Origin of the sequence: Thermotoga sp. RQ7 (genome assembly GCF_000832145.1) — a bacterium.
GTDB lineage: Bacteria > Thermotogota > Thermotogae > Thermotogales > Thermotogaceae > Thermotoga > Thermotoga neapolitana.
Window position 1 is genome coordinate 632383 of record NZ_CP007633.1, and the last position, 57671, is coordinate 690053.

The 57671-nt window shown below is 47.4% G+C and carries 47 protein-coding genes (2 of these 47 only partly in view); 8 read left to right on the forward strand and 39 right to left on the reverse strand.

The window, feature by feature from the left end:
• A protein-coding gene (gene yicI / locus TRQ7_RS03250; RefSeq protein WP_041844015.1) for an alpha-xylosidase crosses the window boundary here: on the forward strand, nt 1–1308 show its 3' portion. Its footprint begins 987 nt before the window's first position; the window shows 1308 of its 2295 coding nt (coding positions 988–2295); its start codon lies beyond the left edge, outside the window; its stop codon occupies nt 1306–1308.
• Between the two features lie 15 nt (nt 1309–1323).
• Here the strand turns inward: yicI and TRQ7_RS03255 are convergent, their stop codons facing one another.
• From TRQ7_RS03255 to TRQ7_RS03280, 6 genes are read right to left on the reverse strand one after another with little or no spacing between them, the layout of a single operon-like run.
• Nucleotides 1324–2745 carry an L-fucose/L-arabinose isomerase family protein gene (locus tag TRQ7_RS03255; protein WP_041844016.1) on the reverse strand — a complete coding sequence of 474 codons (1422 nt, stop codon included), beginning with the start codon at nt 2743–2745 and terminating at the stop codon, nt 1324–1326.
• Nucleotides 2742–4079 carry an alpha-L-fucosidase gene (locus tag TRQ7_RS03260; RefSeq protein WP_041844017.1) on the reverse strand — a complete coding sequence of 446 codons (1338 nt, stop codon included), beginning with the start codon at nt 4077–4079 and terminating at the stop codon, nt 2742–2744. Before TRQ7_RS03260 ends, TRQ7_RS03255 begins: the two co-directional genes overlap by 4 nt.
• 17 nt (nt 4080–4096) lie before the next feature.
• Complete coding sequence (locus TRQ7_RS03265; protein WP_038066578.1) at nt 4097–4918, reverse strand: fructose-bisphosphate aldolase; 822 nt, start codon at nt 4916–4918, stop codon at nt 4097–4099.
• 17 nt (nt 4919–4935) lie between these two features.
• Nucleotides 4936–6381 carry an FGGY-family carbohydrate kinase gene (locus TRQ7_RS03270; RefSeq protein WP_015918879.1) on the reverse strand — a complete coding sequence of 482 codons (1446 nt, stop codon included), beginning with the start codon at nt 6379–6381 and terminating at the stop codon, nt 4936–4938.
• A gap of 17 nt (nt 6382–6398) precedes the next feature.
• The gene (locus TRQ7_RS03275; protein WP_041844018.1) at nt 6399–7355 is read right to left on the reverse strand and encodes a mannitol dehydrogenase; all 957 of its coding nucleotides are present in this window, start codon (nt 7353–7355) and stop codon (nt 6399–6401) included.
• A 12-nt stretch (nt 7356–7367) separates the two neighbouring features.
• Nucleotides 7368–8141: a glucose 1-dehydrogenase gene (locus TRQ7_RS03280; RefSeq protein ID WP_038033430.1), complete on the reverse strand. Its 774-nt coding sequence runs from the start codon at nt 8139–8141 to the stop codon at nt 7368–7370.
• A gap of 103 nt (nt 8142–8244) precedes the next feature.
• Here TRQ7_RS03280 and TRQ7_RS03285 point away from each other — a divergent pair, with 103 nt between their 5' ends.
• Together TRQ7_RS03285 and fsa are read left to right on the forward strand one after the other, a co-directional pair.
• Nucleotides 8245–9192, forward strand: a complete 948-nt coding sequence (locus TRQ7_RS03285; protein ID WP_041844019.1) for a carbohydrate kinase — start codon at nt 8245–8247, stop codon at nt 9190–9192.
• 98 nt (nt 9193–9290) lie between these two features.
• Entirely contained in the window at nt 9291–9947 is a 657-nt protein-coding gene (fsa, locus tag TRQ7_RS03290; RefSeq protein WP_038066581.1) for a fructose-6-phosphate aldolase, read from the forward strand.
• A 25-nt stretch (nt 9948–9972) separates the two neighbouring features.
• Here the strand turns inward: fsa and proB are convergent, their stop codons facing one another.
• From proB to TRQ7_RS03315, 5 genes are read right to left on the reverse strand one after another with little or no spacing between them, the layout of a single operon-like run.
• Complete coding sequence (gene proB, locus TRQ7_RS03295; protein WP_015918884.1) at nt 9973–11028, reverse strand: glutamate 5-kinase; 1056 nt, start codon at nt 11026–11028, stop codon at nt 9973–9975.
• Nucleotide 11029: 1 nt separating this feature from the next.
• Entirely contained in the window at nt 11030–12277 is a 1248-nt protein-coding gene (locus TRQ7_RS03300) for a glutamate-5-semialdehyde dehydrogenase (RefSeq protein WP_038066583.1), read from the reverse strand.
• A 12-nt stretch (nt 12278–12289) separates the two neighbouring features.
• Nucleotides 12290–12790 (reverse strand): 3-isopropylmalate dehydratase small subunit, encoded by a 501-nt coding sequence (locus TRQ7_RS03305; RefSeq protein WP_015918887.1) that lies wholly within the window; start codon nt 12788–12790, stop codon nt 12290–12292.
• Nucleotides 12791–12803: 13 nt separating this feature from the next.
• Nucleotides 12804–14060 carry a 3-isopropylmalate dehydratase large subunit gene (locus TRQ7_RS03310; RefSeq protein ID WP_038066586.1) on the reverse strand — a complete coding sequence of 419 codons (1257 nt, stop codon included), beginning with the start codon at nt 14058–14060 and terminating at the stop codon, nt 12804–12806.
• On the reverse strand, nt 14053–15156 hold the full coding sequence (locus TRQ7_RS03315; RefSeq protein ID WP_015918889.1) for a citrate synthase/methylcitrate synthase: 1104 nt from the start codon (nt 15154–15156) through the stop codon (nt 14053–14055). The genes TRQ7_RS03310 and TRQ7_RS03315 overlap by 8 nt, the downstream gene beginning before the upstream one ends.
• A gap of 216 nt (nt 15157–15372) precedes the next feature.
• Here TRQ7_RS03315 and pfp point away from each other — a divergent pair, with 216 nt between their 5' ends.
• Nucleotides 15373–16632: a diphosphate--fructose-6-phosphate 1-phosphotransferase gene (gene pfp / locus TRQ7_RS03320; RefSeq protein ID WP_041844020.1), complete on the forward strand. Its 1260-nt coding sequence runs from the start codon at nt 15373–15375 to the stop codon at nt 16630–16632.
• 13 nt (nt 16633–16645) lie between these two features.
• On the opposite strand, the gene TRQ7_RS03325 is transcribed toward pfp, so the two are convergent.
• From TRQ7_RS03325 to TRQ7_RS03400, 16 genes are all read right to left on the reverse strand, one after another.
• Nucleotides 16646–18442 carry an ABC transporter ATP-binding protein gene (locus TRQ7_RS03325; RefSeq protein WP_041844021.1) on the reverse strand — a complete coding sequence of 599 codons (1797 nt, stop codon included), beginning with the start codon at nt 18440–18442 and terminating at the stop codon, nt 16646–16648.
• Nucleotides 18435–20168: an ABC transporter ATP-binding protein gene (locus TRQ7_RS03330; RefSeq protein WP_041844022.1), complete on the reverse strand. Its 1734-nt coding sequence runs from the start codon at nt 20166–20168 to the stop codon at nt 18435–18437. Before TRQ7_RS03330 ends, TRQ7_RS03325 begins: the two co-directional genes overlap by 8 nt.
• Nucleotides 20165–20617 (reverse strand): PadR family transcriptional regulator, encoded by a 453-nt coding sequence (locus TRQ7_RS03335; protein WP_038066589.1) that lies wholly within the window; start codon nt 20615–20617, stop codon nt 20165–20167. The genes TRQ7_RS03330 and TRQ7_RS03335 overlap by 4 nt, the downstream gene beginning before the upstream one ends.
• A gap of 67 nt (nt 20618–20684) precedes the next feature.
• On the reverse strand, nt 20685–21896 hold the full coding sequence (locus TRQ7_RS03340; protein WP_041844023.1) for a sn-glycerol-1-phosphate dehydrogenase: 1212 nt from the start codon (nt 21894–21896) through the stop codon (nt 20685–20687).
• Between the two features lie 4 nt (nt 21897–21900).
• Complete coding sequence (locus TRQ7_RS03345) at nt 21901–23421, reverse strand: FGGY-family carbohydrate kinase (RefSeq protein ID WP_041844024.1); 1521 nt, start codon at nt 23419–23421, stop codon at nt 21901–21903.
• A gap of 11 nt (nt 23422–23432) precedes the next feature.
• Nucleotides 23433–24071, reverse strand: a complete 639-nt coding sequence (locus tag TRQ7_RS03350; RefSeq protein ID WP_041844025.1) for an L-ribulose-5-phosphate 4-epimerase — start codon at nt 24069–24071, stop codon at nt 23433–23435.
• A gap of 18 nt (nt 24072–24089) precedes the next feature.
• Nucleotides 24090–25577 (reverse strand): sugar ABC transporter ATP-binding protein, encoded by a 1488-nt coding sequence (locus tag TRQ7_RS03355; RefSeq protein WP_015919268.1) that lies wholly within the window; start codon nt 25575–25577, stop codon nt 24090–24092.
• Nucleotides 25574–26515, reverse strand: coding sequence for an ABC transporter permease (locus TRQ7_RS03360; protein WP_041844026.1), 942 nt, complete (start codon nt 26513–26515; stop codon nt 25574–25576). The genes TRQ7_RS03355 and TRQ7_RS03360 overlap by 4 nt, the downstream gene beginning before the upstream one ends.
• Before the next feature lie 86 nt (nt 26516–26601).
• The gene (locus tag TRQ7_RS03365) at nt 26602–27660 is read right to left on the reverse strand and encodes a sugar-binding protein (RefSeq protein WP_041844027.1); all 1059 of its coding nucleotides are present in this window, start codon (nt 27658–27660) and stop codon (nt 26602–26604) included.
• Nucleotides 27661–27867: 207 nt separating this feature from the next.
• Nucleotides 27868–28938, reverse strand: coding sequence for an aldose epimerase family protein (locus TRQ7_RS03370; RefSeq protein WP_041844028.1), 1071 nt, complete (start codon nt 28936–28938; stop codon nt 27868–27870).
• A gap of 28 nt (nt 28939–28966) precedes the next feature.
• Entirely contained in the window at nt 28967–30421 is a 1455-nt protein-coding gene (locus TRQ7_RS03375; protein ID WP_041844029.1) for an alpha-N-arabinofuranosidase, read from the reverse strand.
• Between the two features lie 14 nt (nt 30422–30435).
• Nucleotides 30436–32877: a hypothetical protein gene (locus tag TRQ7_RS03380; protein ID WP_236681734.1), complete on the reverse strand. Its 2442-nt coding sequence runs from the start codon at nt 32875–32877 to the stop codon at nt 30436–30438.
• Complete coding sequence (locus TRQ7_RS03385) at nt 32874–34781, reverse strand: alpha-L-arabinofuranosidase C-terminal domain-containing protein (protein WP_041844030.1); 1908 nt, start codon at nt 34779–34781, stop codon at nt 32874–32876. The genes TRQ7_RS03380 and TRQ7_RS03385 overlap by 4 nt, the downstream gene beginning before the upstream one ends.
• Before the next feature lie 15 nt (nt 34782–34796).
• Complete coding sequence (locus TRQ7_RS03390; protein WP_041844031.1) at nt 34797–35651, reverse strand: carbohydrate ABC transporter permease; 855 nt, start codon at nt 35649–35651, stop codon at nt 34797–34799.
• Between the two features lies 1 nt (nt 35652).
• Nucleotides 35653–36597 carry a sugar ABC transporter permease gene (locus TRQ7_RS03395; protein WP_041844032.1) on the reverse strand — a complete coding sequence of 315 codons (945 nt, stop codon included), beginning with the start codon at nt 36595–36597 and terminating at the stop codon, nt 35653–35655.
• Nucleotides 36598–36616: 19 nt separating this feature from the next.
• Nucleotides 36617–37864 carry an extracellular solute-binding protein gene (locus TRQ7_RS03400; RefSeq protein WP_041844033.1) on the reverse strand — a complete coding sequence of 416 codons (1248 nt, stop codon included), beginning with the start codon at nt 37862–37864 and terminating at the stop codon, nt 36617–36619.
• A 254-nt stretch (nt 37865–38118) separates the two neighbouring features.
• Between TRQ7_RS03400 and TRQ7_RS03405 the strand changes: the two genes are divergently transcribed.
• From TRQ7_RS03405 to TRQ7_RS03415, 3 genes are read left to right on the forward strand one after another with little or no spacing between them, the layout of a single operon-like run.
• Nucleotides 38119–39531, forward strand: coding sequence for an arabinan endo-1,5-alpha-L-arabinosidase (locus TRQ7_RS03405; RefSeq protein WP_041844034.1), 1413 nt, complete (start codon nt 38119–38121; stop codon nt 39529–39531).
• Between the two features lie 31 nt (nt 39532–39562).
• Nucleotides 39563–40318 carry a LamG domain-containing protein gene (locus TRQ7_RS03410; RefSeq protein WP_041844035.1) on the forward strand — a complete coding sequence of 252 codons (756 nt, stop codon included), beginning with the start codon at nt 39563–39565 and terminating at the stop codon, nt 40316–40318.
• Nucleotides 40319–40327: 9 nt separating this feature from the next.
• Complete coding sequence (locus tag TRQ7_RS03415; RefSeq protein WP_041844548.1) at nt 40328–41071, forward strand: LamG domain-containing protein; 744 nt, start codon at nt 40328–40330, stop codon at nt 41069–41071.
• A gap of 27 nt (nt 41072–41098) precedes the next feature.
• Here TRQ7_RS03415 and TRQ7_RS03420 read toward each other — a convergent pair whose 3' ends face one another.
• The 7 genes from TRQ7_RS03420 to TRQ7_RS03450 are packed head-to-tail and all read right to left on the reverse strand — an operon-like array spanning nt 41099 to nt 49128.
• Nucleotides 41099–41923 carry a carbohydrate ABC transporter permease gene (locus tag TRQ7_RS03420; protein ID WP_041844036.1) on the reverse strand — a complete coding sequence of 275 codons (825 nt, stop codon included), beginning with the start codon at nt 41921–41923 and terminating at the stop codon, nt 41099–41101.
• Nucleotides 41924–41938: 15 nt separating this feature from the next.
• On the reverse strand, nt 41939–42823 hold the full coding sequence (locus tag TRQ7_RS03425) for a sugar ABC transporter permease (RefSeq protein WP_041844037.1): 885 nt from the start codon (nt 42821–42823) through the stop codon (nt 41939–41941).
• 52 nt (nt 42824–42875) lie between these two features.
• Nucleotides 42876–44129, reverse strand: coding sequence for a sugar ABC transporter substrate-binding protein (locus TRQ7_RS03430; protein WP_041844038.1), 1254 nt, complete (start codon nt 44127–44129; stop codon nt 42876–42878).
• Between the two features lie 32 nt (nt 44130–44161).
• Nucleotides 44162–46027: a beta-L-arabinofuranosidase domain-containing protein gene (locus tag TRQ7_RS03435; RefSeq protein WP_041844039.1), complete on the reverse strand. Its 1866-nt coding sequence runs from the start codon at nt 46025–46027 to the stop codon at nt 44162–44164.
• Nucleotides 46028–46047: 20 nt separating this feature from the next.
• Nucleotides 46048–46899 carry a carbohydrate ABC transporter permease gene (locus TRQ7_RS03440; protein WP_015918900.1) on the reverse strand — a complete coding sequence of 284 codons (852 nt, stop codon included), beginning with the start codon at nt 46897–46899 and terminating at the stop codon, nt 46048–46050.
• Nucleotides 46899–47783 carry a sugar ABC transporter permease gene (locus TRQ7_RS03445; RefSeq protein ID WP_038066605.1) on the reverse strand — a complete coding sequence of 295 codons (885 nt, stop codon included), beginning with the start codon at nt 47781–47783 and terminating at the stop codon, nt 46899–46901. Before TRQ7_RS03445 ends, TRQ7_RS03440 begins: the two co-directional genes overlap by 1 nt.
• Nucleotides 47784–47817: 34 nt before the next feature.
• Nucleotides 47818–49128: a sugar ABC transporter substrate-binding protein gene (locus TRQ7_RS03450; protein WP_041844040.1), complete on the reverse strand. Its 1311-nt coding sequence runs from the start codon at nt 49126–49128 to the stop codon at nt 47818–47820.
• Nucleotides 49129–49321: 193 nt separating this feature from the next.
• Here TRQ7_RS03450 and araA point away from each other — a divergent pair, with 193 nt between their 5' ends.
• Complete coding sequence (gene araA, locus TRQ7_RS03455; RefSeq protein ID WP_041844041.1) at nt 49322–50812, forward strand: L-arabinose isomerase; 1491 nt, start codon at nt 49322–49324, stop codon at nt 50810–50812.
• A gap of 18 nt (nt 50813–50830) precedes the next feature.
• Here araA and TRQ7_RS03460 read toward each other — a convergent pair whose 3' ends face one another.
• The 5 genes from TRQ7_RS03460 to TRQ7_RS03480 all read right to left on the reverse strand — a co-directional run.
• Complete coding sequence (locus tag TRQ7_RS03460) at nt 50831–51886, reverse strand: GntR family transcriptional regulator (protein WP_081434632.1); 1056 nt, start codon at nt 51884–51886, stop codon at nt 50831–50833.
• Nucleotides 51887–51892: 6 nt separating this feature from the next.
• Nucleotides 51893–53107, reverse strand: a complete 1215-nt coding sequence (gene ackA / locus TRQ7_RS03465; RefSeq protein WP_041844042.1) for an acetate kinase — start codon at nt 53105–53107, stop codon at nt 51893–51895.
• Nucleotides 53108–53117: 10 nt separating this feature from the next.
• Nucleotides 53118–54059: a class II fructose-1,6-bisphosphate aldolase gene (fba, locus tag TRQ7_RS03470; protein WP_041844043.1), complete on the reverse strand. Its 942-nt coding sequence runs from the start codon at nt 54057–54059 to the stop codon at nt 53118–53120.
• 48 nt (nt 54060–54107) lie between these two features.
• Nucleotides 54108–56753 carry a pyruvate, phosphate dikinase gene (ppdK, locus tag TRQ7_RS03475; RefSeq protein ID WP_041844044.1) on the reverse strand — a complete coding sequence of 882 codons (2646 nt, stop codon included), beginning with the start codon at nt 56751–56753 and terminating at the stop codon, nt 54108–54110.
• Between the two features lie 74 nt (nt 56754–56827).
• Nucleotides 56828–57671: the 3' portion of a hypothetical protein gene (locus TRQ7_RS03480; RefSeq protein ID WP_038066616.1), read on the reverse strand. It continues 395 nt past the right edge of the window; only the last 844 of its 1239 coding nucleotides appear in the window; its start codon lies off the right edge, out of view; it ends in the stop codon at nt 56828–56830.

The window sequence follows — 57671 nt, forward strand, 5'->3', positions numbered from 1 at the left end:
AAAGAAAAAGGCCTGAAGGTCTGTGTCTGGATAAACCCCTATGTATCGCAGTTTTCCAGTCTTTTTGACGAAGGAAAGGAAAAGGGCTACTTCCTGAAAAAATCAAACGGAGATGTCTGGCAAACGGACGACTGGCAACCGGGCATGGCGATCGTTGATTTCACGAATCCAGAAGCCAGAAAGTGGTTCGCTTCGAAACTGGAGAAATTGATAGATATGGGAGTTGACTGCTTCAAAACGGACTTTGGAGAGAGAATACCCACGGATGTGGTCTATCACGACGGATCTGATCCTGAGAAGATGCACAACTACTACACCTACCTGTACAACAAAACGGTCTTCGAAACCATTGAGAGAAAACTTGGAAAGAAAAACGCCGTTGTTTTCGCAAGGTCCGCAACGGCTGGAAGTCAAAAATTCCCCGTTCACTGGGGAGGAGATTGTCTTGCCTCCTACGAGTCCATGGCAGAGACCCTGAGAGGAGGACTCTCTCTATCACTGTGTGGTTTTGGTTTCTGGAGCCACGACATAGGAGGTTTTGAAGACATCACAACGGCAGATCTGTACAAAAGATGGGTTGCTTTTGGCCTTCTTTCCTCACACAGCAGGCTTCACGGCAACTCGATGTACAAGGTTCCCTGGAACTTCGATGAAGAAGCGGTGAAAGTTCTCAGATTTTTCACGAAACTGAAATGCCGGCTGATGCCGTACATCTTTTCGTGCGCAGTCGAAGCACATAAGAAGGGAATTCCCGTCATGAGACCCATGATTTTAGAGTTTCCAGACGATCCCACCTGTTCTTATTTGGACAGACAGTACATGCTTGGAGAATCGCTCCTCGTTGCACCGATCTTCAGCGAAACTGGAGAGGTAACTTATTATCTTCCAGATGGGATCTGGACACATCTTCTCACGGGAGAAAGGGTGGAAGGAGGACGATGGAGAACGGAAAGGTACGACTATTTCGGTCTTCCTCTCTTTGTGAGACCAAACACCATCCTTCCCACGGGAAACACAGACAACAGACCAGACTACGACTATGCAGACGGTGTCACGCTGAACGTCTTTGAAATATCCAGCAAAACGGCGAATGTCTACAACACATCCGGTGATCTCGAACTGTCCGTGAAGGTGGAAAGGAAGGAGAATGAAATACACGTTGAAGTTCTGAGGGACTCAGGGAAACCCTGGAAATTGTTCTTCTGGAATGAAAGAGTTGAAAACTTCGAAGGAGCAGAAATAGAAGAGACAGAAAAGGGAACAGCGGTAATCCTCAGATCTCAGAAAGCCATCCTGAAAGCAAAATGAGGGCGCGTAGCGCCCTCATTTCATCAAAACAAAATCGATACCGGCGATCTCACAGAAGATCCTGATCTCTTCCACGTAGTCTCCATAGACACCGTGGATGTGGTTGGAGGAATACTTGGACAAGAACTCATCTATCGGTGTTTCCATCTTCAAAAACGCGTGCGGCCAGTTGTTCTGTATGCTGTCTGCTATCTCGTAGTTTTTCTCCTCCCCAAAGTCCACGAACTCTCCAGGAACGACTGTGAATCTGTACCTTCCATCTTCCCTCGTGAGTCTTCCAAGTGTCACTTTTCCGGGTGCTGCTATGTGTTTTACCGCTGCACCACCTGCGGGGAAGTAGAACGTCTGTGGATAGAACTCCACTTTCTTCATGTTCTCGTCGGGATCGAACGATCTGGCTGCAAAGTACGTTGCGTGGTTTCCTGAGTTGCACAGATCCAGTACATCGTACTCCTCCACGTAGTGTCTCACGTCCGCAAAGAGCACGGGTGTTTTCGCAATCAGCTTGAAGATCTGCATCGTGAGCGCCCCATCGGAATCTGCCTCTGTTGCGCACACGATCGGTTCGTGCTCTCCTTCCCAGTCGTAGGGATCGTTCAGGAACGTCTCCGTCACATCCATCGTCACGAAGTGTTCTGTGAGTTCGAGCTGGCCTTTTATTCCCACAAAGTCTAATTCCATCTCCTCCACGATCTCCCTCACCGCATGATAGCTCTTTATCTGGAGTTCGAGCTTTTCGGGTGTGAGGTACTTCCCATCGTAGTGAACCGCTTTTGCTTTCTCTTCGATCCAGAGCCTTCCTTTCCTTGCGCGCTCGTCCGGTATCAGCTGGCTTCTTCGAACGATCTCGAACTGGTCTATGTGCTCTACATCGACACCGAAGATCTTGTTCCACAGATCCACGTTAGGAACGGCGGTGTACATACCCATCGATCTTCCACCGAACACACCGTACCTTTGCCCCCTCAACTTCTTGTATGTGCTCCCTGCCCTGATGAACGCCAGAACTTTCCTGAGAACTTTTTCGTCTTCTATATCTCCCCACATCCTGTAGTGTTTTGTTCCATCCTGTTCCAGTGCTCCTGCTGCAGAAAGCATCGCCACCATCCCAGGATACTGGGGATTTATGTTGGAAAAGAGAAGAAAAGGACCCGGTGCGAATTTGCTCGCAAGAACTGTGAAATGAGGGAACGCCCATACCGCGTAGTTGAATATCGTCACCTCTGCTCCCTCTTCTGCGAGCCTTCTTGCTTCTCTCTTCGCTATTGAAGGCTTCCACACGATTTCTTTTGCTCTGATTACCTCCACTTCTCCTGTTTCTTCCAGTGTCCTTGCTATTTTGTCTTCGAACCCTTTCACGATTTTCTCCAGCTCTTTGTGTACGTACTCTCTCCCGTCAGAAAAACTGATGAGTCCTACTTTGTACTTTTCCTTCATTCTTCCACCACCTCTAGAACAAGGGTTATGCTGTCTGTTTCGAGGAGTTTTCGTGGAACGATGATTTCCACACCTTCTTCTGTGTTGTGGAATTTCAACCTTTCGCCCGTCAGAAAATGTCTTACCGCCCCAGATAGAGTGATATCTCTGATCGCGACTTTTTCCCCATCTGGAATTCCAAGAAAGATGATGAAGTACCTGTTGTTCTTTCTGGTAAAACGAATTTCCATACCATCTTCTGTTTTCGCACAGCATTTTCTCCAGACAGTGGTACCGTATATCACATCGCCGTACTTTTCAAGCCATTTTCCAAGACCAAGGAGTCTTTCTTTCTGAAGATCGGGAATGGTTCCGTCTCCCTTTGGACCTACGTTCAAAAGAAGGTTTCCACCTTTACTCACCACATCCACCAGTGTGTACACAAGTTGCTCAACAGAGAGCATGTGTTCTGGGCCCTCGTTCTGGTTGTAGCCAAAGGAAAGTCCTATTCCCCTTGTGAATTCCCATTTATAACCTGGCAGATCTTCTGGATAGTTCACATGATATTCTGCCGTTTTGAAATCCCAGTGTGGAACACCCCACCTGTCGTTCACGGCACCTTCCGGATGCTTGTTGTAATAGTAAGCAAAGAGATATTTCAAATCTTCTTTGCCCTTCTCGGGCCAGCCCATGTCGTTCCAGAGAACGTCGGGAAGGTACAGATCCACAAGTTCCATGACCTGTTTGTAGGCATAATCTGCGTACTCGTAAGTGTTCGGCCTGATGTAGGAGAGATCCTCGGGGTATCTTATCGGCTCGGTCGTGAAGCGCCAGTCCAGACCACCCGAGTAATAGACACCAAACCTCAAACCGGTGTCTCTAACAGCCTTTGCAAGTTCCCCAATGAGATCTCTTCCTGGGCCTTTCTTCACAGCGTTGAAATCCGTGTACTTCGTTCCCCAGAGACAGAAGCCATCATGATGTTTTGTGGTTGGTATGACGTACCTTGCACCTGCTCTCTTGAAAAGATCAGCCCATTCGTAGGGATCCCACTTTTCTGCCTTGAAAAGGTCTGCAAAGCGCTCGTACTCAAAATCTTCACCGTAGGTTTTCACATGATACTCCCAGGTGGGACTTCCCTTGATTCTGAGTGAGTTTTCATACCACTCAGCGTACGGGTTCTGGAAAAACCACACATCCATCGGTACCTTTCCAAGTTCTCCGGTGGGTGTTGCCCAACCTGGAACAGAATAGATTCCCCAGTGGATGAAGATTCCAAACTTTGCCTCATCAAACCATTTTGGAAGAGCATGCTCTTTCAGTGATTCCCATGTGGGCTTGTAGCGGGGTTTCATTGCTCATCACCTCTTTGCTATAGATCGTAGCTCTGAACAACCTCCTCATATTTCAATCCATCGTGTATGATGGATTTCAAAACCGTCAGAACTTCCTCCATGTTTTCTCTTTGCCACACGTTTCTTCCGAACATAATTCCTTTTGCGCCTGACTCTATCGATTCCTGGACTGTCTTTAAAATCTGTTTCAAGTCGTCTGACTTCGGCCCTCCCAGCACAAAGACAGGAACATGAAGCCTATGAATTATCCGAGAAAGACGGTCTTCTCCCAAGAACTGAATCTTCAGAATGTCCGCTCCTATCTCTACAGCTATTCTCGCAGCAGATTCTATGAGATCAGGCTCATTTCTTTCTGAAGAATTCTCTTCCCACAGGACCGGCTCGACTACTAGCGGCATATCCCAGCGTTCGCATTCTTCGACTGTTTCAGCAATTACCCGAACAACCTCAGCCTGTGCACTTTTTTCCAATCCCCAGGGGAAGAGAATCTTCACGGCGTCCACTGCCATCTTCACCGCCTGCTCTACAGAGTGTATCAACCTATGGGTGAATACTTTTTCGAATCTCCCTGGAATGGTTGAACCCACTGGGAAATCTATTGTAAGAATTCTGGCAGGGGCATTTTTCCCTTCGAACAGGTGTTCCGTCAGCTTTGCTATACCAGGGCTCAACAGAACTCCGTCCACGCCACAGGATATCGCTCTCTCTAAAGTCTTCACAGGATCTTCTAGTCCCTCTACGTTTCCAAATATTAAACCGTGATCTAGAGCAATAATAAGAGATCTTCCAGATTTCGGATTTAAAAGTTTTGAGAACCTCACTGCTTTCCCACCATACATCTGATTCACTCCTTATTTTAGAACCCGTAAATTCTGTTTCTGAGTTTTAGATACTCGAGGTATTTTTTCTGGAAATACTCACCTTCGTCTGGCTGGAAATACTCGTACTCAAAATTCTGTGAAGCTTCTTTGAAAAACTCTTCCCAATTCTTTTGGCCAATCTTTGCAATTTTGGCTATCATGGCAGCACCAAGGGCAACACTCTCGTGGACAGAAAGGACCTTTACAACTTTGCCAAAGACATTTGCTTTTACCTCCAACCACTCCCTTAGTTGACTGCCACCGCCTGTTGCCACAATCTCGTAGTCTTTCAATCCCAGTTTCTCGAATCCATTCAGACAGCTTCTCATTTCAAAAGCGGTTGATTCAAGAACAGTTGAGATGATAACATCCCGATCATCCGTGTCTTTCAGATTGAAGAATGCACCGCCGATTTCTTCCCTGTCGAACGTGCCACGAAGATAGGGGAAGAAGAAGACCGCGTTCTTTTGATATTTAAATGTCCTGAAAACAGAGTAATCCTCCTTAAGAATTTTGTTGAGAAGCCAGTCGATACAAAATCCACCCGTGGGAAGCCCTGTGAGAAGATAGTATTTACCAGGGATACAGTGAAAACCAGCCTGAAATATACTCGGAGCCTTTTTCAAGTACTTCTTTAGGGTTTCTTTGCTAACTGTCCAAAGTGCAGCCTCTGTCGTACCGGAGGAATCTAGTAACTTGGTTTCATCGTGAACACCGGCAGCATAGGAAGCGGTTATATGATCCTGCCCAGCTGTGGTCACAACTGTGTCCTTTGGAAGACCAGTCTCTTCAGAAATCTCTTTTCTTATTATTCCTCGAGAAGCACCGCTATCAACAACCTCCGGAAGATGCTCTTTCGGAATACCAGATGCCTCCACCAGTTCTTCATCCCACTTCCCGGTGAGTATATTCATCAAAAGTGTTCTTGAAGAGAGCACCCTATCCATCGCAATGTTTCCTGTCAACAAAAAGGCTATCAAACTTGCTACATCAAGCCATTTGTAAACTTCTTTGGCCAGTTCTTTGTTGTTCTTGTAAAACCTCTTCATTTTGAACACCGAGTATATCCACGAAGGCCACAATCCCGTTTTTTTGAATATCACATCCGATGGAACTTTTTTTAGAAACTCCCTGTATTCTTCCAGCACGTTCTTGTTGTACCACATCATCCCGTCCTGGAGTACTTCTCCATCCTGCGAAATTGGAAACACCGTCTCTCCGAGTGAAGAGATGCCGATAGCTTTTATCTTATCTTTTGTGCTCTCTGGAATTGATTTGAGAGAACTCAGAATCTCCACAAAAAGCTTTTTTGATGACAAAAGATCCCCCTCTTTGCTGGAAATCACTGGTGTTTTGAATTTTTTCAAAAACACAACTTTGAAATCATCATCGAACACCAGAACTTTTGTGTTGGTTGTCCCAACGTCTATTCCACAGTACACAAATGATCCCCCACTTTTTAGGGAGCAAAAATTCCTTTCATCAACGCTTTTTTATGAGACGACAGATACTCTCTTACTCCGTTGAGATCAAGTCGGTCGGTGACGAGTTTCTCAAAAAGAAACTCCCCTGATTCTATGATCTTCACTGCTTCCTTCATGGTGAACGGGTTCAGATAAGAACCCAGTATTTTCATCTCCTTCCGATAGATCTCAAAGGGTGAGATGTCGATGGTTCTGTTCTTTGCTATAACACTGAACTGAAGGAGAGTTCCACCTTTTCCAACGTGATCGAAACACACTTTGAACCCCTCTGTTGTTCCAGAGCACTCAACGGCAAGGTCGTATTCACCTTTCGGTTCATCCACCCTCAACTCAAACGTTTGAGTGACGAATTCTGCACGCTTTTCGTCCTTTTCTGAAAGAACAATCTCTGCACCTGGAAAGATCTTCTTGAACACCAAACCAAAGATCACACCTATACTGCCTGCCCCCACTATGAGGATCCTGTCGAAAAACCCGTGCTTTACCATCTTCACTCCTTCGAGAACACACGAGAGTGGTTCTGCAAACACCGCTCTCTCCACCGGTACATTTTTCAAGGGATAAACCTGTGAATTTTCCACAAGAACGTACTCCGCAAAACCACCCGGCTCTGTCACCCCTGTCGCCTGAAGATTTTCACAGAACTGGGGCATTCCTTTTCTACAGAAACTGCACTCTCCACAGGATCTGTTGGGATCTATCACGACCATCTGACCCTTTTCAAAAGCATCGGACTTTTCGACAACACCTGCGATTTCATGCCCTGGAACAACCGGATAGTTCGCGTTCGTTTCTCCTGAGAAGATCTTGTAATCAGTCCCACAGATGCCACAGGCAAGGACTTTCACAAGTGTCTGTCCTTTTCCAGGAACGGGCGTTTCCAGATCCACAACTTCTGAATCACCAGGACTTTCTATGAGAAGTGCTTTCATAACTTCCCCTCCTCACCAGATGGTATACCCTCCATCTATCACAAGATCGTGACCGGTCATATAATCAGAGGCAGGACTTGCAAGAAAGATGACAGCACCTATCAGATCATCCACCTCCCCCAGCCTTCCAAGTGGAATCATATCGAGCCAAAGGGGAACAAGATCTTTCACCTCTGGAGACTCTATGAGAGGAGTTCTGATGTAGCCAGGGCTTATGCTGTTCACCCTTATACCGTACGGTGCCCACTCGGCGGCAAGTGATCTGGTGAGGTGTATCACGCCCGCTTTTGATGCGTTGTAGGCTGTCTGTTTTTGTGGCCTGTTCACTATATGACCCGACATCGAAGCGATGTTTATGATCTTTCCGTATTTTCTCTCCTTCATTGCGTGGAACTCTGCTTTTGCAGAAAGAAAAACCCCTACCATATTCACGTCTATGACCTTCTTCCACCTTTCCACCGGATAGTTCTCTGCCTCACACCAGTCACCTATTCCTGCGTTGTTAACACCTATGTCAAGTTTTCCCCAATTGTCCAGTACCTTCTTCACTGCATGGAAACAATCCGATTCTTTTGTCACATCCCCCACGTAGAAATCTGCTTCTTTGCCTTTTTCTCTTATCTCTTCAACTGTTTTTCGAGCCGTTTCTTCGTTGATGTCCATGATCAAAACGGATGCTCCTGCCTCTGCCAGTGCATGTGCGATGGCTTTTCCAATTCCCTGACCTCCACCTGTTACAAGAGCAGTTCTTCCCTCGAGAGAGAAAAGTCTTTCAAGAATCTGCATGGTTTCTCCTCCCATACCAATCGTTTCAACACAATATTAACACACTGCGGTTGAATCCGTGTAAGTATAATTGAGTTAAAGAGGCACAGGAGGTGTAAGGTGAATGAATGTTCTCTGCACCGGTGAAATCCTCATAGACTTCATCTCAGAAGATCGGGGAAAAAACCTTTCCCAGAGTGAACTCTTCAGGAAGAAAGCAGGAGGTTCTCCACTGAACGTTGCCGTTGCACTTCGAAGATTGGGAAGGCGCGTTTCTTTTCTTGGAAAACTCGGAAAAGATCAGTTCTCCTCGTTTCTTCTCGAAGCGATGAAAAAGGAAGGCATAGACACAACACACGTAGTTGTGGATCCTTCCTGCAAAACAACGCTCGCTTTTGTAGCGAGGGACGAGATGGGGAACCCGGATTTTGTGTTTTTCAGGGAAAATCCGGCGGACACAAATTTGAGACCTGAAGAGGTGAAACTCAATCCGGAGGATTTTTCTTTCCTCCACATCGGATCTTACTCCCTCGTTGTGGAACCTTCCCGCAGCACCTATCTGAAGGTGATGGAAGAATTTCTCAAAGCGGGAAAACCCGTCTCGTACGACCCGAACGTGAGGGCATCACTGATAGAAGATAGAGAATCGTTTGTGAAAGATTTCCTTGAGATTTCATCCAAGGTCGACATCGTAAAACTCAGTGACAAAGATCTTGAATACATCTTCCAGGAAGATCTGGAAACTTCCGTTGAGAAGATTCCGATAAGAGAAGATGCAGTGCTCTTTGTAACAATGGGAGAGAAGGGATGTCTTGTGAAGTACAGAGGTAAAGTGCGTATGGTACCTGCTTTCAAGGTAGAACCAGTCGACGCAACGGGATGTGGAGATTCCTTCACGGCTGCTTTGATACACAAATACCTGGAGAAAAAACCAGAAACGATTGAAGATGCCGTTGGGATGGGAAGGTTCGCAAACGCCGTTGCGGCCATCGTCATCACGAGGGTAGGTGGGGTGGATGCGATGCCCACGTTAGATGAAGTCGAAACCTTTCTATCGAACCAGAAACGTTGAGTTGATACTTCATTAACCAAAAACCAACCGAAATTTCTAAAAATCCCCAGTTGGCTCTTAAAGAAGATGAGAGAAAATAGCCTTTGGGAGGTGGAAAGATGAAGATCTTTCTGGACACGGCAAATCTAGAGGAGATCAAAAAAGGTGTCGAATGGGGAATCGTCGATGGAGTCACAACGAATCCCACACTGATCTCAAAAGAAGGAGCCGAGTTCAAGCAAAGGGTGAAAGAGATCTGTGATCTGGTGAAGGGACCCGTCTCCGCAGAGGTTGTTTCACTTGATTACAAGGGTATGGTGAAAGAAGCAAGAGAACTTGCCCAGCTCAGCGAATACGTGGTGATCAAGATACCCATGACACCCGATGGAATCAGAGCGGTGAAGACACTCTCTGCCGAAGGGATTAAGACGAACGTGACTCTGGTGTTCAGCCCAGCACAGGCCATCCTCGCCGCCAAAGCGGGCGCAACCTACGTGAGCCCCTTCATCGGAAGGATGGACGACCTCTCAAACGATGGAATGAGAATGCTCGCCGAAATAGTCGAGATCTACGACAACTACGGATTCGAGACGGAGATCATCGCTGCAAGCATCAGACATCCGATGCACGTGGTGGAGGCAGCCCTCATGGGTGTGGACATCGTGACGATGCCTTTTGCTGTGCTTGAAAAGCTCTTCAAACACCCGATGACAGACCTCGGTATAGAGCGTTTCATGAACGACTGGAAGAAGTACCTGGAGAACCTGAAGAAATAAAAAGCCCGCTTCCTGCGGGCTTTTTTCATGCAAGCCACATGTTGTCTATGTGAACGACCACCTTGCTTCCTTCGTAGCCCAGTATTTTCTTCAAATCGGAACTTCTGTGGCCAGATATCTTCTCAAGATCCGATGAGGAGTAGTTCACGATCCCGCGGCCCACAAGTTCTCCCTTCTCGTTCACTATCTCCACAACGTCCCCTACATCGAAGTTTCCCTCAACACGAACAACACCGACGGGAAGCAAACTTCCTCCATTCTTGAGAGCCTGTTCTGCTCCCTCGTTCACGTATATCCTCCCGGACGGCTCCGAAAGAAAAGCGATCCATGCCTTTTTTGCCCTCAGTCGCTCCCTGGGTTCAAAGACAGTACCAACGGATTCTCCTCTCACAAACCTGGTGAGGTTGGAGAGATCGTTTCCGTTGCAGATCGTCACTTTCACACCACACCTTGAAGCCATCAGAGCGGCTTCTATCTTGGATCTGATACCACCCGTTCCCCAGCTGCTTTTTCCAAGATCCTTCAACTCCACGGATTCGTCGAACCTTTCGACGAGTTTTCCATATTTGTCTATAACCCCATCCACCGTTGTGAAAAGTACAAGAATATCCGCATCCCACGCTATCGAAAACATCGCGGCGAGCGTGTCGTTGTCACCGAGCGTGATCTCCTCGGTCGCAACGGTGTCGTTCTCGTTCACAATCGGTACAACGTCGAACTCAGAAAGTCCTATCAGTGTGTTTCGGAGGTTGAGGTATCTTTTTCTGTCCGAGAAGGTGTCCCTTGTGAGCAGGATCTGAGCGATCTTGATGCCGTAAAAGTCGAAGGCGTTCTCGTAGACCTTCATGAGTTGTACCTGTCCCACCGCACAGAGAGCCTGCTTCGTGTGAAGATCCTGTGTTTTTTTTCCTTTTCCGAGATAGGTAAAGCCCGCTGCGCGGGCACCGGAGGTGATGATGGCAACTTCGTGTCCCTGCTTTTTCAAATGGGCGACCTCACGGCAGAGTTCTGCGATGTAAGATTTCCTCAGGCCAGAACTTCCAACAAGAAGATTGCTTCCCACTTTCACGACGATCTTCATATCATTCCCTCACATGATAGTCACCGAGAACAACGAACTTGTACGTGGTGAGTTCTCTGAGACCAACCGGTCCTCTTGCGTGGAACCTCTGGGTGCTGATCCCAATTTCTGCACCAAAACCAAACTGTCCTCCATCCGTGAACCTAGTGGAGGCGTTCACATAGACCGCCGCAGCATCTATTTCTGAGACGAACTTTTTTGCGTTCGAGTAGTTCTCCGTCAGGATTGACTCCGAATGACCCGTGGAGTATCTCTTTATGTGTTCGATCGCCTCATCCACATCTTTGACCACCTTCACCGCGATGATGAGATCCAGATACTCGGTGGGCCAGTCTTCTTCCGTTGCAGGGATCACGTCCGGCACAATTTCCCTTGTCTTTTCACAACCGCGAACTTCAACTCCGTGCTTTCTCAACTCCTCCACGATTACAGGAAGGAACTCTTTTGCTACCTTTTCGTGGACAAGGAGTTTTTCAGCGGCGTTACAGGTGCCGGGCCTCTGGGTCTTTGCGTTGATGATCACGGGGATCGCCTTCTTCAAATCTGCACTCTCATCGACGAAGATGTGACAGTTTCCAACCCCTGTTTCCAAGACGGGAACGGTTGCGTTGTCTCTGACGAAGCTGATAAGGCCATACCCTCCACGTGGAATGACAAGGGAGAGATACTCTCTGAGGCGAATCATCTCAAGAACGAGCGATCTGTCCGTGTTCTCTATGAACTCGATGGAACTTTCCGGAATCTCAGACTCTCTGAGCGCTTCTTTCATAGCGGAAACGATGGCTTTGTTCGAGTTCAGGGCGTCGGATCCTCCTCTGAGGAGGATCGTGTTTCCACTCTTCAAAGCGAGGATGGATGTTTCCACGGTGACGTTTGGCCTGGACTCGTAGATGATCCCTATGGGGCCTATGGGCACCCTTATCCTTGCGATTCTGAGGCCGTCTTCTCTCACCCAGGAGTCGATCACTTCTCCGACTGGATCTTTCAAACTGATCACCGTCTCGCACGCCTTTATCATCTCATCGATTCTCTTGTCGTTCAGAGCAAGTCTGTCCACCAGGGACTCCTTCACACCACGTGCACGAGCATTCTCCACATCTATTCTGTTTGCTTCGAGGATCTCCTTTCTCCTTTCGTCGAGTTTTCTGGCAATTTTCCTTATAGCATCGTTCTTTTTTCTCGTCTCGGCGTTTCTCAGAACGTCCCAAGCCTCCCGGACCTTTCTGGCCTTTTCGAGGAGTTCTTCCACAGCCCTCACCCCCTAAACCTTCGGAAAGGTGCCGTGTTTTTTCAGATAGTTCACGATCCCGTCTTCTTTCAGGATCCCAAGGAGAAACTTTGGTATCGGATTGAACCTGTACTCCTTTCCTGTGGTGAGATTCTTCAGCACTCCATTTTCGAGATCTATCTCCAGTTCGTCTCCCTGGTTGATCTCATCGACTTCCTTCAACTCTATGACGGGAAGCCCCACGTTGATGGCGTTTCTGTAGAAGATCCTCGCAAAGGATTTTGCCACGATACAGGAAACTCCGGCGATCTTTATGATGCGTGCGGCGTGCTCTCTGGAAGAGCCAAGGCCGAAGTTCTTTCCTGCCACTATGATGTCTCCCTTCTGAACTTTCTTTGCAAAATCTTCCATCGCATCTTCGAGGACGTGCTTTGCAAGTTCTTCGAGGTTGTTTCTCAGGTGAAAGTACCTTCCCGGTGCTATGTGATCGGTCGATATGTTGTCTCCGAACTTCCATACCCTTCCCCTTATCATGCTCTACCCTCCCTCAGATGAACCTTCTGGGATCTGCTATGTACCCGGCAACTGCTGTGGCTGCCGCTGTTGCAGGAGATGCAAGATAGATCTCTGCGTTGGGATTTCCCATCCTTCCCTTGAAGTTCCTGTTCTGAGTGGAAAGTACTCTTTCCCCATCTCCGAGCACTCCCATGTGGATTCCCACACAGGGACCACATCCCGGTGGAATGATGGCGGCTCCAAGTTCCACGAATCTTTTGATGATACCCTTTTCTAGGGCATCCATGTAGACTTTCCTGGATGCAGGCCCAACGATGAGCCTCACATCCGGGTGCTTGCCGTGTTTTTCCAGGATCCTCAGGGCGATTTCAAGGTCCTGGAGTCTTCCGTTGGTACAGGTTCCGATGAACACCTGGTCTATCTTTATCTTTTCCTTCTCCACCTCACTCACTTTCTTCACGTTGTCCACGTAGTGAGGCAGAGACACAAGAGGTTCAAGAGAAGATGCATCTATCTCCAGTTCCATCTCGTAGGTTGCATCCGGATCTGCCTTCAGTTCCCTGAAGTCTTCTTCTCTTCCCATTTTTTTCAGAAATTCTCTTGTTTTCTCATCGGACGGCATGAGACCTGCCTTGGCTCCCACTTCTACCGCCATGTTGGAGATGGTGAGTCTGTCTTCCACGTCCATGTTCTCGATACAGCTTCCGTGGAATTCAAGCGCTTTGTAGGTTGCTCCATCGCTCCTCAAGATGCGTGCGATCTCGAGAACGATGTCCTTTGCGTAGACTCCTTCCTGGAGTTTTCCTTCTATCACGATCTTTATCGTCTCAGGCACTTTGAACCAGTTCTGACCAAGGCCAAACACGATCGCAACGTCTGTGGAGCCCATTCCTGTCCCGAAAGCGCCCAGTCCACCCGCTGTACAAGTGTGCGAATCTGCACCAGTGACGAGGTCTCCTGGTTTCACGTATTTTTCCGCAAGAATCTGGTGGGAAATGCCATCTCCCGCATCGAAGACAGTGACTCCCATCTCTTTGCCGAACTCTCTCATCAATTTCTGTGAGTTCGAAAGCTCTTTTCTTGGACTCGGAGAGGCGTGATCGATGAACAAAAAGGCCTTTGGAACTCTCACCTCTCTGAAGCCAAGCTCTCTGAACTCCTTTATCATCAAAGGACCGGTTCCATCCTGGGCCATGGCCACATCCACTCTGGCAAGGACGATCTCTCCAGCCTTCACATCCCTTCCAACGTGTTCGGAAAAGATCTTCTCTGCAAGCGTCTTACCCATTCTCATCCCTCCGCTCGATGGGAATGTATTCGATGTTCAAAGGACCAACATATTCACTCGTTGGCCTGATCAGTTTGTTGTCGCTCACATACTCAATCACATGGGCCGTCCAGCCCACGACACGTGCGGTGGCGAACAGGGCGGTGAACATGTTCCTTGGGAACCCGAACTCCTCAAACAGGATACTGGAGTACAGATCCACGTTGGGATATATGTTCTTTATCCTGTTTGAAACTATGTAATCTTCAAGTTTACTGGCAATTCTGAAAAGCCGGCTGTCCTGAAAATGCCTCTGTAGAACCTCCTTCAGGTAGACCGCCCTCGGATCGTACGTCTTGTAGACTCTGTGTCCAAAACCCATGATTTTCCTTTTCTCTTTCAGACACTTTTGAACGAACTCTTCCACCCTGTCTTCGTTTCCGATCTCCTCGAGCATGGGCGGAACCTTTTCGCTTGCTCCACCGTGGAGAGGCCCTTTGAGAGCACCGAGAGCTCCAACGATACACGAGTAAAGATCGGAGAGGGTGGAGGCTATCACGAGGGCAGCGAAGGTGGAGGCGTTTATATCCTGCTCCATCAGAAGAATGAAGGCAGATTCCAGAAGGCGAACCTTTCCGTTCATCTCTCCAAACATCATGTAGTAGAAGTTCTCCACGTGCGACAGATCTTTCCTTGGCTTTATCGGTTCCTCTCCTTTTGAATACCTGTAGTAATACGCGAGAATGGTAGGGAAAACACTTGCGATCTTTATCGCTTTCTCCTTGAGATCTTCATCCACCCCGTCCGTTGAACCGTGTATTGAGAGAAATATCTTCAGAACATCGATGTAGTGAAGATTTCTGGGAAGATGGTAGAGTATGTTAACTGCCTCATCAGAAAGGTCTCTGTATTCTGCCATCTTCTTTTTGAACTCTTCCAGTTCGCTTTTGGTGGGAAGCTTCCCGTACCAGAGCAGGTATGCCGTCTCTTCAAAGGTCGATTTTTCCGCCAGTTCTTCGACCGGTATGCCCCGATAGTAGAGTCTCCCGTTGATGCCATCCAGATAACATATCGAACTTTTGCATACCTTGACACCTTCCAGTCCTTTTTGTATCAAAATAACACCTCCATGCTGTATAACTATACACCGGGATGATTAAAAATGAAGGAGGGCTTTGGGAAATTTTATCATACGAATTTGAAGTTGAAGTTAAACCATCACACATAGAAAATCTGGCATTTTAATGCTTTGGTTTGAGAAGAAGCTTTAACATTTCCGCAGAAAAATTGGTAGAATATGTTTTGAAGACATTAAGCACGGGGAGGGGTTGAAGTGGCTGAAAGATTAGGGATACTCGTCGGAGGAGGACCGGCACCTGGTATCAACAGTGTGATCAGTGCTGTCACCATCGAAGCCATAAACAACGGTCTTGAGGTGATCGGCATCTACGATGGTTTCAAACATCTGGTGGAAGGAAAAACGAACATGGTGAAAAAACTCACCATCGAAGATGTGTCCAGAATTCACATCGAAGGAGGTTCCATCCTCAGAACCTCAAGGGTGAACCCCGCAAAATCCGAAGAGACACTTGAGAAAACCATTCAGGCCCTGAAGAAACTGGGAATAAAGTACCTCGTCACGATCGGAGGGGACGATACCGCCTTCTCCGCGAGCAAGGTGAGTGAAAGATCCAGAGGAGAAATAAAGGTGGTCCACGTTCCAAAGACGATAGACAACGACCTTCCTCTTCCAGAGAACATGCCTACCTTCGGCTTTGAGACGGCACGACACGTGGCAACAGAACTCGTCTATAACCTCATGCAGGACTCAAGGACAACTAACAGATGGTACTTTGTGGCGATGATGGGAAGAGAAGCGGGACACCTTGCCCTCGGCGTGGGGAAGGCTGCGAGTGCAACAATCACCATCATTCCTGAAGAATTCAGAGAGGGTGTGACTCTCGAGGAAGTGTGCGACGTTCTCGACGGAGCGATCCTGAAGAGAAAACTCATGGGAAGAAACGACGGGGTTGCGGTCATAGGTGAAGGAATCGCAGAGAAGATGGATCCGGAAGAACTTGCCAACATTCCAGGAGTGATAGTGGAAAAGGATCCACACGGTCATCTGAGACTCGCTGAAATCCCACTTGCAACGATCCTGAAGAGGGCCATAGAGAGAAGGTTCGCCGAGAGGGGAGAAAAGATCCGTATCGTCGATGTCACGATAGGTTACGAGCTCAGAAGCGCAAGACCCATTCCGTTCGACATCGTCTACACCAGAACACTCGGATACGGCGCTGTGAGATTTCTCCTTGGAGACTACTCGGACCTTCCGGGTGGCATGGTGTGTGTTGTCGGAGGAAGGATAAAGATCCTGCCGTTCGATGCCTTCATGGACCCGAAGACCGGTAGAACCAGGGTGAGACTGGTGGATGTTCACTCTGAAGATTACAGAGTGGCAAGAAAGTACATGATAAGACTGGAAAAGAAAGACCTTGAAGATCGAGACACCCTAGAGAAACTGGCAAAGCTTGCGAAGATGGAACCGGAAGAATTCAAAAAGAAATACTGGCACACAACAGAACTTCCGTGAGCCCCAGAGGGGCTCACTTTTTTTCCAGGATCATACCGTACTGACTCGTGAAGAGCTCGTAGTAGAAACCTCTGTTTTGCATCAACTCATCGTGTTTTCCCATCTCCACGATCTCACCGTCCTTCAGAACGATGATGAGATCCGCGTTTTTGATCGTGTTCAGTCTGTGGGCTATGATGATACTGGTCTTTCCTTCCATGAGTTTCCACATGGCCGACTGTATGCTCTTTTCTGTCTTCGTGTCGACGTTGCTCGTGGCCTCGTCCAGTATCAGAATCTTCGGGTTTGCAATGAAGACCCTGGTTATGGCAAGAAGTTGTCTCTGACCCTGACTCAGATCTTCGCCGTTGTCTGTGAGAATCGTGTCGTATCCCTCCGGAAGGTGCTTTATGAAGTGATCCGCATGTGTCAGTTTCGCCGCCTCTTTTATCTCCTCATCCGTTGCATCGGGATTGGCGTACCTCAGGTTCTCTTTCACGGTTGTTGAAAACAATATGGTATCCTGAAGAACGATTCCTATGTTAGATCTCAGAGAGCTCTTTTTTATCTTCCTTATGTCCACACCGTCGATGAGAATCTGTCCCTCATCCACTTCGTAGAATCTCATGAGAAGGTTCACTATGGTCGTCTTTCCAGAACCAGTGGGCCCCACCAGGGCGACTCTTTGACCGGGTTTTATGTGGAAGGTTATGTTCTTGAGAACTGGGGTTTTTTTGTCGTAGGAAAACCAGACGTTTCTGAACTCAATTTCTCCCCTCACATCTTTCAGTTCGATGGCTTCGGGATCATCTTTTTCTTCCTCGATATCGAGAATCTCGAATATTCTCTCTGCACTGGCGAGTGCCATCTGTATCATGTTGAACTGGTTCGAAAGTTCGTTCAGCGGTCTGGTGAACTGTCTGGAATACCCTATGAAGGTGGCAATTGTACCCACCGTGATCGTCCCTCTGAGAGCGAGCCATCCTCCAAAACCGCTGATCAGAGCAAACCCGAGGTTGTTGACCATGTTCATCAGAGGTGGCAGAATCCCCGAAAAAATCTGTGCTCTTGTTCCAACTTTTCTGAGAACTTCGTTCACGCGGTTGAACTTTTCTATTTCCTTTTCCTCACGGGTGAACAGTTTTATAACGGAAAGTCCGGAGATGTCCTCTTCTATTATCCCGTTGAGTTCGCCCAGGACCTTCTGGTTTTCGTAGAAGTACTTTCTTGTTCGGCTGGAGACAATCCTGGTGATCAGAACGGTCAGAGGAACGATGGAGAGTGTGACGAAAGAGAGGAGAACGTCGACCCTGAACATCATGATCACAACACCGATGAGGGTCACGATCCCAGAAAACACCTGGACAATGCTGTTTCCAAGGACATTGTTTATGTTGTCCACATCGTTTATGAGTCTGCTCATGATGTCTCCGTGGGGTGTTTTATCGAAAAAACCAACCGGTATTCTCTGGAGCTTCTCAAAGAGTTCCTTTCTCATGCGAAAGACGACATCCTGAGAAAGTTTCAGCATGAGTTTTCCCTGAAGCCAGAAGAGAAGAGAGGTGAGCACATAGATCGATCCAAGAACAAGCGCATACCTTGGAAGTCGATCGAACGCCCTTGGGACGAAGACCTCATCGATCGTTTTTCCTATTAGGTACGGCGAGAGTATCCCAAAAAAAGAAGATACCGTGACGAAGACAAAGACCAGTATCAGTGTGAGAACGTGTGGTCTCAGATAACCAAGAAATCTCTTCAAAGTGGCTTTTGGATTCTTCAATGTCGGCTTTTCCAGGACAGGACCGTGTGGTCGCCTTCTGAACTCAGGCATCGTTCACCACCCCGTTTCCAAACTGAGACTCGTATATCTCTTGATAAGGCCTGCAGTTCTTCAGGAGCTCTTCGTGAACGCCAAACCCGGCGATCTTTCCCTCGTGGAGAACCAGAATTCTGTCGGCAAGGAGCGCCGTCGGGATCTTCTGTGTGATGATGAACGTCGTGCATCCTTTTGTGTAGCGCTTTAAATCCTCCAGTATCCTCTTTTCCGTTATGGGATCGACGGAACTTGTGCAGTCATCCAGTATCAGAATCCTGGGTTTTTTCACGAGGGCCCGTGCTATGGAGAGCCTTTGTTTTTGGCCTCCCGAGAAGTTCCGCCCACCCCTTTCAACACGAGAATCGTAACCTTCGGGCAAACTGGCTATGAAATCGTGTATCTGGGCTATCTTCGCCGCTTCGATGATCTCTTCGTCTGTGGCATCTTCTCTGCCCCACTTCAGGTTCTCCTTCACGGTACCGGAGAACAGGATGGTCTCCTGAGGAACAACGGATATGTGTTTCCTCAGATCTTTCAACTTCACTATTTTCACATCCGTCTCATCAACCTTCACACGTCCACGATCCGGATCGATGAGCCTTGGTATGAGGTTCATGAGGGTGGTCTTTCCGGAACCCGTCTCCCCCAGAACGGCAATGACCTCTCCTGGTTCTACAGAGAAGTTCACATCACTGAGGACTGGCTCTGCCTCTTCGAAGTATCCGAACTCAACGTCTTCAAAAGAGACCTCCCCTTTCACACTGGAGAGAGCCAGAGCGCTTTCTGTCTCTTCGATTGCGGGTTTTTCGTTCAGCACCTCAAGAACCCTCTTTGCCGAAGCACCCGCCCTGACTATGAAATTGAGTATGTTTCCGATCATCATGAGGGAAAACATGATCTGCATGAGATAATTCGTGTACGCCATGATGCTTCCTATCTCCATCTGGTTGTTTTTGACCAAAATACCTCCAAACCAGAGAACACCGATCATTCCCATGTTCACTATGAAGATGAAAAGAGGCAGAGCAAAGACGATCAAAGAGAAAGCGTCGATGATAGATCTTCTCAGAGATTCGTTTGCCCTCCGGAAATTTTCATTTTCGTGTTCTTCTCTGCGGAATGCCCTGACCACCCTGATTCCCATGAGGTTTTCTCTCACAACCCTGTTCACTTCATCGGTGCTCTCCTGTATCTTTCGAAAGAGAGAACTTCCCTTTCTGGTGAGCCACACGAAAAGAAGTATTATGGGTGGTATCAAAAAGAGGAGGATGGAAGAAAGTCGGGCGTTGATGGACACCGCCATCGCTATTCCACCCACAAAGAGCAAGGGAGCCCTCACAACGATTCTGAGAAGCATCATCACCAGGTTTTGAAGCTGTGTAACGTCGTTGGTAAGGCGCGTGATCAGAGAAGATGTGTGGAATCTGTTCACGTTGGAGACAGAAAAGCTCATCACCTTCTTGAACAAATCTTTCCTCAAGTCGGCACCGAAGTTCTGACTGGCATAACTCGCAAAGATGGTGCAGCCAATTCCTCCAACCGCTCCTATCAGCGCCACCACAAACATCAGCGTTCCTGTCTTCAGAACCATAGAAAGATCTCCTCGGGCTATTCCCTCGTCGACGATGCGCGCCAGAAGCGTTGGCTGTGCAAGATCACATATCACTTCCACGACCATGAAAAGGGGTGCAAGAACGGCGAACAACCAGTAAGGCTTAAGATAGCCTACAAGCGTTCTCATTTTTCATTTTTCCCTCCATAAACGATGCTGTACACCTTCTTTTCGAACTCTTCTGTGATCTGTTTCAGTTTGCTTTTCTGGTCCGAACTCAGGTTCTTCACGTTCTTGAAGATCACATCCATCACATTCCTTATGGAAGATCCGCATATTTCAGAGAACATCCTGAACCTTTCGGCAAACTCCAGCGCTTCTTTTATCTCCTTTTCATGCTCTTTCAGAAACTTTCTTCCTTTCTCGCTCAAGCGGTAGATCTTCTTTTTTCCCTCTTCGTGCGTCTCTATGTACCTTTGTTTCCTGAGAGAGGAAAGAACGGGATACAGTGCACCGGGACTTGGCGGCTCTGCCCCCATGATCTGAGAGATCTTCTTCATTATGTGGTACCCATGAGATGGCTCCTGGGAGATGACATGAAGAACAAGAAACTTGAGGTGTCCTTTGATATCTCGCATGATTATCACCAGATATATCTTTAGATTATTCGTTCAACAGAAATTATAACCGATATCCAGGAACGTTTCAAAATATCTCTCTGGAGAAACTCTTCAAAAGTTTCATTTCGTCGAAAACATCCAGGATGGTGAACCTGTCTCTGATGGTGTTTGAGAGTCTCACGATCTTCGAGAGAAATTCTCTTCTGTACTTTCTGATCATCGAAGTCACATCTATCGTTTCAAGGGCTTTTTTGAGAAGCGGGAGAAATTCACTGTAGATATCCTCTAGTGCTTTTCTGATCTTTTCCAGATCGACTCTTTGAAATCTTTTCCCTTCGTAGGTCTTCAGAAATTCCATCACTTTCTTCTCATCGAAAAGCTCCAGAAGTTCTTTTCTTCTCTCGTCTATGGGGAAATCCTCCACGGGTAGGTTCTTTTCTTCCATCAACACCTCGTACGCCTTCATGGAAACAAAGACCCCTATCATAACGGTCAGACCATGGAACGGAGGGAGTTCCCCCCTTTCTTCATGGAACATCTCTATGAGATGAGATACCATGTGCTCGGCACCGGATGCTGGTCTTGAACTTCCCATGATCACCATGTTCAAACCAGAGACGAGTTGGGCATCCATGAGAGTCCTGACAGCGATCTTTTCTCTTTTCAGGATGTCTTCGGATCTCAGCAGGACTTCTTTCAGAAGGTCCTTTATATCATCCCAGACGAAATCGCAAATGTACTCGTTGTTTGTGATATGTGAAAGAATCCAGTCCATTCTCGCCGGGACCTTCGCGATGATGTCTCCGACACCTGCTCTCAGAAGATCGATCGGTGCATTTCTCAAGATATCAATGTCGATCAGGATCTTTCTTGGTGGTATCGCCTTGAACGTCTTTTTCACACCATCCACCAGAACGGGGGCAACGGTGGAAGTGTACGCATCGACGGAGGGAGCCGTGGGAACACACGAGAACTGTTTTCCGGAAAGGTACGCAGCGTACCTTGCTATGTCGGTGAGGCTGCCCGATCCGATCGAGACGATTTCCGGAAAGTCACCGGACTCTTCGATCACCCTATTCACGTTTTCCACGGTGGTGAGAGGCCTTTTCTCTGCAAAGACAAAAGACCGCCTCTCTGGCAGATTCACCAGAGAAGCGGTGTTCAGATCCGCTATGAAAAACGCTTCCGGGAAGATGTCCGGTGCGCTTTTTATGGACGACTCCACGATTTCTATGTCTGGAACCTCATGAATTCTTCCGCAGGTGCACTCAAAGGTCTTACCGAGAATGTCCTTCATTTTTTCACAGCCTCGCCATCAGATCTTTTGTTCTCTCGTAGAGCTCCCTGTATATCTCGTAGTACCTGTCGTATACCTTCTTGTTCTCTGGATCTGGCTCCACAGGATCTTTGTACTTCACCCACTCCTTTATCCTCTCTGGTTTGTCTATGACTCCTGTTCCTAGTCCTGCAAGGAAGGCATCTCCGTAGGGAGCCTCCACCAGACTCGCCACCTGTCTCATCTTGAAACCGGTGACGTCCGCAAATATTTTAACCCAGACGGAGGATTTCGAAACACCACCGACGATCCAGCACTCGTCGTTCAGTTTCAAACCAGCCTTCAGTCCCTCTTCCATGTTGTGTCTCAGAGCGTACGCTCCTCCTTCCATCAGCGCTCTGTAGAGGTGTGCTCTTTTGTGATACAGTGTGACTCCAAAGAACACACCCCTTGCGGTGGGATCCCAGATCGGCGACCTCTCTCCCATGAAGTAGGGAAGAACAACGATGCCCTCACTTCCAGCGGGAATATCTTTCACCTCTTTGTCGAAGAGCTGATACGGTGACATGCCCGTTCTTTCGCCGACAATCGTTTCACTTTCACCAAACTGCTCCTTGAACCATCTTGCAAGAGCTCCTGTTGTAGCGGATCCTCCAAACGTGTAGATTCTCTCGGTATCGTAGACCACGTACGGATAGTTCACAAGACCGAAGGCAAGTTTTGATCCATCGTGCACGGTCCCCCAGCAAGTCGATGTTCCCACCATTGCCACGTGTTCTCCTTCCTCGAGTGCACCGGCAGACAGCTGCGCCACAGGAGCGTCTATCCCTCCTGCAACCACAGGCGTTCCTTCAAGAAGACCACACAGCTCGGAGGCTTCCTTTGTCACCTTTCCAACCACGTCCGAAGATTTCACGATTCTTTCTGGTAAAAGCTCGATCGGAATGCCCAGTGTATCGCACATCTCCTTTGACCAGGTGAGTTTTCTGATGTCGAAGACGCCTCCGAGGTTTCCCGCAGAGGAGTAATCTATGACGAGCTCTCCTGTCATCTGATAGATCACATAATCTTTCGGGGTGATGAACTTGTGGATCTTCTTCCATATCTCAGGTTCGTTGTTTCTGATCCACATGATCTTGGTGAAACCAAAATAGGAGTCCACATAGTTTCCCGTGATCTCGAAGAGCTTTTCCCTGGGAACGTTCTGTTTCACCCACTCTGTTTCCTTCACCGCCCTTCTGTCCATCCAGATAAGACAGGGTCTCAGAGGTTGCATGTTCTTATCAACGGGTATTCCGGATCCCCCGTAGAGTCCACTTATTGCGATCCCGGCGATCTCCTTTTTTGGAACACCGGACTTTTCCACCACTTCCTTTACCGTTTCAAAAACCGCCTTCACCCACACATCTGGCCACTGCTCCGCCCAGTTTGGTCTTGGAGTGATCACCTCGTACTCCCTGAAAGCCTCTGCAAGCACCTCTCCCTTTTCGTTCACAATAACAGACTTTGTCCCCTGTGTTCCTATATCACTTCCGATGAGGTACATGCTCTCCCCCCTCACTTCTGACCGTATTTGGTGTGGTACTGGTTGTAAAGACGATCGACCTCTTCAGAAGGTAGAGGTTCTGGTTTTCCTGCAAGTGTTGCAAAGTATGCCGCTTTTGCAACTTCTTCCAGAAAGATGGCCTTCTTCACAGCGTCCTCTATGGAGGTTCCCACGACCATTACACCGTGTTTTCTGAGAAGAACAGCACCGGATTTTCCGATCACCTTCAAAACGGCTTTCCCTATCGCCTCAGATCCAACGGGAGCGTACTCCGTCAGAGGAATCTCCTCACCGAACACGTCCGCGTGTGCCGTGCAGAGGACGGGAATGGGTTTTTCAAGGATCGCCCACACCATGGCAAATGTGGAGTGGGTATGGATCACAGACTTTGCCCAGTCCAGGTGTCTGTACAGATACAGATGGGTGGCTGTGTCGACAGAAGGTTTTTTCTCGCCTTCTACCACGTTCCCCTCCAGATCCACCACAACGAAATCTTCCGGCTTCAAAACGGTGTAGGGAACGCCAGAGGGCTTTATTAAAACATGTTCTCCTATTCGCACACTCACGTTCCCGCTCGTGTAAGCAACAAGACCGTATTTCTCCAGTATCATGTGGGCATCGTAAAGATCTTTTCTTTCTTTTTCATACATGGTTTTTACCTCCTTTCTTCACCCACTCAAACCTGCTGCGAGTTTCATAACCTTTTCCTGAGAAGCCTCTTTGGCATCGATGATACCAGCGAGTTTTCCAAAGCTCATCACGGCTATTCTGTCACTCATTTGAAGAACCTCTGGAAGTTCTGAGGAGATCATGATGACTCCAACTCCCTCTTTTGCAAGATGCGACATGATCCTGTATATTTCTGCCTTTGCTCCAACGTCTATTCCCCGTGTTGGTTCATCCAGTATGAGAACCTTTGGTTTCAAAGCAAGCCATTTTGCCAGAACAACTTTCTGCTGGTTTCCTCCAGAAAGGTACAGAACTTTCCTGTCTGGATAGGGTGGCCTTATGTCGAACGTTTCTATCGCCCACTTTGCCAGTTCTTTTTCTTTTCTGAACGATATGAACGGTCCTTTCTTTATTCTGTCAAGGCTTGGAAGCGATACGTTGTGCATGATGCTCATGATGAGTATGAGCCCAAGTCTTTTTCTGTCCTCCGGTACAAGTCCCATACCATGTTCTATCGCATCCAGTGGATGGTTTATCTCAACTTTCTTTCCTTCTATGTATATCTCCCCACTTTTCTTCGGCCTGAAGCCAAATATCGTTTCCATCAACTCTGTCCTTCCTGCACCAACAAGTCCTGCAAATCCAAGGATTTCTCCTTTTCTCAAACTGAACGACACGTTCTCAAAGCCATCTCCAGAAAGGTTCTTCACTTCCAGTACCACTTCCCCGGGCTCGTGTTCTTCTTTTATGTAGAATTTCTCCAGTTTTCTTCCCACCATCATCTCCACGATCTTTTCTTTCGTCAGGTTCTCTATCCTGTCTGTTCCTATGTACTCTCCATCCCTCAGAACGCTCACCCTGTCACATATCTCGAAGATCTCCTCCAGTCTGTGAGATATGAAGAGTATCGCAACTCCCTTCTCCTTGAGTTTCTTCACCACCTCGAAGAGTTTCTCTGTCTCTTTCTGTGTGAGGGATGATGTGGGCTCGTCCAGTATGAGTACTTTCGCCTTCTTGTAAACTGCCCTCGCTATCTCCACCATCTGCTGGATCGCTATGGAGTATCTCCCCAGTTTCTCCTCAGGATCTATCTCTATGCCAAATTCTTCTCTCATGAATCTTTCCGTCTCCCTGTACATTTTCTTGTAGTCTACAAATATCCCTCTCTTCTCTTCATCTCCCATGAACATGTTCTCCGCCACGGACAGATTGTCCATTACCGACAACTCCTGAAACACCGTCACTATCCCCGCTTTTATCGCTTCACTCGGATGACTCCACCTCACACTTCTGCCGTCGTATATGATCTCCCCTTCATCGGGTTCATACACCCCTGCTATGATCTTCATCAACGTACTCTTTCCCGCTCCGTTCTCTCCTACTATCGCATGTACCTCCCCCGGATAAAATTCTATACTCACTCCCTTGAGTGCATGTACCCCGGGGAATCTTTTGTGTATCCCCCTTACCTCGAGTATGGGCTTCATCTCTCTTTCGCCCTCCTGATCTGGTCTATCGCTATCGCTATGATGATCACTATCCCTATCACTACTTGCTGCCAGAACGACGATACACCAAGCAGTATCATCCCGTTCCTCAATACCCCCATTATCACCGCTCCCAAAAACGCCCCCAGTATCGTCCCTTCACCACCAGACAAACTCGTTCCTCCTATCACCGTCGCCGCTATCACGTCAAGTTCGTATCCCTGACCCGCATTGGGCTGTGCCACACCAAGCCATGCCGTCAATAGAAAACCTGCAAATGCCGCCAAAAAGCCGTTTATCGTGTACACCATGATCAGTATCCTGTCCGTCTTGATCCCAACCAGCCTGGACGCCTCTTCGTTCCCACCTATCGCATAGATCCTCCGCCCCGTCACGGTGTACTTCAAAAATATGTGGCTGATCACACCTATCACTGCCATGTAGATCACCGGAACCGGTACGGGCCCTACCATCCCCTGACCGTGTACCGTGAAACTCTCAGGAAACGGTGATATGGGCCAGCCACCACTCAACACGTATGCAAGACCCCTTCCTACACTGAGCATACCAAGTGTGCTGATGAACGGTGCAAGTTTTGCCTTTGTGATCAAAAAACCGTTTGCAAGCCCAAATCCAACACCAACTAAAAGCCCCAAAACTACACTCCAGAAGGGTGATAACCCTCTTTCATTCATCAAAAGCCCCATCACCACGCTTGCTACACCCAGTACCGACCCAACCGAAAGATCTATCCCGGCTGTGATGATCACCATCGTCATCCCAAACGACATGATCGCTATGAACGATACGTTCAGTATTACCGTGAATATGTTCTCTACCGTCAAAAACTCTTCCGTCGTTATCCCCAAAAATATCACGATCGCTATCAGTATCAAAAATATTCCCGCTTCCTTAGCCCTGAACAACCTCTTCCACAACTCAACCACGCCTCCCCTGTCTTTGTTCTTTAATGAAGGGGGGTCTAACCCCCCCTTCTTCGATTTCTTCTTAGACGTCAGGAATTTCAACGTTTGGAATATATCTTAGATGCATACTCGTAATATTCGTCAATATTTTCGCTTGTGACAATGTCGACTCCTGTATCAATACGGTAATCGTGATCACTTTCCTTGGATATTTTGTAATCTGGTTTTCCATATTCCGCTACTATCTTTTCAAGATTTGCAAGAGTCTTTTCTACACCGTCTTTTGCCATGTAGTAGAGCACCACGGTGGATAGGTATCCCATATCATATGGTCTTTGTCCGACAAGACCTTTTATCACACCGGCTTTAACCAGATCAAGCTCTGGTGTTAAAGTGTCAAAGGCAACTATCAGAAGTTCCTTTGCTTTTTCTGGACCACCAAGTGCTGAAACGATAGTGGTCGCCGGTGCGACGAGGGAAGCATTTGAAGCAAACCATCCATCAAGATCCGTGTATTTCCTGGAAACATCTCTTAAAATCTGTATCGCTTTAGCAGCATCATCATTACATGGGAATGGGTCAGCCACATAAACGATCTCTCTTCCACTCTGTTTGGAGTATTCTTCAAGAGCGTCCTTGAATCCTTTGATTCTCTCATTCAGGTTGAGGGCTGCAAGACCACCGGTGAGTATGGCAAGTTTTATGGTCTTTTTCTCAGGTTTGTACTTTTCGATGAGTTGCGCCATCAACTTTCCAGCCTCGTATCCTGCGTTGTAGTTGTTGGTTCCTATGTACACGTACCTTCCACTGTCCGGTGAGTCGGAGTCAAACATGACCACCGGGATTCCCTTATCTAGAGCTCTTTTAACCACTACTTTTATCGCTTCTGGGTCGTTTGGAGAGATACCTATTCCGTCGACACCTTTCACGATGTAACTCAGGATCTTCTCTGCCTGTTTTGCAGCGTCTGCTTCAACAGGTGCATCAAAAACTGCCTTGATTCCCAGTTTCTCTGCTGCGTCTTTCATTCCGTTTTCAACTGCGAACCAGTACGGGTTGTTGAGGGATTTGGGGGCAAGAAGAATGCTGATGTCCTCTGCAAAGACGAACACGGAGAGTACAAGAATCAGCCCAAGAAAAACCAGTCCCTTCTTCATAAGAACACCTCCTACTCCGATGTCTTAATGGTAATAAAAGGTACGTACATTGATGAGTATATACTACCATACTTTGAAAAATCAAGGACCGATTTCAGCTGTTTTATATCAAATTCACGAAATACAGGGAATTATTTCTGAATATCGACAAAATTCTCAATCTTATTGCTTTTTACAACATCTTACAACATCAAACCAAAGAAGATCTCAATTTTCAACCTCAAATTTATAGACAGTAACCTGCCTGTACTCTTCTCCAGGCCTCAGGATGGTATCTGGAAAGTTCGGATGATTCGGAGAATCAGGAAAGTGCTGAGTCTCAAGGCACAGACCGGAATAGGAACCGTAGTATCTTCCACATTTTCCTTTTACGTCAAGGAAGTTCCCCGTGTAGAGTTGAAGACCAGGTTCCGTTGTGTACACCTTCATGACGCGGCCGGATTTTCTGTCCTTCAAAACGGCCGCTAGTTTCAACTCTCCATCTTTGCCGTTCAGAACGTAGTTTATGTCAAATCCTCTGACTGGTGTGTCTTTCAGCGGTTCGATCGCATCTTTCAGTCTTCTGAAAGACCTCAGATCGTACGGTGTCCCTTCGACCGGTGTGATCTCTCCCGTGGGTATGAGATTTTCATCAACGGGGGTGTAGTGATCGGCGTTTATCATGAGTTCGTGGTCCAGAATCGTTCCTTCGCCAGAGAGATTGAAGTAAGAGTGGTGTGTGAGGTTCACAATGGTGGGTTTGTCCGTTGTGGCATGGTATTCTATCCTCAACTCGTTTTCGTTCGTGAGAGTGTAGATAACGGTGAGATCCAGGTTCCCAGGGTAGCCCTCCTCACCATCGTGACTGAGATACTTCAGAACGAGAGAAGGCCCATCGGGTGTCTTCATGGGAATTGCTTTGAAGACCCTCGTGTAGAACCCCCTCACGCCACCGTGGAGGGCGTTCGGCCTGTCTCCATCGTTCAGTGCGAGTTGATACGTGACCCCGTCGATTTCGAACCTTCCACTGGCTATCCTGTTTGCATACCTTCCCACGATTGCCCCAAAGAAGAAATTGGAATTCTTCTCCTCGTACTCCTGAAAGGTATCGAACCCCAGCACAACATCAGAAAGGGTGCCAGATTTATCTGGCACCCACAGCTCTCTCACTATCGCACCATAGGTGATGATCTTCACCATCGCACCGTTTCTGTTTATGAGTGTGTACTGATGAACGGGTATTCCCTCAGATGTTGTCCCGAAGAACTCCTTCTCGATATGGCACATCAGATAGTCCATTGCCTTCTCCCCCTGAAAGCAGATTTCTCTACTCCAATTCTATCTCAATCACACTGCAGGAGAAAGGTTTAAAAGTATGTTCAAATTCGGTGTCAACCGTGATGGTCTCAGAGGTGATGTCAACGACGTTTGGATTCTCCATGGTGTTTCTTGCGTTCACATCTGGTCCTGTGAGCGTGTAAACTGTGGCTTTTTTCTGTCCCAGACCTTCCACTCTGATAGGAACTTTCAGGGCATCTTCCTTCCTGTAATTTACAACGGCTATGAAGAGTTTTTTACCGTCTTCCGAGACGGAGGCAGCCGCATCCAGGAAGGGAACGTTTTCAACGGAGAAGGGCATCTTGTTGATGAACATGACTCCCTCTACACTGTATGTCTCCGATTCAACGTGGGTCTTGACGAGTTTTTCTCCGGAATGATTCACGATGAGTTCGAAGGCCTTGTAGACAGGTGTGAGAATGAGACCGTCTTTTTCCGTGTGTATGGCACCGAGGGCGTTCACAAGCTGTGCGAGGTTGGCAAGCGGTACGATGTCACTCATCTTCTGAAGGAGTACGAGTACCCCGCACGCGAAGATACCGTCCTTGAGATCGTAAGGTTCTTCGAGTTTGTTGTCGGAAACTCTGTACCACACGTTCCACTCGTCCAGGGCAATCTTCACACCTCTCTTTCTTGCGACCTCCACCGTGTCGATGAGTTTCTTCACTCCGATGAGTCTTTCTTTGAGGAGATAAACCGTAGAGACCGTTTCGTAGTAGTCGTCAGATCCCGTGTAGAAGTGATAGGATATGTAATCTATCACATCACCTGCTTCCTGGAGAACCTTCAAGTTCCAGATGGGATCATCACAGCCGACGGCGATTGCTTTGATGGTCGGATCGAAAACCTTCATCCATTTTGTGTATTCTTTGGCAGCCCTTGCGTATTCGTCTGCCGTCATGTGGCCTATCTGCCACTCGCCCCACATCTCGTTTCCTATTCCCCAGAACTTCACGTTGTAGGGTTCTGAATGTCCGTATTTTCTTCTGAGTTGAGCGTAGTAGGTGTTTCCTTTCCCGTTGCAGTATTCAAGCCAGTGAAGGGCCTCATCGAGCGTTCCCGTGCCCATGTTGATACAGATGTAGGGTTCTGCTCCTATCTCCCGACAGTATTCGATGAATTCGTCCGTTCCAAACCTGTTCGGTTCTTCCTGCTGCCACGCTAGGTCGAACCTGACGGGTCTTTGATCCTTGGGACCGATACCATCCTCCCAGTGGTAGTTCGATGCAAAGTTTCCACCCGGCCATCTCAGATTCGGAACCTTTATCCTCTTCACCGCTTCCAGCACATCCTTCCTGAAACCCCTCTCATCCGAAAGCGGTGAACCTTCTTCGTAGATTCCTCCGTAGATACATCTTCCCAGATGTTCCGTGAAATGACCGTAGATGTGTCTGCTGATCGGCTTAACGATCTTTTTTGGATCAACAACGATCCTGTAGGCCATACACCTTTCCCTCCTCACTCCAAAAAAGTTGGTGTTATCGAAATACTGTCTACATTGGGACCATACACAGACACGTCTGCCGGTGAAATCTCGGTGTTTGGATTTTCAAACCTCACGGTATGATCTCCTTTTTTCAGGTAGAGGTAAAGAACCCTTGTGAAGAAACCGTCTACTCCCCCGGTGTACCTGAAAAAGAGATCTCTTTCTTCTCCATCGACAATCAATCTACAGTACCTGTCCACCACGTTGAGGTTGTAAGCATGAGTGCCAAGAGTTTCCTCGTTGCTGTAGCGAATGACAAAAGAATAATAGCCATCCTCAGGTACATGAAACCTCATCTCAAGGGCATTCTCTTTTCCTCTTCCTATCCCGGTGACAAATCTACCAGATGAGGCAAAATCCGATCTCTCTACGCGAGCGTTCCCCGTGAGATCGCCTTCTTCCGCTTCGTAGGTTTTGATGTCAACGTCCATCTTTACTAGTTCAACAGAATTCAGCATCGCTGTGTTCTCGGAAAGATTTTTCAATTTTATCAGGTTCACTCCCTTCTGAAGGAACGCGGTAAATTGATGGCCAGCTACATTCTTCTTTGCAGAGCGGTTGACTGTCATCTCAAACTGATCGAAATCTTCTCCATTCATCTTCATTGCGTAGTAACCATCTTCATCTATCACGACAAAGAATTCGAGTTCTCTGTCTTTTTCCAGAGCGATCTTATCACCGTTGAAAACACCATCCGTTGACACCAAATGATCCCCTATCAAAATCCTCCTTTCTTTTGAGTAGATTCTCAACCCTACACGGTCTATGCCGACACTCGGTGAGCTGTCTTTTCTGAATATCTTCATCGTGTGTGTTCCTTTTTCGAGTTGAACCGTCATTTCCATTTTTCCGACATAACTGCCAGACAGCGTGGGCGGAAGAATCAGTTCAAAATCTTTGCCGTCAATAGTCATTCCATACTTCACCGTCTTTTTGTTTCCATTCGTGTACCATATCTCAAGAAGATACTGGCCGCTTTCTGGTACCTCAACGTCGAAGGAAAGTCTACTCTCTGGATTGTCAAAGAACACAATCTTCTCCCCGGAGTAGGGTGGATTGTTCCCTCCTCCGTGGATTTCCACTGTACAGTTTTCAAGAGTAGTTTCTTCTGCTTCTTTTCTCCACTTCCACACGGGTTGATACACGGATCGACTGCCCTCATTTTCCTTCACAACAACAAGATAGGCTGACATCTCATTCAGATCGTGCAGTGTGAGAGACAGCGTGTCGCCTTGAATTTTTGTGATACCTTTTGACAGGAGATCCGGAGAAGTGTAGAGCCCAGTGTAACCAGACCATTCGATCTCCCAGACCTCGTAGTAGGCTTCTTTTTCAAAAGGAACATTTTTGAACGTGAGGGTACACTCTTTCTGATCATCACCACCAAGAAGAACTTTCAGAGTCTCTGTGTTTTGATCGTACACAGCCAGCGTGGAGATCGACGTGTAACTCGGCGATGCTGCAACCAGTTCTCCGGACATGTTCACGTATTCTCTGAACAACCACCATGCACCATTTGGAACGTTCCCCTCCACAAGGCCGGAGAAATTTCCCGCAGCATGCCAGTACGCAAGACACCCATCTATTCTCGATTGTTCCAGCCTGGCGAGCCATTTCACGAGTCTTCCAGGAACGGAGAGTTCCTTTCCGAGGGCGTATTCGTTGATACAAACCGGCAGCGGTTCAATTCCTAGTTCTTTTTCGATCTTTCGAAGATGCTGATAATAGGCATGGCCCGCTTCCACATCCATAAGGTTCAATTCATGCCAGGTGATGAGGTCTGGCAGACAATCTTCCTGCAGACAGAATTCAAGGAATTTTTTCATGAACCTTGGATTGTAGGTGGTCGTGTTCGGACCTGCTATCTTTGCGTCCGGTGCTATCCTTTTTATCTCATCGTAAACAGTCTTCCACGCGGTGAAGAACTCCTTCGTCCTTTTAGTGGACCAGAAAAGGCCACCGTACCAGATCGCATCGGGTTCGTTGAAGGGAACATAGACGATTCTGTCCCTGTAGGGCAAAGTCTCCATGGTCTGAACCGATTTCCTTACCTTCTCGAGATAATCATCCGGAACGTAGTCTCTGTCGTTATCTGGATTCTTTTCGTACGGCCAGTTTAGATAGATATCCTGGAGATAAACCTGTAGATAACTTCCTCCAGCCTTTACGAAACTTTCCATAACCCTGAAAGCATCGGCACCAGGATGCTGGAGCCCTTTCGGTGGTTTCTGGTTCACCGTTTTCACCTTTATGGGAACCAGTGAAACAACAGTTGGAACATCCGGCTCGGAAAGGGCATAGTGTGCACCAACCGCTCCAAAGCCAAGTGGCCCACTCGTCTTGGAAAGATCGAAGACAAACTCATTTCCCAGAACCAGCGTGGAAAGGCAGAGAATCACCACAGCCCACCTCATTCTTTCACCTTCAACCTCAGGACAGTCACCGTCTGGGCTTTGAAGGTGTATTCGAAGGAATTGTTGAGGCCGGTTATTATCCTCTCTTTCGGAACGATCTTCAGTTCATCGAAACTGTTTTCATCCTTTGGATCACCGGCAAGTGTGATCTCTCTTCCAGTCTCTTCAACGGTGATTCCCTTGATATTCACCTGAACGGTTCTATCCTCCGGCCAGGGATTGATAACCTTCACGATCAACTCTCGAGATTTCTCATCGTACGTTACCACATGGTACAGATGCTTGTATCTGTAGCCGAACATCCTGTACTCTTCGTCAGTGAGTTCAGAGTGAACTACCACATCTCCTCTGTTCTCAGCGAAAACCTTCTGGACATAGTAACTCGGTGTACCGAAGACCCTGTATCCATCGAACCAGATCAGATCCGGCACCCACTGTGACCAGCCCACTCTGTTGAACAGAGGAGCATAGGAAGCCATGATAACAACATCTGAGTTTTTCACCACGCCGGTGAGAAAGGCTGCTTCAGCGAGCGCTGCCCACCAGTTGTTTCTTCTTCCATCTGTGTGTGCTGCGTATTCTCCAAGCATGACCTTCGGACCGTTTCTGTCGTACCTGTTGTATCTGTCGGTGTTTGCCAGCATCCACTCCGGTGAAGCATAGATGTGTTCGTCAAAGATCTCCACGTTGTTTTCTTTTGCCCAGCGCCACGCCTGTCTGAAGTCGGTACCCTCGTAAGACGGCGGCCCACTGAACACGATCTTCACATCGGGATATCTTTCTTTGATCGCCTTTCTGAACTTTTCGAAATTTTCCCAGTACTTCGGCCCCCAGTTTTCGTTACCGACACCAACGTATTTCACGTTGAAGGGTTCTGGATGACCAAGAGATGCTCTGATACTTCCCCAGTACGTATCCGTTGCACCGTTGGCAAACTCGAGGAAGTCCAGAACATCCTGTATCCATTCTTTGAGTTCCTCTTCGGAGGCGTATTCTGGAGATTCTATCTGGAAAGATATTCCAGGATTGAATATGGGAACAGGTTCTGCTCCCAGTTTTTCGCAGAGGAGAAGATATTCGTAAAAACCGATGCCAAGAGTCTGATAGTATCCCCAGAAATTCCATTTCGTTTTTCTCTGCTCGACTGGTCCAATGCTCTCCTTCCATCGGTACGCGTTTTCCAGAGTGTTTCCCTGAACCAGACATCCTCCTGGAAACCTCATGAAACCTGGCTTGAGACCTTCGAGCATTTCCAGAAGATCCTCTCTCATGCCGTTCCAGTTTCTTTTGGGCATCAGAGAAACCATGTCGATCCTGAGAGTACCACTACCCTGGATGGAAATCGAAAGTCTCGTATCGGTGGATGTCTTCGTGGGGATGAGATTCAGTGTGTATTTTCTCCAGTCACCGACTGGTTGATAAAGCAGAATACTCCCTGAGGCCAGAACCTCATCGTCGTCAACGATCATTGTGGTGATCGTTCCCGTGAAATCTCCACTGAGATAGGTGGAGAAGATGTATTCCTGTCCCTGAAACACCGCGATACCCCCGTAGCCCAGGTTTGTGAGAGTTGCCCTGTCGGTTTCGGAAAATCTCACCTCAAGATAGCGAGTGTTGTTCTCGTTGAGAGGGTGAGTCTCTTCTATTGAGGACTTCACAGAGTTTCCCCTTTCGATCCGCCATCCCTCGTACCTTCTGGTTTCCTGTTCGAACGATCTGTTTCTCACAAGTTCCACGTAAAGTCCTCCATCAACCGCATGATTTATGTCCTCGAAGAATATTCCATGGAGTGTCTCTGGAATCTCCGGTCCCTGCTGAGAAAAGTCGATCGTCAGCACATGCTGGACTTCTCCAACAAGAAGAATAGAAAGTGCCAGGAAAAGAACAGCAAAGAACTTTGACATTCTTTCACCCCACGGTCACTCTTTTCCAACAGATCCCAGGTAAATTCCCTGCATGAGATACTTTCTGAAAAGAACGAAAATCACAAGAACTGGCGCCACGGCAATAAACGCACCGGCCATAAGAGTTCCTATTCCTCTGTAAGGATCTCCCCATCCTGCGTTGAAACGAACGAGGGCAATAGGAAGGGTGAACTTTTCTGGTGAGCTGAGAACCAGCAGAGCCCACAAGAAGGTGTTCCAGTACCCTAAAAATGACATCAGTCCCAAAACTATCAAAGCAGGCCTGATATAGGGTACCACTATGGTCACAAGGAACCTGAGTTTAGAACAACCATCTATCCATGCAGCATCCTCCAGTTCCCTAGGTATACCGAGCATGTACTGCCTCAGAAGGAAGACCCCAAAAGTTCCCCCGAGCCCCGGAAGGATGAGAGCTGCTAGCGTGTCCATAAGTCCCAGACGGTAGATGATGAAGTAATGAGGTATCAAAAAGATGATTCCAGGAAAGGCGAGTACCGCCACATAACTCCAGAATATGACATTTTTTCCCTTGAACTTCAACCTGGAGAGTGCATAGGCTGCTGGTGTCGCTACAACAAGCCCTGCTATCGTTCCAAGTATGGAGACGATCAAACTGTTGACTATTCCCCTCGAAACGCTGATACCGCTTGCAGGAGCGAAGATTCTCTTATAGTTGTTCAGAGTGGGATTGTCCGGTATCCATTTGGGAGGATATTCAGAGGTTGCTACCGTTGACTCTTTCAAGGATGTGGAAAACATCCAGAAGATGGGAGCATACCAGAGAGCAGCAAAAAGCCATAATGCCACAGAAATGATGACTCTCATTATCTTCTTTTTTCTTTTTGACATCTCATTCTCCCTCCGCTCCTCGGATTGATTTGGTCAAAATGAAGAGATTTATGAGAGCAAAACCGAAGATGATGATGAACATGTACCAGGAAATAGCAGCGGCACGTCCAAGTTGCTGCCTTTCAAACCCCACCATGTAGAGGTAGTAAACCATGGTCCTTGTGCTCCCAGCGGGTCCTCCTCCAGTGAAGAAATACACCTGATCAAACAGACCAAAAGCCAGAAGAACCTGTCTCACAACATCGAAGAACAGAACGTTTCTCATCCATGGCAGTGTGATGTGGATGAAGCGTGCCCAGGGTCCTGCCCCGTCGATCTTCGCTGCTTCGTACTGCTCCGGTGGAATTCTCTGAAGCGCTCCAAGATAAAGCAATACGCTGAAACCCATGATCCACCAGACGGTAACACCGATGATACAGGCCCATGCACGTGCTGGTGTTTCAAACCAGGAAATGGGTTGACTGAGCAAACCTATTTTTGTGAGATAGTAATTCAACAATCCGTTTGGAGCGGATGAAAAGATCCATCTCCACGTTGTCAAGACACCAACAGAACTGAAGAACGTGGGAGAAACAAAAGCAACAAGAAGCCACAACTTGCCGTACCACTTTTCTTTGAGCAGGAGTGCAAATATCATCGAAACTGCCATGATGAGCGGTATGCTGATGACGGCAAACATCACGGTGTTTTTGACCGACTGCCAGAACCTGGAATCGTTCCAGATTCTCACGTAGTTATCCAGCCCTATGAAACGTGTTGATCCCAGCAGAGTCCATCTGTAAAAGCTCATCACGAAACCGTAAACAACTGGAATAACAATGAAGAGGACGAAGAAAAAGAAGTGGGGGAGCAGAAACCCCCACGCTCCCAATTCCCTTTTCAAAATACGCTTTAATCTCAATTTTTTTAATTGCTTTTCCGTAAGAACTTCTGTCTTCTCAACCATCTCCTTCTACCCTCCACGATCATTCTCCAACGGTTGCCCAGTAATCGTCTATTATCTCTTGAGCAACCATTTCGGCCTCTTCCATTGCCTCCTCAGGTGTCATACTCTTGTTGATGAGCACTTCTTCGATGTACGGGACTATCTCGGCAAGGATTTCGGCTATGTACGGGAACATCTGGAAAGTTTTGACGTAAGACACCTGCTGAGCAGCAACGTACAGGTGTGGGAATTTCTCCTTGAACTCTTCACTCTGAGCTATGGATCTTCTCGCAGGTGTCTGACCCGCTGCGTACCATTCGATCGCATGGTCCCACAGATATTTCACCCATGTCATAACAGCGTTGAAGGTTTCTTTGTCCTCAACCATCACCTTAGGAATCGCTATCACGTGTGAGCCTCCGAACACGGCCTTCTTTGGACCAAGTATTGGTGCCGGAGCGTAACCAAAGTCATCTCCCAACAACTCTAGCCATGGATTGATTGTCCAGATACCTGTTATCAAGATAGACCCTGCTCCAGATTCGAAGGTTGGCCCAGCATCGATTGGTTGATCAGGATAAAGTCCCTCTTTCTGAAGTTCCTGGAGGAACTTGAGCACCTTTATACCGGCTTCTTTGAACGCTGGCTTCTTGAAGTCAGGTGTCAGAATATCTCCACCAAACTGCCACAGGAGGTGTACAAACTCCCAGTCCCAGCTTGGAGATTCACACCATGGGTACGAACCTTCAGGGGTAACCTTTCTGAGAGCCCTCAGAACGTTCACGAATTGCTCTTGGTTGAGCGGACCTTCTTTCAGCGGAAGATCTGGATCGAGGCCGGCCTTTCTGAAGTTATCTTTTCTGTAGGCCATGTAGAAGATCCAGACGTCTATCGGTATTCCGTAGTACTTACCGTCTTTTGTAACAAGACCTTCAAGAACGGATGGGTAGACATCATCGATGTCGATACCCCACTGTTCGAGTTCTTCCTTTGTGAAAGTTCTGAAATAGTCAAGGAACAACGGCATGTCGTGTTTTCTGATGAAGAGTACCTGAGGTGCTGATTTTGTGGAAATTCCTGTGGCGAGTTTCTGCTTGTACTCCAGGGAGCTTCCCACAACTAGATGTACGATTTCAATGTCTGGATGTGTCTCATTGAACTTCTGGATGATCTGATCCATGTAAGCTCCGTCGGCTCCAGAAAGAGGCGTCATGAACGTGATCTGGATCTTTGCCATGAGTGGAAGGGTGAGAACAAAAACAGCCAGAAACACCAGTAGCTTCCTCATGAATGTTCACCTCCATTCAAATATACTCAAAGATAGGTACGTACCAACTCTCAATCGAAATTATAACCTTCCTCACTTCAACATTTCAAGGTGGAATTTTTGGAAATATCTCCTTTTAGAGACAACTACGATCGATTAGAAATAATTATTCACCGTTTTCTCATTTTTTCATCCTTGTTTATCGTTTTGCGTTTGGATGTCACATTCTATATAATATATGTACGTACAAAATCATCTTATGAGGAGGTATAGCAATGAAGTTTCTGGTCTTTTCCATCGTTTTCACAACACTATTAGGATGTATCTTCGCTGAAACCCAACCCACATTTCGATGGGCGGTGGTACACGATCCTTCGGTCATCAAGGTGGACGACGTTTACTACGTCTTTGGAACACACCTTCAGGTCGCAAAATCGAAGGATCTAATGCATTGGGATCAAATAAGTACGAGTGCACACGATAGAAATCCTATAATACCCAATATAAATGAAGAATTGAAAGAAGCTCTCAGCTGGGCAAGAACAAGAAACGACATCTGGGCACCCCATGTTATTCAACTCTCTGATGGAAGGTACTACATGTACTACTGCGCCTCAACCTTCGGTTCACCGAGGTCTGCTATAGGAATTGCCGTCTCTGATAATGTAGAAGGTCCATATAAACATTACGCGGTGATCGTGAAATCCGGTCAGGTCTATTCCGTGGATGGTCCGAGTGAAGATGGTACACCGTACAATTCCAGGAAACATCCAAACGCGCTGGATCCTGCTGTTTTCTATGACAAAGAAGGAAATCTGTGGATGGTCTATGGATCGTGGTTCGGAGGAATCTACATTCTCAAACTCGACCCCAAAACGGGGCTTCCCCTTCCCGGTCAGGGCTACGGAAAAAGACTCGCAGGGGGAAATCACAGCTCCATGGAAGGACCTTTCGTTCTGTACAGCCCAGAAACAGATTATTACTATCTCTTTTTGAGTTTCGGCGGGCTAGATTACAGAGGAGGATACAACATCAGAGTTGCAAGATCTAAAAATCCAGATGGCCCGTACTACGACCCCGAGGGAAAAAATATGGAAAACTGTATGGGAAGCAAGACGGTGATAGCAAACTACGGAGCCAAACTTGTTGGCAACTTCACCTTGAATGAAACCGATACCATCGACTTCAAAGCATTCGGATACGTTTCTCCCGGTCATAACTCTGCCTATTATGACCCTGAAACGGGTAAGTACTTCATTTTCTTCCACACAAGGTTCCCCGGAAGAGGGGAGACGTATCAACTCAGAGTTCACCAACTTTTTCTCAACGAAGATGGGTGGTTCGTTATGGCTCCTTTCCCCTACGCAGGTGAGACGATATCTGATCTACCAGACGAAGAGATCGCAGGAGACTACCAGTTCATAAACCATGGAAAAGAGATTACAAGTGATATCAAACAGCCTGTGAGAATTCGTCTGAACCGGGATGGAACGATAACAGGAGCTGTCGAAGGGAAATGGAAAAAGAAGGGGCATTACATCACATTAGAGATCAACGAAGAAGGTTCCACCAGCGTGTACAAAGGAGTTGTTTTGAAACAATGGCACTACTCAGAGAAAAGATGGGTAACGGTTTTTACAGCACTTTCCAACCACGGTGTGTCCGTGTGGGGAATAAAGGTGGAGTGATCTCAATATCTCAGGATGGAGGTGTTGAAACATGAAGAGGGTACTGTTTTTTCTCGTGTTAGGAGTTATGCTCAGTGTGGCTTTCGCTTTTGATCCAAACAACGATCCTTCTCTGATTGCTTACTTTCCATTCGACGGGAACCTGAAAGATGTAACCGGCCATTTTGGAGAGGCAGTCAAAACTGGCAGAACTATAGGAAGTGTTGGTAGAGGAGAGATAACGTTCGTCGATGGTGTTGTTGGACAGGCTGTAAAACTTCCTGGAAGCAGGGGGCTTCTTCTTCCTGAAGACCTCATCAAAGACTACGATTACACGATTTCCTTCTGGGTTTATGCAGAACAGTTGACAAGGTTCACAACAACTTTCTTCGGGGCGTACATAGACAGAAAACTAAAAATCCACTGGATCAGCTTCGTTCCTTTCTGCTGGAACAACGGTACAATGCTCTGGGCAAGGGATGAAGCTCAGAACGTATGGTACGATGGAATTCTCAGCAAAAACATCGAACCCGGGAAATGGTACCACGTGGCAATTTCTGTGCTGAACGGAATTGTCAGAGTTTACATCAACGGAGAACAGGTTCTCACGAAGATTCAAATAAACGGTCAGGAAAACCTGACGGGCAAACTACCGGATGTTTTCAGCCTGAAACCAGGAGGAGTGTTTGCCCTTGGAGCCAACTACTGGGACGCTCCATTCAAGGGTATGTTCGATGAACTCAGAATCTACGATAGAGCACTTGGGCCTGGTGAGGTGAGAATTCTCTATAATTATGGAAGGAAGTGATTCTCTGTGATGAGAAAGGTCTTCCTGATAGGTTTCATGATATGGATGCTCTCTTTAGCAACAGGTATAGATTTGAACAAAGATCTGATAGCATACTATCCATTCGATGGAGATCTGAAAGACAAGACAGGAAATTTTGAAGAAGGATACCTCGTTGGAAACAGAATAAACGTTCCATCTCTTGGAAACCCGAAATTTGATGAAGGTGTAGTGGGACAAGCTCTGGTTTTCGATGGAAAAAAGGGTGTGGTTCTTGGAAACGATCTCATTACTGACTACGATTATTCTGTCTCCTTCTGGCTCAAAATCGAAGCGTTCACGCAGCATACAACAACTTTCTTTGGATGCTACATAGATGAAGAAAACTATTTCTACTGGTTAAGTTTTGTACCATATGGCTGGAACAACGGTACTCTCCTCTGGGCCAGAAACGATAGAAAAGACATATGGTTTGATGGAATTCCCCCATTCAATCTCGAAAAAGACAAATGGTATCACGTTGTGATAGTCGTAGATAAAGGAAAAGCACATCTGTTCATCAATGGGGAAGAGGTTCCTCTCAAGGTACAGATCAATGGTCAGCCTAATCCCAATGGATTGGTACCAGATGTGTTCTCTGTGGGTCCAGGAGGGGTGTTTTCACTGGGGGTGAACTTCTGGGATCCACCTTTCAAGGGAATGATCGACGAATTGAGGATCTACGATCGACCATTGACGGCGGAAGAAGTGAAAGAGATTTTCCTGAAGAGATAGGAGAGCCCCATTGGGGCTCTCGTATTTTTATTTCAAACCTGTTGTCTTTATTCCTGCGGTTATGTATTCACGGGCCAATAAGAAGAGTATCATGGGTGGTATTATCATAATCGTTGCCATTGCCATTATCAGATCCCAACGAACAATAAAAGTCGTTCTTGAAAAGCTGTATATGCCCACACTCAACGGTTTTAGTTCCTCGGAGTTGATGAAAACCATAGGGACGAAAAACTCGTTCCACCAGTATATCGAAGAAAGAACACCTATGGTTATAAAGATAGGCTTGGAAATGGGTACTATGATCTTCCAAAAGATTTGCCACTCGTTGCATCCGTCGATCCTAGCTGCTTCGTCTAGTTCACGCGGAATTGTTCTGTAGAATTGTCTGAAAAGAAAAACGTTGTATGGATAGGCAAAGAAAGCAGGGACTATTATTGGTAAGAAAGAATCAAGCCATCCAAAATACTTGAAAAGAATATATTGAGGAATTATAGTGACGTAGCTTGGTACCATCATGGTGGCAAGTATCAAAGCAAATATCAGTTTCCTCCCCTTAAAATCCATCCGTGCCAGGGGATAAGCAACCAAAGAACTCGAAAGAAGTGTACCAACAGTATTTCCCAACATAAGTATCAACGTATTCCGCAAATAAATAGGCAGTTTGCTGTTTGTGAGAACTTCATGGTAGTTTCTCAATGTGAAAGTTTTGGGAAACAACCGAGGAGGATACGAACTAAACTCTATAAGGGGTTTGAAAGAAGAACCAATAATCCAGAGTATGGGAAAGAACATAACAATGGCAACCAGTATCATCAGAGCATATTGAAGACCAACCACACTTTTTCTTCTCATGCAACCTCCTCCCTGTTAAACTTCGTAGTAAACCCATTTCTTCGACAGAATAAACATCAGCAACGACACAATTGCAGAAATGCAAAACAGTATCACTGCCTCTGCACTTGCATAACCCAATCTGAACGTTTTAAAAGCGTTATAGTAAATATCCAAACTTATCGCCTGAGTAACCTTCCCTGGACCTCCTCCCGTGAGGGGATATATGAGAGTGAACGAAGCGCTTAAAGAATTTATCGTGGCGGTAACCAAATTAAAGAGAAGAATAGGAGATATCGCTGGTAATGTGATTTTGAAGAACCTTGTGAAGGGACCCGCACCATCGATCTCCGCGGCTTCGTAAAGTTCCCTAGGGACTTCCTTCAAGGCACTGTCAAATATTAACATCATCTGACCCGTATAGAAAGTGTAAATGTTGAGGACTGCCACCAGCCATGTCACGTAATTTGGATCCATTAACCAATTTGGTGTGTCTTTAATTCCCACCAATGTTAATAGATAATTCACCACTCCCAATTCTTTGTTAAAAATCAACTGGAAAGCAAAAGTCAAAGCTATCATCGGCACCACGGCAGGCACAAAATAAAAGAAACTGAATACTCTGGTTCCTCTTAGTTTCTGGTTCAAAAGAAGAGCAGTGAAAAGCGCCCATCCAACAGACACAAGAACGGATAGTAACGTATAGAAAAGTGTAAATTTTAGAACAATCCAGAATTCCGAGCCGCTTTGAAACATCTTGAGATAATTCGCTAGTCCAACCCATTTTGGAGGTGTTATCAAATCCCATTTGTAGAAGCTAAGAAGAATGACAGCCAGGATGGGTCCCCCTGTGAAAAGAACGAAGCCAACAATCCACGGGGACACAAAAAGATAGGCTACAACATTCTTTCTCCTTCCCATAGCATACCTCCTCAATGGTTTTAAATGGGGGCAGGCGCCCCCCATGAAGTTTTCACTGAACCGCTACCCTGTCTTCACCCAAGATGTCTTTTGCTTTTTCTATCGCTCTCTTGATAACATCATCGATGGATATTTGTCCGAGAATGGCTGCGTTGAAATCTTTCACAAGGTCGAAGGTTAAACCGGGTGGTAACAATGTGTATCCCCATTCCGCGAATTCTGCTGTCTTTTCTATGGCATCCCAGTTTCGAGGTCCTTTCGGTCCTTCCATTTTGTAATATCCTTTTTTGAGGATGGAAATGCGAGCAGAAGGATTGTTATAAGCTTTGTTAATCAGTTTTTGTCCTTCTTCGCTCATGCAGAACTCTATGAATTTCCACGCGGCGTCTTTTACCTTACTTTTCGCATTGATGGCGAAGAAACCAGTATGGAGAGTTGAATAGTGCCTTACACCCTTAGGAATAGGGGCTATGTCCCAGTTAAAGTCAGTTATGTCCTTGTAAACTGATGTCATCCAGCTTCCATTGAAAGCCATTGCAGCTTTCCCAGCCATAAAAAGATCAGCAGACACAACACCTGATGTGGAGATTTGAGGTGGTGCTACTACTTTGTACTTATTCGTTAAGTCGTACCACCACTTCAAGAAGTTTCTGGCTCCCTCTCTAATAGCAAATCTTCCTTGTTCATCCACTATCTTGTCCCCAAACGTTCCTATTAAGGAGTACCATAGACCCTGGAAACTCAGTGCGTCACATCCGTACTGAACAACTTTCCCATTTTCAACGATTGTCAGCTTCTTTGCAGCTTCTTCGAAGTCCTTCCAGGTCCAGTTTTCATTTGGATATGGTATACCTGCTTTATCGAACAAATCCTTGTTGTAGTACATTATCTCAGTTGCAAAACACCAGGGTAAACCGTAAAGATGTCCTTGCAGCTCCATTAACTGTTTAACTGCCGGGATGAAATCATCCAAACTCAACTCTTTGCTCTGTTTAACGTACTCATCAAGAGGAACTATCCATCCCGCTCTGGCAAAATCTGCAAGGTCTGCCTCCCACAGACAAAGAACATCAGGGGCATTTCCTGCAAGTGCCATGGTTCTGAGTTTTTGAGAATATTCAGCTTCAGGTATTTGTATGAACTCTACCTTGATGTTGGGATACTTTTCCTCAAAAGCCTTCACATAATTGTACGGATCTGGTGGCAAAGCATTCCAGTGAGCGTAGCGAATGACTATGGTGTTGTCTGCCAATCCCATCAAAACAAGTCCTACCAAAAGAGCCACAAACACAACTAACTTTCTCATAAGCTAACACCCCCTCCAGCAGTATTGTTGTTTTAAACTTTCCTCAACCACACTACCATAGCACCGGGCTGTCTGTTCGCCCACATGTGGTAGGGAACAAGGGTGAATTTCGCCACCTTTTCTTTAGGTTCAGATATCTTTCTGTACAGCGCTCCTTCCCAGTCGGAAGTGACAAGTGCCTTCCCCGTTCCCCTGAGAAACACAGCATCTCTGTCGAGTATCTTTGCTCTTTCTTCTTCCAGATCCTCTGAGCCCACCCCAAGCGTCCACACGTGAAAGTTCGGATTGTCCACCTGCTCAGCACAGTAGATAACTGGCCCTCTCTTCACCGCCACTTTCCCCAAATTGTCCCTCACGAACGGATGAGATTCTACGAGTTCTACCCTCATAGGAAGTGAAAGTTCTATTCTATGGCTTCCCCTCCAGTTTCGATTCAGTTTCACATAACCGTTCTGTGGCTCAAGATCGAGAGTTTCTCCATCCACTCTGATAGAGAAATCATCTGCCCAGGTGGGAATTCTAAGATAAATGGAGAAAGGCTCTTCGATCTCAGTCTCGATCGAAAGAACTATCTCACCACTCCAGGGATAATCCGTTTCCTGCTCTATCTTCACAGTTGATCCTTTGAATGACACCTTTGCTGTGCTTTTTTCGTACAGATGGACCTGCACTCCATCGCCTGATGTGGTGTACATGTACCCAGGGAAAGATGCAATGAATCTTGCAAGGTTTGGAGGACAGCATGCACAGTCGAACCACTTCTGTCTTCTTGTTCTTCCGAAATCCTCCAGTGGATTGAAATAGAAATAATGTTTCCCATCGAGGGATATTCCTGAGAGAAGGCCGTTGTAGAGAACCTGTTCCATCACATCTGCAAATTTTCCATCGCCTGTTGCAAGAAGCATCCTGAAGTTCCACATGAAATTCGCTATGCTGGCGCAGGATTCGGCGTAGGACCTTCTGTTTGGAAGCTCATACTCTTCGCCGAAGGATTCCCAGTCGTGTCTTGAACCAGCACCTCCTGTGATGTACATCTTCCTCGTTACGAAATTCTCCCAGAGTCTGTTGAGAGCCTGCCAGATCTTCTCGTCACCCGTCTCAAGATAAAGATCGGTGGCACCAGCACAAAGATAGAGTGCCCTCACAGCGTGTCCTGTGATCTCTTCCAGTTCCACAAATGGTTTATGATCGATGAAATATTCTGGCCCAGGATTTCTTGGTACACTGGCGAGCCCTTTTCCACGTGCGTAGATGAAGTATTTTGCAAGATCCAGATATTTCTTCTCTCCCGTCTCTCTGTAGAGTTCAACGAGTGCCATTTCCACTTCGGGGTGTCCTGGTGCTCCTTCCTTCTTTCCAGGTCCAAAGGTGTTGTAGATGTGATCCGCAAACCTCTTTGCCACGTTGAAGAGTGTGTCTTTACCGGTTACCCTTCTGTGGGCAACGGCAGACTGAATCAGGTGTCCTGCGTTGTAGAGCTCGTGGTTCCATGCAAGGTTCGTCCAGCGCTCCTTTTTCCTTTCTCCAGAAAGGTATGTTCCAAGATAGCCGTCTTCATCCTGTGCTGCTTTCACCTCTTCTATCACGCTGTCAAGGATCTTTTCCAGATCCGGCAGATCTCTGTTTGCCAGAGCAAAAGAAACCGCTTCGGACCATTTGTAAACATCTGTATCATCGAAAGGAAAGAAAGTTTTGTAAGAACCTTCCATCTTTCCGGAAGCGATCCTGAAGTTGTCCAGTCTTCCTGTGCTTTCCAGAAGATCGTATTGAGTGGGAAGGGTGACGTTGACAAGAGTTTCGAAGTACTTCCCCATGAACCCTTTCACCTTTACAGAACCAACAGGTACTGTTTTGAGCTTCGCATAAGGACTTCTGGAAACGTTGACGATCCTGGACATGAACAAACCTCCTTTGCCTTTTATCCCTTCACCGCACCGAAGGTGAGTCCTCTGATGAGATATCTCTGGGCGATGAGGGCGAAAACCACAACTGGAAGCATGGTGACGATACCCGCGGCCGATAGAGGTCCCCATGCAACCCTCCAGCCCGTGATGTACCTTCCAAGGAAGATGGGAAGCGTCTGTGCCCGGGCGTCGTTGGTCAACACGAGAGCAAGAAGGAACTCTCCCCAACTCTGAATGAGCGAAAGAACAGCGACCGCTGCGAGCCCCGGGGCACTGAGGGGAAGAACCACGTAGAAGAAAGCCTGAAACGGTGTTGCTCCATCGACGTAGGCTGCTTCGTCTATCTCTCTTGGAATCTCCCTGAAGAAGCTTATGAGAAGCCACACACCAAGGGGTACCACTATAACAAGATGGGAAAGTATGAGTGCCCACCAGGTGTTTATGAGCCTCAGCTTTGTGAATATCACGTACAGCGGAACGGCAGAGACGATGGGTGGAAGCATCCTGATGGAAATGATCCACTCCGCAAGGAACGGTCCTCCAACCCTGTACCGGGCGATAGCGTAAGCAGCAAGGGCACTGATCACCGTTCCTATGAGAGCCACAGAAACGCCAACAACGATGCTGTTCCTAAGGTACGGAAAGATGTTCTCAATAGAGCCCGTCGTACCACCGAAGACTTCTGTTTCTTTTGCTCCAAAGAAGTTGGAAAGGGTGGGTCTTGTCGGAAAGAACTTTGGTGGCATGGTGAACCACTCGTTCGAAGGCTTGAAAGCCGTGATAACAAGCCAGTACACGGGAAACAGAAAGAATATCAGACAAACAGCAACAAGGATGTATCTTACAACTTTAAAGATTTTCCTCATCATTCTTCACCCCCGAATCCCAGCTGCTGCCTCATCCTCACAAGTCTGAAAACCACGTTCACAAGGACTATGGCCACGATCAAAAGCAACACGCTCAGCGCTGACGCATAGCCGATGTTCCATCCAAACGAGATTCCAACTTTGTATATGTAAAAGCTGTAGGTGTGGGTTGCAGAACCCGGGCCACCCCATGTTGTCATGAAGACAATATCGAAGGTCTTCAGACAGTCGATGATCCTCAAAACAAGAGCAACAAGAATCAAAGGCCTTAGAAGGGGAAACTCCACGTGAAGAAACACCTTTCCCCAGTCGGCACCATCCACGCGGGCCGCATCGATGAGATCCTGAGGGATGGACTGAAGGCCTGCATAGATCATGAGGAAGATGAAAGGAGTCCACTGCCAGATGTCTATTATTATGATTCCAAGTTGCGCGTAGAACGGATCACCAAGCCACGAGATCTTGGGAACACCAAAGAGCGATAAAAACCAGTTCACTGGACCAAAAGCGAAATTGTAAAGCATCTTCCAGGCAACACCAGAAACGGCAGGTGGAATCATCATGGGAATGAGAAGAGAGGACCTGATGATCTTTTCTCCCCTAACTCCTCTTATCAGGAAGGCTATGAGAACACCGAGGACAAGTTCCACAGGAACTGCTATCGAGAGAAGTTTTATGGTGAACTTCATGGATTCTATAGCGGTTGAGTCTTTGAAAATCTGGAAGTAATTTGAAAGACCTATGAAGTGTGTTTCGGCACTTCTGGACAGGTCGTAGTCTCTGAAGGAGGCCCAGATCATGAAGCCAAAGGGATATATCGTCATCGCAAGAAAGAGTGCAAGGACAGGAAGGACCATCAACCAGGGAACGACTCTTCGCTTCATATGGAAAGGGGGCAGACGCCCCCTCTTCACCTCCTTATTTGCCGAGAATCTCTTCCCACTTCTTTGCAAGATCGTTCAGCGTTTCCATGGAGAGTGGAAGTTCTCCAGAGAGGATCTTGGAGAAGGTCTCAACGGTGATGTCTTCGAGTCTTGGTTCTTCCGGAATCCTTGGTCTGTGAGTCTGCGTGACGTACGTCACCTCAAGGGCTGGTACCCTGGGATCAGCAGCCCTCACTTCTGGATCTTTGAGCGTCGAGATTCTGGCTGGTGCGACGGCAAATTTCAGGAACTTGTTCTTGTCAGCCCATTTGCTGGTGGCAAAGACGATGAATTTGAACGCCGCTATCTTCTTCTCTTCGGGTATGAATTTGTTGATACCGAGGGCCCACTGACCGCTCACGGAACGACCCGGCATGGGAATGATGCCAACTTTGTCTTCACCGAGTGTGCTCTTGAAGATCAGATACGGTCCTGTCCATTGAGGAACCATGGCAACGAGTCCCTGGTTGAAATATTCGATCGTTTCACCGTAGTCGGATCCGAGAGGATCCGGACTGTACGGCATGAGTTTCTTCATCATCTCGAGTGCCTTCAGTCCCTCTTCACTGTTGAAAGCAGGTTTATGGTCGGCGGTGAAGTACTCTCCGTACTCAAGATCGGCGGTTCCGTGTCTCATGATACCAAGAGGTGCGTTCCTGTATTCTCCAAAGAACAACAGGTACATGTAGAAGAGTGTGTGGGTTCTCGGGAACATGAGGGCGATTCCGTATTCAGTTGGAGAGTTCTTGTTGTATTTCTTGGTGAAAAATTCGGCTATGTCCACAACTTCCTCCCAGGTTGTCGGCAGTGTGAGTTCTCTACCGTACTTTTCCTTGAAGGCCTGTCTGATCTTTGGATCTTCGAACAAATCCTTTCTGTAGTAGAAGAGCATCGTGTTGTTGTAGAACGGAAGACCTACGAGTCTTCCCTGCCACTTCCCGGATTCTTCAAGAACCTGCGGTATGAAGTCGTCCAGGTCATAATCTTCTGGAACAAGCTCTGGATGTTGTTTCATGAATTCTCCGAGATCGACCAGACCAAAAGAGACGGCTCCCGTTGTCATCACGTCGTAGGTGAACGCATCAAATGAACCTGCCTGGGATCTCAGATCCTGAAGCAGTTTTGGATACAACACTTCCCACGAAAGTGGAACGATCTCTACCTGGATATCCGTGTTTTTCTTCATGAACTCCTGTGCAAGCCACTTCAATGCATCTGCGTTGTCCGGAGAACAGAGAACTGAAATCTTGACCGAGAAGATGAAAGATGCGACAACGAGTAAGACCACCAGGAAAAGTTTTTTCATGGAAATCCCCCCCACTCAAAAATGGTTGATATCGGTACGTACCAGTTGAAGTATATCACATCTGTCAATAAAGAATCACCCTACAGTCAATTTGTTAACATTCACTTCCCTAGTGTTGTGTTAGGATACGTATAAAGGTACGTACTTTTGTGTTATACTATGAAGATGAACACATCGGAAGGGAGGTTGGAGAATGATCGATCTCAAACAGTATGAGTTCTGGTTTCTTGTCGGCAGCCAGTATCTCTACGGTCTGGAGACGTTGAAGAAGGTAGAGCAGCAGGCAAGCAGGATAGTTGAGGCACTGAACAATGATCCCATTTTTCCCTCAAAGATCGTTCTGAAACCCGTTCTGAAAAATTCCGCCGAGATCAGAGAGATCTTCGAAAAGGCAAATGCAGAACCAAAATGCGCCGGTGTCATCGTGTGGATGCACACGTTCTCACCTTCGAAGATGTGGATAAGAGGCCTCTCCATTAATAAAAAACCCCTGCTTCACCTCCACACCCAGTACAACAGGGAGATCCCGTGGGACACGATCGATATGGACTACATGAACCTGAACCAATCCGCCCACGGTGACAGGGAACACGGATTCATTCACGCGAGGATGAGACTCCCAAGAAAGGTCGTTGTGGGACACTGGGAAGACAGAGAAGTCAGGGAAAAGATCGCAAAATGGATGAGAGTGGCCTGCGCGATACAGGATGGAAGAACGGGTCAGATCGTAAGATTCGGTGACAACATGAGAGAGGTTGCCAGCACCGAAGGAGACAAGGTAGAGGCACAGATAAAACTCGGCTGGTCCATAAACACCTGGGGTGTTGGGGAGCTCGCCGAAAGGGTGAAAGCAGTCCCAGAAAACGAAGTAGAAGAACTGTTGAAGGAGTACAGGGAAAAGTACATCATGCCAGAGGACGAATACAGCCTCAAAGCGATCAGAGAACAGGCGAAGATGGAGATTGCACTGAGAGAGTTTCTGAAAGAGAAGAATGCCATCGCCTTCACCACCACCTTCGAGGATCTTCACGATCTTCCCCAGCTTCCCGGTCTTGCAGTCCAGAGGCTCATGGAGGAAGGGTATGGATTTGGAGCGGAAGGAGACTGGAAGGCAGCCGGGCTTGTGAGGGCTTTGAAGGTCATGGGAGCTGGTCTTCCCGGTGGTACATCCTTCATGGAGGACTACACCTACCATCTCACACCGGGAAACGAACTCGTGCTGGGAGCGCACATGCTAGAGGTGTGCCCCACGATCGCTAAGGAAAAGCCAAGAATAGAGGTGCATCCTCTCAGCATCGGTGGAAAAGCAGATCCTGCACGCCTTGTTTTCGATGGACAAGAAGGTCCCGCTGTCAACGCCTCCATCGTTGACATGGGAAACAGGTTCAGGCTGGTAGTGAACAGAGTGTTGTCTGTTCCCATTGAAAGGAAGATGTCCAAACTTCCAACGGCAAGAGTTTTGTGGAAGCCGCTTCCTGATTTCAAGAGGGCGACGACTGCGTGGATTCTCGCTGGAGGATCCCACCACACTGCCTTCTCAACAGCGGTGGATGTGGAGTACCTCATCGACTGGGCGGAGGCTTTGGAGATAGAGTATCTTGTCATCGATGAAAATCTGGATCTGGAGAACTTCAAAAAGGAACTGAGATGGAACGAACTCTACTGGGGACTTTTAAAAAGATGAACGAGGGGCGAAAGCCCCTCATTTTTTTGGATACGTGACGGATTCTCTCATGATGAGCCTTGGCTTGAAAACGTACTTTTCAGGTTTTTCGCCATCGATCATTTTCAAAAGGATTTCAACAGCCTTTTTTCCAACTTCCTCTTTTGGATGCTCGAACGTGGTCAGGATTTCTCTGATGTCACCTATGGGAGCATCGTCGAATCCTATGACAGAGACATCGTCCGGTATCTTCAGTCCCATTCTCCTGGCTGCAAGAAAGAACTGCAAAGCCGTTGCGTCGTTGTAGCAGAAAACGGCTGTGGGACGCTGATCCTTGGGAAGTGAAAGAAGCTCGAATGCACTCTGCATAACAACACCGGTGAACTCGGAAACGTGGAAGGATTTTTCATGGATCTTTTCAAAACCGAGTTCTCGTCCTCGCTTTAAAAACGCCTGAGCTCTGACAACACTGGGAAGGTGTATGGTTTTGTAGAGGACTGCCACGTTTCTGTGGCCGTATTGATAAAAGATCTCTGCGGCCTTTTCTCCACCGTACCAGTCGTCCAGAACGACACTTCCCGCACCTTCTATATCCCAGTTGGTGTGGACAAGAACCACCTTCGTTCCCTTCCGTACAATGTCTTCTATGAGATCTCTGTTGGAACGCCTGGTGGCACTGCACACAGGATCTATAATGAGACCATCCACACCGATTTCAAGCCACTCGTTTATGATCTGCCTCTCTTTGTGCGGATCCTCGGATGCGTTTCCAAGAAGCATCTTGTAACCATTGGTGAAAAGAACCTCTTCAGCGCCAAGCGTTATGTACGGAAATATGTAACTCGTGATCTGCTGAACGAGGATTCCAACGACTTTGTTTCTCCTTTCGATGTTCACGAACGTTCCAAGCCCTGGCTTTCTGATGACCAGGTTCTTCACGACCAGTCTTTCGAGGGCCTTTCTCACCGTCTCCCGACTGGCGTTGAACTTTTCCATCAGTTCCTTTTCCGTCGGAAGTTTGTCTCCGTGTTTGTACTTTCCCGATTTTATCTCTTCGATCAAGAACTTCTCTATGATTCTGTACTTTGGAAGAATACAGGATCACCTCTTTCCGAGCCTTTCAACTATTTCTTTCGTATCCCTTGCGATCATGAGTTCTTCGTTCGTGGGAACAACCAGAACCTTCACACGAGAATCTGGTGTTGAGATTATTCCCTCTTTTCCCCTTATGGTCTCCTCGTTCTTTTGTTTGTCGAGTTTCACTCCGAGGAACTCCAGATAGGAACAGACATCTCCCCTTGTTATTGGGGAATTTTCTCCAACACCGGCCGTGAAGACTATGGCATCGACTCCGTTCATCGCTGCAGCGTACGCACCAATGTACTTGGCGATCCTGTAGTGGTAGATGTCGAGGATGAGCTTGCACCACTCGTCTCCCTTCAGAGCGGCTTCTTCAATATCTCTCATGTCAGAACTGAAACCCTTCGAAAGACCGTAGACACCGCTCTTTTTGTTCAGTATATCGTACATCTCCTGGGGAGAGATTCCCTCTTTCTCCATGATGAAGAAAGGAATGGCTGGATCCAAATCACCAGATCTTGTACCCATGACGAGCCCTTCAAGAGGAGTGAATCCCATGGAAGTGTCGATGCACTTTCCATGTTTCACAGCTGCTATGGAGGCTCCGTTTCCTATGTGACAGGTGATGATCTTGAGTTCTTCCAGTTTTTTCCCGAGGATCTCTGCTGCCCTTTTTGAGACGTACCTGTGGCTTGTTCCGTGAAAACCGTAGCGTCTGACCCTGTACTTCTCATAGTACTCATAGGGAATAGCGTAAAGATAGGCCTTTTGAGGGATCGTCTGGTGAAACGCTGTGTCGAAGACTGCAACGTTGGGAACTCCAGGAAGAAGTTTCATGGCTGCCTTTATTCCCATGAGGTTTGCCGGGTTGTGAAGCGGAGCAAGCGGGGAGACCTCCTCGATTGCTTTGATCACTTCTTCGTTTACAAACACGGATTCTTTGAACTTCTCACCACCGTGGACCACCCTGTGTCCAACGGCATCTATCTCTTTGAGATCTTTTATAACACCGAGTTTTTCATCAACCAGGGTGTTCAGAACGAGTTTCAACGCTTCTTCGTGATCGGGAAGGTCTTTTTCTATTACGTGCTTTTCTTCGTTTACCCTGTGAACGAGCCTGCTGCCTTCCAGTCCAATTCTTTCGGCGATACCCTTACAGAGGACCCTTTCGTCCTCCATCTCGATGAGCTGGTATTTTATCGAAGAACTTCCAGAGTTTATCACGAGTACTTTCATTTCTTTCACCTCACGCCTTTCCGCTGGATCCGAAGATTCTGATTCTTTCTTTGACTATCTCTTTCACGTGTTCGAACACGGGTTTGAAGATCTTCCTTGGGTCTATCTGCGACTTGTCTTCGGAGAGTACCTTCCTCAAATAAGCAACAAAGGTGATTCTCAAATCGGTGTCCGTGTTGATCTTGTTGATTCCAAGTTCTATGGCCTTTCTCAACATGTCCTCGGGTACACCTTTTGCTCCGGAAAGTTCTGCTCCGTACTCGTTTGCCAGTTTTACAACATCCTGAGGAACCATGGATGCCCCATGGAGGACAAGAGGAATCTGGGTGTACTCTTTCACTTTCTTGAGTCGTTCAAAGTCAAGTTGCGCTTCTCCCTTGAACTTGAACGCTCCGTGGCTCGTTCCAATGGCGGGAGCAAGGAAGTCCACTTCTGTTTCTTTCACAAAGATCTTTGCCTCTTCGGGATCGACGAGGACGGATTCCTTCTCCACAACGTTGTCTTCTATTCCCTTGAGTTTTCCAAGTTCTGCTTCCACACTGATACCAACGGCATGAGCGATCTCCACAATTTTTTTGGTTTCTCTGAGATTTTCTTCAAACGGCAGGTGAGACGCGTCTATCATCACCGAAGAATAACCGGCCTTTATGGCGGTCATGATTATTCTGAAGTCTCTTCCATGGTCCAGATGGAGAGCCACGGGAACAGAGAGTTTCTCCGCGTAGGTTCTGACCATCTCAACGGCGAGTTTTGCACCGGTTTCTATGTCACCCTTTCCTATGTACTTTATCGCACCTTCGGATGTGGCAACTATGACAGGGGCTTTTTCTTCCTCCGCTGCCTCAAGGATCGCCTGAAGGAATTCCATGTTGTTGAAGTTGAACGCACCAACGGCATAACCTTCCCTGCTGGCCTTATCCAGTATCTCTTTCGTATTCTTCACGTAGGGCATTATCGCACCTCCTTCAAGGTAAAGGCCGGGACAAGCCCGGCCCAATTGTTACTGTTTATTCTTCAGAGCCGCCTGGGCTGCTGCAAGTCTGGCAACGGGTACCCTGTAAGGAGAACAGGAAACGTAATCAAGACCCACTCTGTCGAAGAACAGGATCGATCTTGGATCTCCTCCGTGCTCTCCACAGACTCCGACTTTGAGGTCCGGTCTTGTGCTTCTTCCTTTCTCCGTTCCCATCCTCACCAGTTCTCCCACACCATCGTAATCGAGAGATTTGAACGGATCGTGTTCGAGGATGCCCTTTTCAAGGTACTCCGGCAAGAACTTTCCAACGTCGTCTCGGCTGAATCCGAAGGTCATCTGCGTGAGGTCGTTCGTTCCAAAGCTGAAGAATTCAGCCTCTTCTGCGATCTGATGTGCGGTGACAGCAGCTCTTGGAACTTCGATCATGGTTCCTATCTTGTAGGTGAGATCGACTCCTGCCTCTTTGATCAGCGCATCGGCTGTTTCTTTGATGATCTTCTTCAAGTACCTGATCTCGTTGACGTGTCCCACAAGAGGAATCATGATCTCGGGTATGACATCTATTCCTTCCTCTTTCTTGAGTTCGATGGCCGCTCCGATGATCGCTTTAGTCTGCATCACAGCGATTTCAGGGTACGTGATGGTGAGCCTACATCCTCTGTGTCCAAGCATTGGGTTGAGTTCTCTGAGATTCTCTACGACGTTCTTGAGTTCTTCGAAGGAAACTCCCATCTGTTCTGCGACCTCTCTGATCTGCTCGTCCTCCTGCGGGAGGAACTCGTGAAGAGGAGGATCTATGAGCCTTATTGTGACCGGAAGGCCTTTCATCACCCTGAAGAGTCCCTTGAAATCCTCCTTCTGAAGTGGCAGAAGTTCGTTCAGGGCCTTTTCTCTTTCTTCCTTTGTCTTGGCAAGGATCATTCTTCTCACTTTGGGTATCCTGTCTTTTTCGAAGAACATGTGTTCTGTTCTGCAAAGACCGATTCCTTCAGCACCGAACTTTCTGGCAACCTCAGCGTCCCTTGGAATGTCTGCGTTGGTTCTCACACCGAGTCTTCTGATTTCGTCAGCCCACTGGAGAAGTTCGGCAACTGGTCCTTCGAGTCCCTGTGGTTTTATGGTCGTCACCTTTCCAAGGAGAACCTCTCCGGTCGTTCCATCGATGGAGATCCATTCTCCTTCTTTCACGGTGACATCTCCGACTTTGAAGTACCCTTCCTCTGGATGAACCTCTATGGATTCTGCTCCGACAACGGCGGGCTTACCCATTCCTCTTGCAACGACGGCAGCGTGAGAGGTCATTCCTCCTCTGGAGGTGAGAATTCCCTGTGCTGCTGCCATTCCACCGACGTCTTCGGGGCTTGTTTCCGGTCTTACAAGGATAACGAGTTCTCCGGCTTTTCCGAGTTCTTCCGCTTTCTTGGCATTGAAGACAACCTTACCAGTTGCGGCTCCCGGTGATGCTGGAAGACCCTTTGCGATGACCTTCGCCTGGGCCTTTTCTTTCGGGTCGAAGACAGGGTGAAGCACCTGCTCAACATCCTCTGGCCTGACTCTCAAAATGGCCTCTTCCTTGGTGATGAGTCCTTCATGGACCATATCAACGGCAATTCTTATAGCAGCCTGAGATGTTCTCTTTCCGCTTCTTGTCTGGAGGATGTAGAGCTTGCCTTTTTCGACTGTGAACTCGATGTCCTGCATGTCTCTGTAGTGCTTTTCAAGTCTGTCCATTATTTCAAGGAGCTGATTGTAGACTTCGGGCATTCTGTTCTTCAGTTCTTCGAGTTTCAACGGAGTCCTTATACCGGCAACGACGTCTTCACCCTGAGCGTTGGGCAGGAACTCTCCGTAGGGTTTCTTTTCTCCTGTGTTCGGATCTCTTGTGAACGCAACACCTGTTCCGGAATCCTCACCCATGTTTCCAAAAACCATTGCGACGATGTTCACGGCCGTTCCGAGAAGATCTCCTTCTTTGATCCCATGGATTTCCCTGTACTTCACTGCTCTTTCGTTCATCCAGCTACCAAACACAGCATCGATGGCGAGCCAGAGCTGTTTCCAGGGATCCTGCGGAAACTCTTTACCCTCTTCCTTGTAGATCTGCTTGTACCTCTCGACGAGTTTTTTGAGATCCTCCGCGTCGAGTTCTGTGTCGAGTTTTACACCCTTTTCCTTCTTGATTTCTTCGAGGGCTTTTTCGAATTTTTCGTGAGGTATCTTGAGAACGACGTCACCGAACATCTGAAGGAATCGTCTGTAAGCGTCGTAAGCGAACCTTTCGTTGTTGGTCAGCTTGGCGAGTCCCTTCACTGTTTCATCGTTCAACCCGAGGTTGAGAACTGTATCCATCATTCCAGGCATCGAAATGGCCGCACCGGATCTGACGGAAACAAGGAGCGGATTGTTGGGGTCACCGAACTTCTTTCCGGTGACCTCTTCGAGTCTTCTCATTGCTTCTTCAACCTGTTCCTTGAGTTCTTCTGGATAGGTTCTTCCGTGATCGTAGTAGTACTTACAAACCTCTGCGGAGATGGTGAAACCGGGGGGAACGGGTATACCAAGGTTGGTCATTTCAGCAAGGTTGGCACCTTTTCCACCGAGGATATCTTTCATGTCTGCCCGGCCTTCTGCTTTACCGTTTGCGAAGAAGTACACGTATTTCTTGGCCATCTTCTGACTCCCTCCTTTTCTCTTCGTAATCCAAGATCTATTATAAGCACAAAAACTCACGATTAACTTCGGTATCATTTCACGTTAACATAGAGAACCATTTTTCCATCATCGTAGAATCCTCTCACAAGTACGTACGCTTCTTCACCCTCTCCAACGAGTGCCTCCATCACAGCTTTCATATCGAGAAAGAGGAAGAATACGTCCTTTTCGCCAGGGTGCTCACCAGGAGTCTTCGGTGTGAACTGTTCACTCTTCAAAACGACCGTGCCGTTTTCTAAAACAAGACGCAGGTTGTTCTGCAGAATGAATTCTTTTCCTCTCTTTTCGTACTGAACGTTGGCTTCTTTCAAGGCCTCTTCGATGGCTTTGGGATCTTTTATCCTGGCCTTTGCCACAAGTTCAAGAGTGGTGGGTGTCGAGCCTGAAATCAGGTCCATGAGCGACGAAGAGATGTTGGCACTGATAAACATGGGAGTGTCCAGTTTCTTCGAAAGATTCTCCATTGCTTTTCCGAGTTTTTCGTCTGGAAGCTGGACGGGGACTTCCACACTTTCACTGGAGAGGCTGATACCTGCGTTGGAAATCAGATCCATCAAACCGTCGTAATTTGCCGTGTTGAATATGAGCGTCAGTTCACCGTACACGTAGTAGTCCTGTGGAATGTTCCTTGGCTGGCCAACTTCTCTCAGGAAATCTCCGGAGATGTCATCATTGGGAATTATTTCTGTCTCTATGGTAAGATGATCCTCAACCGGTTTTTTCCTGCTCACAATCGTGAACGAATAGTCTTTCACATGAACTCTGGCGTAATTGAAGAAATCGAGACTCTTCAACTCCTCAGGAACACTTCCTCCACCCTTCAAAGCAGCGCTCACCGCTTTGCTCGTACCTATGAAAAGATAACCATCCTTTTCC

Bases quoted from the DNA above. Each gene is read 5' to 3' on its own strand.
- TRQ7_RS03255 (WP_041844016.1), bottom strand. From the start codon at position 2,745: ATGAAGGAAAAGTACAAAGTAGGACTCATCAGTTTTTCTGACGGGAGA.
- TRQ7_RS03260 (WP_041844017.1), bottom strand. From the start codon at position 4,079: ATGAAACCCCGCTACAAGCCCACATGGGAATCACTGAAAGAGCATGCT.
- TRQ7_RS03265 (WP_038066578.1), bottom strand. From the start codon at position 4,918: ATGTATGGTGGGAAAGCAGTGAGGTTCTCAAAACTTTTAAATCCGAAA.
- TRQ7_RS03275 (WP_041844018.1), bottom strand. From the start codon at position 7,355: ATGAAAGCACTTCTCATAGAAAGTCCTGGTGATTCAGAAGTTGTGGAT.
- TRQ7_RS03280 (WP_038033430.1), bottom strand. From the start codon at position 8,141: ATGCAGATTCTTGAAAGACTTTTCTCTCTCGAGGGAAGAACTGCTCTT.
- TRQ7_RS03285 (WP_041844019.1), top strand. From the start codon at position 8,245: ATGAATGTTCTCTGCACCGGTGAAATCCTCATAGACTTCATCTCAGAA.
- fsa (WP_038066581.1), top strand. From the start codon at position 9,291: ATGAAGATCTTTCTGGACACGGCAAATCTAGAGGAGATCAAAAAAGGT.
- proB (WP_015918884.1), bottom strand. From the start codon at position 11,028: ATGAAGATCGTCGTGAAAGTGGGAAGCAATCTTCTTGTTGGAAGTTCT.
- TRQ7_RS03305 (WP_015918887.1), bottom strand. From the start codon at position 12,790: ATGATAAGGGGAAGGGTATGGAAGTTCGGAGACAACATATCGACCGAT.
- TRQ7_RS03310 (WP_038066586.1), bottom strand. From the start codon at position 14,060: ATGGGTAAGACGCTTGCAGAGAAGATCTTTTCCGAACACGTTGGAAGG.
- TRQ7_RS03325 (WP_041844021.1), bottom strand. From the start codon at position 18,442: ATGCCTGAGTTCAGAAGGCGACCACACGGTCCTGTCCTGGAAAAGCCG.
- TRQ7_RS03330 (WP_041844022.1), bottom strand. From the start codon at position 20,168: ATGAGAACGCTTGTAGGCTATCTTAAGCCTTACTGGTTGTTCGCCGTT.
- TRQ7_RS03335 (WP_038066589.1), bottom strand. From the start codon at position 20,617: ATGCGAGATATCAAAGGACACCTCAAGTTTCTTGTTCTTCATGTCATC.
- TRQ7_RS03340 (WP_041844023.1), bottom strand. From the start codon at position 21,896: ATGAAGGACATTCTCGGTAAGACCTTTGAGTGCACCTGCGGAAGAATT.
- TRQ7_RS03345 (WP_041844024.1), bottom strand. From the start codon at position 23,421: ATGTACCTCATCGGAAGTGATATAGGAACACAGGGGACAAAGTCTGTT.
- TRQ7_RS03350 (WP_041844025.1), bottom strand. From the start codon at position 24,071: ATGTATGAAAAAGAAAGAAAAGATCTTTACGATGCCCACATGATACTG.
- TRQ7_RS03355 (WP_015919268.1), bottom strand. From the start codon at position 25,577: ATGAAGCCCATACTCGAGGTAAGGGGGATACACAAAAGATTCCCCGGG.
- TRQ7_RS03365 (WP_041844027.1), bottom strand. From the start codon at position 27,660: ATGAAGAAGGGACTGGTTTTTCTTGGGCTGATTCTTGTACTCTCCGTG.
- TRQ7_RS03370 (WP_041844028.1), bottom strand. From the start codon at position 28,938: ATGGACTATCTGATGTGCCATATCGAGAAGGAGTTCTTCGGGACAACA.
- TRQ7_RS03375 (WP_041844029.1), bottom strand. From the start codon at position 30,421: ATGGCCTACAGGATCGTTGTTGATCCAAAAAAGATCGTTAAGCCGATC.
- TRQ7_RS03380 (WP_236681734.1), bottom strand. From the start codon at position 32,877: ATGAGGTGGGCTGTGGTGATTCTCTGCCTTTCCACGCTGGTTCTGGGA.
- TRQ7_RS03385 (WP_041844030.1), bottom strand. From the start codon at position 34,781: ATGTCAAAGTTCTTTGCTGTTCTTTTCCTGGCACTTTCTATTCTTCTT.
- TRQ7_RS03390 (WP_041844031.1), bottom strand. From the start codon at position 35,651: ATGTCAAAAAGAAAAAAGAAGATAATGAGAGTCATCATTTCTGTGGCA.
- TRQ7_RS03395 (WP_041844032.1), bottom strand. From the start codon at position 36,597: ATGGTTGAGAAGACAGAAGTTCTTACGGAAAAGCAATTAAAAAAATTG.
- TRQ7_RS03400 (WP_041844033.1), bottom strand. From the start codon at position 37,864: ATGAGGAAGCTACTGGTGTTTCTGGCTGTTTTTGTTCTCACCCTTCCA.
- TRQ7_RS03405 (WP_041844034.1), top strand. From the start codon at position 38,119: ATGAAGTTTCTGGTCTTTTCCATCGTTTTCACAACACTATTAGGATGT.
- TRQ7_RS03410 (WP_041844035.1), top strand. From the start codon at position 39,563: ATGAAGAGGGTACTGTTTTTTCTCGTGTTAGGAGTTATGCTCAGTGTG.
- TRQ7_RS03415 (WP_041844548.1), top strand. From the start codon at position 40,328: ATGAGAAAGGTCTTCCTGATAGGTTTCATGATATGGATGCTCTCTTTA.
- TRQ7_RS03420 (WP_041844036.1), bottom strand. From the start codon at position 41,923: ATGAGAAGAAAAAGTGTGGTTGGTCTTCAATATGCTCTGATGATACTG.
- TRQ7_RS03425 (WP_041844037.1), bottom strand. From the start codon at position 42,823: ATGGGAAGGAGAAAGAATGTTGTAGCCTATCTTTTTGTGTCCCCGTGG.
- TRQ7_RS03430 (WP_041844038.1), bottom strand. From the start codon at position 44,129: ATGAGAAAGTTAGTTGTGTTTGTGGCTCTTTTGGTAGGACTTGTTTTG.
- TRQ7_RS03435 (WP_041844039.1), bottom strand. From the start codon at position 46,027: ATGTCCAGGATCGTCAACGTTTCCAGAAGTCCTTATGCGAAGCTCAAA.
- TRQ7_RS03440 (WP_015918900.1), bottom strand. From the start codon at position 46,899: ATGAGGAAAATCTTTAAAGTTGTAAGATACATCCTTGTTGCTGTTTGT.
- TRQ7_RS03445 (WP_038066605.1), bottom strand. From the start codon at position 47,783: ATGAAGCGAAGAGTCGTTCCCTGGTTGATGGTCCTTCCTGTCCTTGCA.
- TRQ7_RS03450 (WP_041844040.1), bottom strand. From the start codon at position 49,128: ATGAAAAAACTTTTCCTGGTGGTCTTACTCGTTGTCGCATCTTTCATC.
- araA (WP_041844041.1), top strand. From the start codon at position 49,322: ATGATCGATCTCAAACAGTATGAGTTCTGGTTTCTTGTCGGCAGCCAG.
- ackA (WP_041844042.1), bottom strand. From the start codon at position 53,107: ATGAAAGTACTCGTGATAAACTCTGGAAGTTCTTCGATAAAATACCAG.
- fba (WP_041844043.1), bottom strand. From the start codon at position 54,059: ATGCCCTACGTGAAGAATACGAAAGAGATACTGGATAAGGCCAGCAGG.
- ppdK (WP_041844044.1), bottom strand. From the start codon at position 56,753: ATGGCCAAGAAATACGTGTACTTCTTCGCAAACGGTAAAGCAGAAGGC.